Source organism: Cryobacterium lactosi, from assembly GCF_004403945.1.
GTDB classification, from domain to species: domain Bacteria; phylum Actinomycetota; class Actinomycetes; order Actinomycetales; family Microbacteriaceae; genus Cryobacterium; species Cryobacterium lactosi.
The window spans coordinates 166,603-224,273 of the sequence record NZ_SOHM01000002.1 but is presented as its reverse complement, the minus strand read 5'-3'; the positions used below and the strand labels follow the sequence as shown (position 1 = coordinate 224,273).

Annotated in this window: 50 protein-coding genes and 1 tRNA gene (1 of these 51 running past the window's edge); 16 read left to right on the top strand and 35 right to left on the bottom strand. The window is 69.6% G+C overall.

What is annotated here, in order from left to right:
- The first annotated feature begins 4 nt into the window (after positions 1–4).
- Positions 5–4,009: an ATP-dependent RNA helicase HrpA gene (gene hrpA / locus E3T61_RS01185; protein WP_134639086.1), complete on the top strand. Its 4,005-nt coding sequence runs from the start codon at positions 5–7 to the stop codon at positions 4,007–4,009.
- A 45-nt stretch (positions 4,010–4,054) separates the two neighbouring features.
- On the opposite strand, the gene E3T61_RS01180 is transcribed toward hrpA, so the two are convergent.
- Positions 4,055–4,531, bottom strand: a complete 477-nt coding sequence (locus E3T61_RS01180; RefSeq protein WP_134639085.1) for a MarR family winged helix-turn-helix transcriptional regulator — start codon at positions 4,529–4,531, stop codon at positions 4,055–4,057.
- Positions 4,532–4,651: 120 nt separating this feature from the next.
- Between E3T61_RS01180 and E3T61_RS01175 the strand changes: the two genes are divergently transcribed.
- Positions 4,652–5,026, top strand: a complete 375-nt coding sequence (locus E3T61_RS01175; RefSeq protein WP_134639084.1) for a DoxX family protein — start codon at positions 4,652–4,654, stop codon at positions 5,024–5,026.
- A gap of 94 nt (positions 5,027–5,120) precedes the next feature.
- Here E3T61_RS01175 and E3T61_RS01170 read toward each other — a convergent pair whose 3' ends face one another.
- The 8 genes from E3T61_RS01170 to E3T61_RS01135 all read right to left on the bottom strand — a co-directional run bounded on the left by E3T61_RS01170 (position 5,121) and on the right by E3T61_RS01135 (position 13,288).
- Positions 5,121–5,873: an amino acid ABC transporter ATP-binding protein gene (locus E3T61_RS01170; protein WP_134639114.1), complete on the bottom strand. Its 753-nt coding sequence runs from the start codon at positions 5,871–5,873 to the stop codon at positions 5,121–5,123.
- 41 nt (positions 5,874–5,914) lie between these two features.
- Positions 5,915–6,955, bottom strand: coding sequence for an amino acid ABC transporter permease (locus E3T61_RS01165; protein ID WP_134639083.1), 1,041 nt, complete (start codon positions 6,953–6,955; stop codon positions 5,915–5,917).
- Between the two features lie 3 nt (positions 6,956–6,958).
- Positions 6,959–7,855 carry an ABC transporter substrate-binding protein gene (locus E3T61_RS01160; protein WP_134639082.1) on the bottom strand — a complete coding sequence of 299 codons (897 nt, stop codon included), beginning with the start codon at positions 7,853–7,855 and terminating at the stop codon, positions 6,959–6,961.
- Between the two features lie 188 nt (positions 7,856–8,043).
- Positions 8,044–8,940 (bottom strand): ABC transporter substrate-binding protein, encoded by an 897-nt coding sequence (locus E3T61_RS01155; RefSeq protein ID WP_134639081.1) that lies wholly within the window; start codon positions 8,938–8,940, stop codon positions 8,044–8,046.
- A gap of 228 nt (positions 8,941–9,168) precedes the next feature.
- The gene (locus E3T61_RS01150) at positions 9,169–10,194 is read right to left on the bottom strand and encodes an iron-siderophore ABC transporter substrate-binding protein (protein ID WP_134639080.1); all 1,026 of its coding nucleotides are present in this window, start codon (positions 10,192–10,194) and stop codon (positions 9,169–9,171) included.
- Positions 10,195–10,260: 66 nt separating this feature from the next.
- Entirely contained in the window at positions 10,261–11,148 is an 888-nt protein-coding gene (locus E3T61_RS01145; RefSeq protein ID WP_134639079.1) for an ABC transporter ATP-binding protein, read from the bottom strand.
- Positions 11,148–12,215: a FecCD family ABC transporter permease gene (locus tag E3T61_RS01140; protein ID WP_241992321.1), complete on the bottom strand. Its 1,068-nt coding sequence runs from the start codon at positions 12,213–12,215 to the stop codon at positions 11,148–11,150. Before E3T61_RS01140 ends, E3T61_RS01145 begins: the two co-directional genes overlap by 1 nt.
- Positions 12,212–13,288, bottom strand: a complete 1,077-nt coding sequence (locus E3T61_RS01135) for a FecCD family ABC transporter permease (protein WP_134639078.1) — start codon at positions 13,286–13,288, stop codon at positions 12,212–12,214. The genes E3T61_RS01140 and E3T61_RS01135 overlap by 4 nt, the downstream gene beginning before the upstream one ends.
- A 206-nt stretch (positions 13,289–13,494) precedes the next feature.
- Between E3T61_RS01135 and E3T61_RS01130 the strand changes: the two genes are divergently transcribed.
- On the top strand, positions 13,495–14,352 hold the full coding sequence (locus tag E3T61_RS01130; protein WP_134639077.1) for a PhzF family phenazine biosynthesis protein: 858 nt from the start codon (positions 13,495–13,497) through the stop codon (positions 14,350–14,352).
- Positions 14,353–14,384: 32 nt separating this feature from the next.
- Here E3T61_RS01130 and E3T61_RS01125 read toward each other — a convergent pair whose 3' ends face one another.
- Entirely contained in the window at positions 14,385–15,293 is a 909-nt protein-coding gene (locus E3T61_RS01125; protein ID WP_134639076.1) for a sulfurtransferase, read from the bottom strand.
- 73 nt (positions 15,294–15,366) lie between these two features.
- Here E3T61_RS01125 and E3T61_RS01120 point away from each other — a divergent pair, with 73 nt between their 5' ends.
- Entirely contained in the window at positions 15,367–16,575 is a 1,209-nt protein-coding gene (locus E3T61_RS01120; RefSeq protein ID WP_134639075.1) for an MFS transporter, read from the top strand.
- A gap of 59 nt (positions 16,576–16,634) precedes the next feature.
- Here E3T61_RS01120 and E3T61_RS22225 read toward each other — a convergent pair whose 3' ends face one another.
- Positions 16,635–17,654, bottom strand: a complete 1,020-nt coding sequence (locus E3T61_RS22225) for an SDR family oxidoreductase (protein WP_241992320.1) — start codon at positions 17,652–17,654, stop codon at positions 16,635–16,637.
- 181 nt (positions 17,655–17,835) lie between these two features.
- Between E3T61_RS22225 and E3T61_RS01110 the strand changes: the two genes are divergently transcribed.
- Together E3T61_RS01110 and E3T61_RS01105 are read left to right on the top strand one after the other, a co-directional pair.
- The gene (locus E3T61_RS01110) at positions 17,836–18,744 is read left to right on the top strand and encodes a DUF559 domain-containing protein (protein WP_134639074.1); all 909 of its coding nucleotides are present in this window, start codon (positions 17,836–17,838) and stop codon (positions 18,742–18,744) included.
- Positions 18,745–18,835: 91 nt separating this feature from the next.
- Entirely contained in the window at positions 18,836–19,654 is an 819-nt protein-coding gene (locus tag E3T61_RS01105) for an aldo/keto reductase (protein ID WP_134639073.1), read from the top strand.
- A gap of 82 nt (positions 19,655–19,736) precedes the next feature.
- Here E3T61_RS01105 and E3T61_RS01100 read toward each other — a convergent pair whose 3' ends face one another.
- The 4 genes from E3T61_RS01100 to E3T61_RS01085 form a co-directional block, all read right to left on the bottom strand.
- Entirely contained in the window at positions 19,737–20,717 is a 981-nt protein-coding gene (locus E3T61_RS01100) for an aldo/keto reductase (protein ID WP_134639072.1), read from the bottom strand.
- 41 nt (positions 20,718–20,758) lie between these two features.
- Entirely contained in the window at positions 20,759–21,547 is a 789-nt protein-coding gene (locus E3T61_RS01095) for a GNAT family N-acetyltransferase (RefSeq protein WP_134639071.1), read from the bottom strand.
- A 111-nt stretch (positions 21,548–21,658) separates the two neighbouring features.
- Positions 21,659–22,543: an alpha/beta fold hydrolase gene (locus E3T61_RS01090; RefSeq protein WP_198418620.1), complete on the bottom strand. Its 885-nt coding sequence runs from the start codon at positions 22,541–22,543 to the stop codon at positions 21,659–21,661.
- A gap of 23 nt (positions 22,544–22,566) precedes the next feature.
- On the bottom strand, positions 22,567–22,779 hold the full coding sequence (locus E3T61_RS01085) for a hypothetical protein (RefSeq protein ID WP_134639070.1): 213 nt from the start codon (positions 22,777–22,779) through the stop codon (positions 22,567–22,569).
- Positions 22,780–22,942: 163 nt separating this feature from the next.
- Between E3T61_RS01085 and E3T61_RS01080 the strand changes: the two genes are divergently transcribed.
- From E3T61_RS01080 to E3T61_RS01070, 3 genes are all read left to right on the top strand, one after another.
- Positions 22,943–23,863, top strand: coding sequence for a DUF4349 domain-containing protein (locus E3T61_RS01080; protein ID WP_134639069.1), 921 nt, complete (start codon positions 22,943–22,945; stop codon positions 23,861–23,863).
- A 10-nt stretch (positions 23,864–23,873) separates the two neighbouring features.
- Positions 23,874–25,067: an acyl-CoA dehydrogenase family protein gene (locus tag E3T61_RS01075; RefSeq protein ID WP_134639068.1), complete on the top strand. Its 1,194-nt coding sequence runs from the start codon at positions 23,874–23,876 to the stop codon at positions 25,065–25,067.
- A 67-nt stretch (positions 25,068–25,134) separates the two neighbouring features.
- Positions 25,135–26,706, top strand: coding sequence for a threonine/serine exporter family protein (locus E3T61_RS01070; RefSeq protein ID WP_134639067.1), 1,572 nt, complete (start codon positions 25,135–25,137; stop codon positions 26,704–26,706).
- Between the two features lie 66 nt (positions 26,707–26,772).
- On the opposite strand, the gene E3T61_RS01065 is transcribed toward E3T61_RS01070, so the two are convergent.
- From E3T61_RS01065 to galU, 10 genes are all read right to left on the bottom strand, one after another.
- Positions 26,773–27,018 (bottom strand): hypothetical protein, encoded by a 246-nt coding sequence (locus E3T61_RS01065; protein WP_134639066.1) that lies wholly within the window; start codon positions 27,016–27,018, stop codon positions 26,773–26,775.
- A gap of 417 nt (positions 27,019–27,435) precedes the next feature.
- Positions 27,436–28,572 (bottom strand): baeRF11 domain-containing protein, encoded by a 1,137-nt coding sequence (locus tag E3T61_RS01060; protein WP_134639065.1) that lies wholly within the window; start codon positions 28,570–28,572, stop codon positions 27,436–27,438.
- A gap of 79 nt (positions 28,573–28,651) precedes the next feature.
- Positions 28,652–29,485 (bottom strand): zinc-ribbon domain-containing protein, encoded by an 834-nt coding sequence (locus tag E3T61_RS01055; protein WP_206751520.1) that lies wholly within the window; start codon positions 29,483–29,485, stop codon positions 28,652–28,654.
- Between the two features lie 113 nt (positions 29,486–29,598).
- Complete coding sequence (locus E3T61_RS01050; RefSeq protein WP_134639063.1) at positions 29,599–30,012, bottom strand: ankyrin repeat domain-containing protein; 414 nt, start codon at positions 30,010–30,012, stop codon at positions 29,599–29,601.
- A 171-nt stretch (positions 30,013–30,183) separates the two neighbouring features.
- Entirely contained in the window at positions 30,184–31,032 is an 849-nt protein-coding gene (locus tag E3T61_RS01045) for a hypothetical protein (protein WP_134639062.1), read from the bottom strand.
- Positions 31,022–32,089, bottom strand: a complete 1,068-nt coding sequence (locus E3T61_RS01040) for a type IV toxin-antitoxin system AbiEi family antitoxin (RefSeq protein ID WP_134639061.1) — start codon at positions 32,087–32,089, stop codon at positions 31,022–31,024. The genes E3T61_RS01045 and E3T61_RS01040 overlap by 11 nt, the downstream gene beginning before the upstream one ends.
- A 154-nt stretch (positions 32,090–32,243) precedes the next feature.
- A tRNA-Ala gene (locus E3T61_RS01035) sits at positions 32,244–32,319 on the bottom strand.
- Positions 32,320–32,374: 55 nt separating this feature from the next.
- On the bottom strand, positions 32,375–33,001 hold the full coding sequence (locus tag E3T61_RS22220; protein ID WP_241992319.1) for a hypothetical protein: 627 nt from the start codon (positions 32,999–33,001) through the stop codon (positions 32,375–32,377).
- 464 nt (positions 33,002–33,465) lie between these two features.
- On the bottom strand, positions 33,466–34,089 hold the full coding sequence (locus E3T61_RS01025) for a GNAT family N-acetyltransferase (protein WP_420898455.1): 624 nt from the start codon (positions 34,087–34,089) through the stop codon (positions 33,466–33,468).
- A 99-nt stretch (positions 34,090–34,188) separates the two neighbouring features.
- Positions 34,189–35,082 carry a UTP--glucose-1-phosphate uridylyltransferase GalU gene (gene galU / locus E3T61_RS01020; protein WP_134639059.1) on the bottom strand — a complete coding sequence of 298 codons (894 nt, stop codon included), beginning with the start codon at positions 35,080–35,082 and terminating at the stop codon, positions 34,189–34,191.
- A gap of 51 nt (positions 35,083–35,133) precedes the next feature.
- Here galU and E3T61_RS01015 point away from each other — a divergent pair, with 51 nt between their 5' ends.
- From E3T61_RS01015 to mscL, 3 genes are read left to right on the top strand one after another with little or no spacing between them, the layout of a single operon-like run.
- Complete coding sequence (locus E3T61_RS01015) at positions 35,134–35,712, top strand: 5-formyltetrahydrofolate cyclo-ligase (RefSeq protein WP_134639058.1); 579 nt, start codon at positions 35,134–35,136, stop codon at positions 35,710–35,712.
- A 59-nt stretch (positions 35,713–35,771) separates the two neighbouring features.
- The gene (locus E3T61_RS01010) at positions 35,772–36,152 is read left to right on the top strand and encodes an FmdB family zinc ribbon protein (protein WP_134639057.1); all 381 of its coding nucleotides are present in this window, start codon (positions 35,772–35,774) and stop codon (positions 36,150–36,152) included.
- A gap of 46 nt (positions 36,153–36,198) precedes the next feature.
- Positions 36,199–36,684 (top strand): large conductance mechanosensitive channel protein MscL, encoded by a 486-nt coding sequence (gene mscL, locus E3T61_RS01005; protein WP_134639056.1) that lies wholly within the window; start codon positions 36,199–36,201, stop codon positions 36,682–36,684.
- Between the two features lie 473 nt (positions 36,685–37,157).
- On the opposite strand, the gene E3T61_RS01000 is transcribed toward mscL, so the two are convergent.
- From E3T61_RS01000 to E3T61_RS00985, 4 genes are all read right to left on the bottom strand, one after another.
- The gene (locus E3T61_RS01000; RefSeq protein WP_241992318.1) at positions 37,158–37,421 is read right to left on the bottom strand and encodes a hypothetical protein; all 264 of its coding nucleotides are present in this window, start codon (positions 37,419–37,421) and stop codon (positions 37,158–37,160) included.
- Positions 37,414–41,124 (bottom strand): AAA family ATPase, encoded by a 3,711-nt coding sequence (locus E3T61_RS00995; RefSeq protein WP_241992317.1) that lies wholly within the window; start codon positions 41,122–41,124, stop codon positions 37,414–37,416. The genes E3T61_RS01000 and E3T61_RS00995 overlap by 8 nt, the downstream gene beginning before the upstream one ends.
- Before the next feature lie 138 nt (positions 41,125–41,262).
- A complete protein-coding gene (gene corA, locus E3T61_RS00990; protein ID WP_134639054.1) occupies positions 41,263–42,279 on the bottom strand; it encodes a magnesium/cobalt transporter CorA in 1,017 nt (338 codons plus the stop codon).
- Positions 42,280–42,355: 76 nt separating this feature from the next.
- Entirely contained in the window at positions 42,356–42,973 is a 618-nt protein-coding gene (locus tag E3T61_RS00985; RefSeq protein WP_134639053.1) for a hypothetical protein, read from the bottom strand.
- A 169-nt stretch (positions 42,974–43,142) separates the two neighbouring features.
- Between E3T61_RS00985 and E3T61_RS00980 the strand changes: the two genes are divergently transcribed.
- Both E3T61_RS00980 and E3T61_RS00975 read left to right on the top strand, forming a co-directional pair.
- A complete protein-coding gene (locus E3T61_RS00980; protein ID WP_134639052.1) occupies positions 43,143–43,901 on the top strand; it encodes a 4'-phosphopantetheinyl transferase family protein in 759 nt (252 codons plus the stop codon).
- 105 nt (positions 43,902–44,006) lie between these two features.
- Positions 44,007–44,417, top strand: a complete 411-nt coding sequence (locus E3T61_RS00975; RefSeq protein ID WP_241992316.1) for a hypothetical protein — start codon at positions 44,007–44,009, stop codon at positions 44,415–44,417.
- Here E3T61_RS00975 and E3T61_RS00970 read toward each other — a convergent pair.
- On the bottom strand, positions 44,399–46,849 hold the full coding sequence (locus tag E3T61_RS00970; RefSeq protein WP_134639051.1) for an HAD-IC family P-type ATPase: 2,451 nt from the start codon (positions 46,847–46,849) through the stop codon (positions 44,399–44,401). The two genes, E3T61_RS00975 and E3T61_RS00970, sit on opposite strands and share 19 nt — an antisense overlap.
- Positions 46,850–46,952: 103 nt before the next feature.
- On the opposite strand from E3T61_RS00970, the gene E3T61_RS00965 reads away from it, so the two are divergent.
- Positions 46,953–47,345 (top strand): four-helix bundle copper-binding protein, encoded by a 393-nt coding sequence (locus E3T61_RS00965; RefSeq protein ID WP_134639050.1) that lies wholly within the window; start codon positions 46,953–46,955, stop codon positions 47,343–47,345.
- 62 nt (positions 47,346–47,407) lie between these two features.
- On the opposite strand, the gene E3T61_RS00960 is transcribed toward E3T61_RS00965, so the two are convergent.
- The 3 genes from E3T61_RS00960 to E3T61_RS00950 all read right to left on the bottom strand — a co-directional run bounded on the left by E3T61_RS00960 (position 47,408) and on the right by E3T61_RS00950 (position 54,068).
- Positions 47,408–48,745, bottom strand: coding sequence for a M1 family metallopeptidase (locus E3T61_RS00960; protein ID WP_241992314.1), 1,338 nt, complete (start codon positions 48,743–48,745; stop codon positions 47,408–47,410).
- A 5-nt stretch (positions 48,746–48,750) separates the two neighbouring features.
- Positions 48,751–52,728, bottom strand: a complete 3,978-nt coding sequence (locus E3T61_RS00955) for a Pls/PosA family non-ribosomal peptide synthetase (protein WP_420898456.1) — start codon at positions 52,726–52,728, stop codon at positions 48,751–48,753.
- 359 nt (positions 52,729–53,087) lie between these two features.
- On the bottom strand, positions 53,088–54,068 hold the full coding sequence (locus E3T61_RS00950) for a DMT family transporter (protein WP_198418619.1): 981 nt from the start codon (positions 54,066–54,068) through the stop codon (positions 53,088–53,090).
- Here E3T61_RS00950 and E3T61_RS00945 point away from each other — a divergent pair.
- Entirely contained in the window at positions 54,067–55,500 is a 1,434-nt protein-coding gene (locus tag E3T61_RS00945; protein ID WP_198418618.1) for an aminotransferase-like domain-containing protein, read from the top strand. The two genes, E3T61_RS00950 and E3T61_RS00945, sit on opposite strands and share 2 nt — an antisense overlap.
- On the opposite strand, the gene tcuA is transcribed toward E3T61_RS00945, so the two are convergent.
- Together tcuA and E3T61_RS00935 are read right to left on the bottom strand one after the other, a co-directional pair.
- Positions 55,497–56,966: an FAD-dependent tricarballylate dehydrogenase TcuA gene (tcuA, locus tag E3T61_RS00940; RefSeq protein WP_241992313.1), complete on the bottom strand. Its 1,470-nt coding sequence runs from the start codon at positions 56,964–56,966 to the stop codon at positions 55,497–55,499. The two genes, E3T61_RS00945 and tcuA, sit on opposite strands and share 4 nt — an antisense overlap.
- 110 nt (positions 56,967–57,076) lie before the next feature.
- Positions 57,077–57,671 carry the 3' portion of a response regulator gene (locus tag E3T61_RS00935; RefSeq protein ID WP_134639045.1) on the bottom strand. It continues 107 nt past the right edge of the window, so only the last 595 of its 702 coding nucleotides appear in the window; its start codon lies beyond the right edge, outside the window; it ends in the stop codon at positions 57,077–57,079.

The following is a 57,671-nucleotide window of genomic DNA, read 5'->3' as shown; positions in this document are numbered from 1 at the left end:
GCTAATGATTCCCGTCACAATCACCTTCCCGCCCGAGTTGCCGATCAGCCAGCGCCGCGACGACATCGCGCGCGCCATCCGCGACAACCAGGTCGTGATCGTTGCCGGGTCCACCGGGTCGGGCAAGACCACCCAGCTGCCCAAGATCTGCCTGGAGCTGGGGCGCGAGAGTATCGGCCACACGCAGCCGCGCCGGCTCGCCGCGCGCACCATCGCCGAGCGCATCGCCGAGGAACTCGGCCAGGAGGTGGGCGAGCTCGTCGGCTACCAGGTGCGCTTCACTGACCGCGTCGGCGCCGACACCCGCATCAAGCTGATGACCGACGGCATCCTGCTCAACGAGATCCACCGCGACCGGATGCTGCGCAAGTACGACACCATCATCATCGACGAGGCGCACGAACGCAGCCTCAACATCGACTTCCTGCTCGGCTACCTGCAGCAGCTGCTCCCCCAGCGGCCCGACCTCAAGCTCATCATCACCAGCGCCACCATCGACCCGGCAAGCTTCGCCAAGCACTTCGCGGCCGCCGACGGCACCCCGGCGCCCATCATCGAGGTCTCCGGCCGCACCTACCCGGTCGAGATCCGCTACCGCCCGCTCGTGGCCGAGGCACCGATCGACGACGACGACGAGATCACGGATGCCGCGCCCAGCGTGGACCGCGACTACATCGAGGGCATCTCGGCCGCGCTCGACGAGCTCGAGCGGGAGTCCAACGGCGACGTCCTGGTGTTCCTCTCCGGCGAGACCGAGATCCGCGACGCGGCCGACGCCCTGCAGGGCAAATTCGCCGGCGGCGACCGCACCAGCCCCACCGAGGTGCTGCCACTCTACGGCCGGCTCTCTTCCGCCGACCAGCACCGGGTGTTCCAACCCTCCACCGTGGCCGGGGTGCGCCGCCGCATCATCCTCGCCACCAACGTGGCCGAGACCAGCCTCACCGTGCCGGGCATCCGTTACGTCATCGACGCCGGCACCGCCCGCATCAGCCGCTACAGCGTGCGCTCCAAGGTGCAGCGGCTCCCGATCGAGGCCATCGCGCAGGCCTCCGCCAACCAGCGCTCGGGCCGAAGCGGCCGCACCAGCGACGGCATCGCCATCCGCCTGTACAGCGAAGAGGACTTCACCCGCCGGCCCGAGTACACCGAGCCGGAGATCCTGCGCACCAACCTCGCCGCGGTCATTCTGCAGATGATCTCGCTGGGCCTGGGCGACATCGCCCAGTTCCCGTTCCTCACCCCGCCGGACTCCCGCAACATCAAGGACGGCCTCGACCTGCTCACCGAGCTCGGCGCGGTCAAGGCCGTCGTGGCGGCCACCGGTACACCCACGGAAGACCCGAGCCAGGCCGGCCGGTCCGGCCGTGACGGTGGGGGCGGGCGCGGCGGGCGCGACAGTGGCTCACGTGGCGGCGGGCGGATGGCCGTGACGGCCGGCACCCACAGCCTCACCCGGGTGGGCCAACAGCTTGCCCAGCTGCCCATCGACCCCCGGTTCGGCCGCATGGTGATCGAGTCCAAGGTGCAGGGCACCAGCCGTGAGGTGATGGCCATCGTGGCCGGTCTCACCATCCAGGACGTGCGCGAGCGCCCGCTCGAGCGCCGCGGCTCCGCGGACGAGAAGCACGCCCGATTCGCCGACCCCACCAGCGACTTCCTCTCGCTGCTGAACCTCTGGAACTACCTCGAGACGCAGCAGAAGGAGCTCGGCTCCAGCGCGTTCCGACGGCTGTGCAAGAACGAGTACCTCAACTACCTGCGGGTGCGCGAGTGGCAGGACGTCTACAAGCAGCTCCGCCAGCTGGCCAAGCCGCTCGGCCTGCACATCGGCGACCCGGCCGTGAACCCCGACGGCATCCACCGATCGATGCTCTCCGGCCTGCTCTCGCACATCGGTTTGAAGGATGTGGCCAAAAAGGACTACATCGGCGCCCGGCAGCAGCGTTTCGTGCTGTTCCCCGGCTCCGCGCTGGCCAAGAAGCAGCCGAACGCCGTGATGAGCGCCGAACTGGTGGAGACCAGCCGGCTGTTCGCCCGGATGAACGCCGTCGTCGACCCGGCCTGGGCCGAGCAGCTCGCCGGCGACCTCTGCAAGCGCAGCTACTCCGAGCCGCACTGGGAGAAGAAGCAGGGCGCCGTGGTCGCCTACGAGCGGGTCACCCTCTACGGCGTGCCGATCGTGCCGCGCCGCCGGGTGCAGTTCTCCAGGGTCGACCCGGCCTACGCCCGTGAGCTGTTCATCCGGCACGCCCTCGTCGACGGCGAGTGGGACCTCGACAGGGTCGACCAGCGAGTCACCGCGTTCGACCGCGCCAACACGGCGCTCCGCAAGGAGCTGGCCGAGCTGGAGGAACGCACCCGGCGTCGCGACATCCTCTTCGACGACGAGGCCGTGTTCGAGTTCTACCACCGCCGCATCCCGGCCGAGGTGCACAGCACCCGCACCTTCGAAACCTGGTGGCGCGTCGCCCGCGCCGCAACGCCCGACCTGCTCACCATGACCGCCGAGGCGCTCGTGCCCGAGGATGCGCCGGAGATCGATGAGTCCCTGTTCCCGCCGTCCTGGCAGCAGCGCGACCAGCGCTTCGCGCTGAGCTACCGGTTCGAACCGGGTGCGGAAGACGACGGCGTGACCGTGCAGATTCCGCTGGCCCTCCTGGCCCGGGTCTCCCCCACCGGATTCGACTGGCAGGTGCCGGGCCTCCGCGCCGACCTCGTCACGTCGCTGATCAAGTCGCTGCCCAAGGCCATCCGCCGCAACGTCGTGCCCGCCGCCGACTGGGCCGTGCGCCTGCTTGCCGAGCTGCCCCCGGCCCCCGGTGTGGTCCGTTCGTCGGTCGAGCTTGTCGAGACCCCGCAAGGTGCCTCGAATCGAGCCCACTCGCTGGTCGAGCCTGTCGAGACCTCCTTCGCCGAGACCCTCGCTGCGCTCATCCAGCGCCTCACCTACGTGCCCGTCACCGTGCGCGACTTCGACCTCACCCGGGTACCCGCGCACCTCCGCATGACCTTCCGGGTCGTCGACGAGCGCGGCAAGAGCGTCGCCTCCGGCAAGGACCTCACCGAGCTGCAGCGGCGCCTGGGCAACAAGGTGCGCGAGTCCGTCGCCAAGGCCTCCGCCGCCGTGCCCACGAACGCGATCGAGCGCAGCGGCCTCACCACCTGGGACTTCGTCGAGCTGCCCCGCTTCATCGACACCAAGCAGGGTGACAACACCATCCGCGGCTACCCCACCCTGATCGACGACGGCTCGTCGGTGAGCATCCGCATGATGAGCACCGTCGACGAGCAGGCCCGCACGCTGCCCGGCGGCGTGCGCCGGCTGCTGTTGCTGGCCACGGCCTCACCGGTGGCCTATGTGCAGCAGCACCTCAAGGGCGGAGAGAAGCTCTCGCTGGCCACCAGCCCGTACCGCTCCACCCAGGCCCTCTTCGACGACTGCCTCGCGGCAGCCGTCGACGATGTGCTCTACCGGGTGCGACCCGATGGCCAGGTGTTCATGAAGGCCGAGTTCGACAGCATCCGCGACCGGGTCTCCGGCGTGGTGATGGACTCGATGTTCGAGACCGTCGGCCTCGTCGCCCGGGTGCTCACTGCGTCGCGCGCCGCCGACAAGGCGCTCAAGGCCTCAACGAGCATGGCCCTGCTTGCCACTCTCACGGATGCCCGTGAGCAACTGAACGGGCTCGTCTACCCCGGTTTTGTCAGCGCCACGGGTCTCGCCCAGCTGCGGCACCTGCCGCGCTACCTCGGCGGCATCACTGCCCGCATCGACAAGCTCCTCGACAACCCCAACCGCGACAGGGTGTGGATGAACGAGGTGCAGGCGGCCACGGCGCGCTTCACCGACGCGGGCGGACGCATCCCGCTGCCGGAGACCGCGGCGCCCAACCTGGTGCGCGCGCGATGGATGATCGAGGAGCTGCGCATCAGCCTCTTCGCCCAGGAGCTGCGAGCCGCGGAGAGTGTCTCCCTCCAGCGCATCCAAAAGGTCCTCGCCTCCTAGCCATCCCCTCGCGAACTGTGAGTTATGCCCCATAATTTCGCGTTTTTAGGTGCTTAGCTCACAGCTCGCGGAGTCGTCGGGGTGCGCGAGGGCGCGGGCGACCTCGGTGAGGGAGAGCACCTGGGCGGGCGTGAGGCGGTCGAAGACTTGGCGGCGCACCTGGGCGACGTGGCCGGGGGCCGCGGCGACGAGCTTGGCCAGGCCCGAGTCGGTGAGGGTCGCGATCACCGCGCGGCGGTCATCCGGCGCCATCTCGCGGGTCACGTACCCCGCAGCCTCCAGCCGGGCCACGATCCGCGACAGCCTCGACTGCGACGTGCTGGCGGATGTCGCGAGCTCGCTCATCCGCATGCAGTGGTCGTCCCGCTCGGAGAGCATCACCAGCACCATGTAGTCCGCCATGGCGAGGTCCGCGTCGCGCTGCAACTGCGACTCCAGGGCAGCCGGCAGCAGGAAAAGCACTTCGGCCAGCGCCATCCAGGCATCGTGCTCCACGGGGGTCAGCCACTCCGGTTCAGCCATGAGCCCAGCCTACCGAAATTTAGTTGACACAGAAAGTAGTTCGCGCTAACTTATTTGACGCGTCAACTAATTCGGATGCAATCACCTAGGCCCAGAGTGGCCATCACCCCAGGAGTCCCCATGAACATCGCCATCTGGATCATCACCGGCCTGCTCGCCCTCGCCTTCATCGGCGCGGGCCTGATGAAGGTGGCCCAGCCGCGCGCCAAGCTCGCCGCCAGCGGCATGGCCTGGACCAACGACTACTCGGATGCCGGCGTCAAGCTTGTCGGCCTGGCCGAACTCCTCGGCGGCCTGGGCCTGATCCTCCCGGCGGTCACCGGCATCGCGCCGATCCTGGTGCCCATCGCCGCGGCCGCCCTCACCGTGATCATGATCGGCGCCGTTGTGTGGCACGTGCGTGCCAACGACACCAAGGGCGCGCTGCCCAGCCTGATCCTGGGCATCCTCGCCCTCGTCGTGACCCTCACCCGCTTCGGCCCCTGGGCGTTCTAGCCCCCGCGCGCATCCCGCGAGCTGTGAGAAAAGCCCCAGAATCGTCAAGATTCTGGGGCTTTTCTCACAGCTCGCGGAAGGAGAACGCGGGATCTCAGAGCACCTTGGAGAGGAACGCCTGGGTGCGGGCGTGCCTCGGGTTGGCCAGCACCTCCGAGGGGAGGCCGGACTCGACCACGACGCCGGCGTCCATGAAGACCAGGGAGTCGGCGACCTCGCGGGCGAAGCCCATCTCGTGGGTGACCACGATCATGGTCATGCCCTCCTTGGCCAGGCCCTTCATCACGTCGAGCACCTCGCCGACGAGCTCGGGGTCGAGCGCGCTGGTGGGCTCGTCGAAGAGCATCAGCTTGGGCTCCATCGCGAGTGCGCGGGCGATCGCCACCCGCTGCTGCTGCCCACCGGAGAGGTGCGCCGGGTAGTAGTCGGCCCGGTCGGCCAGGCCCACCCGGGCGAGCAGGTCGCGAGCGGTCGACTCGACCTTCGCCTTGGGCAGTCCCTTGACCCGCAGCGGCGCTTCCATCACGTTCTGCAGCGCCGTCATGTGCGGGAACAGGTTGAACCGCTGGAACACCATGCCGATGTCCCGGCGCTGCTTCGCGGCTTCCTTCGGCGCCATCTCGTAGAGCTTGCCGTTGGACTCGCGGTAGCCGATCAGCTCGCCGTCCACACTCAACCGGCCGGCCGAAAGCACCTCGAGGTGGTTGATGCACCGCAGGAAGGTGGACTTGCCCGAGCCCGAGGGCCCGACCAGGCACATCACCTCGCCACGCTTGACCTCCAGCGTGATGCCTTTGAGCACCTCGTGCGAGCCGAAGCTCTTGGTCACCTGTTCGGCGAGAACCATCGGTACGTCCAGGGATGCGACGCCCCCCGCTGTCGTAGCGCTCATCGTGCTCCTCCGTCGCCGGTCGTGTCCGGCGCATCCGTCTTCGGCGGCACGATCACGGTCGCCTGGCCCGCCCCGACTATGGGCACCACACCGGTGATGGCGCCGGTGCTGGGTGTCGGGTCGTCCTTGTCGGTCTGCCGGTCGCCCACGCCGCGGGAGAACCGCTTCTCGAGGAAGTACTGGCCCACCATCAGGATCGAGGTGAAGAACAGGTACCAGATCGACGCCACGATCAGCAGTGGGATCGGGTTGAAGGTCTCCGCCGAGATGTCTCGCGATCTCGTGAACAGCTCCAGGCTGAACGGCACGGCGGTGACCAGGGACGTGGTTTTCAGCATTGAGATCACCTCGTTGCCGGTCGGCGGGATGATCACCCGCATCGACTGCGGCAGGATGACCCGGGTCATCGTCTGCGACCAGCTCATGCCCAGGGCGACCGAGGCCTCTTCCTGGCCCTTGTCGACCGAGAGCAGACCGGCCCGAACGATCTCGGCCATGTACGCGGCCTCGTTCAGTGCCAGGCCGATCACGGCGAGGGTGAAGGTGTTCAGCGCCGCGTTGGTGCTGAACGAGATCCACGGGGTCATGAACGGCAGGCCGATGTCGATGCTCGTGTAGATCAGCGAGATCAGGCCCCAGATGGTCAGCTGCACGTACACCGGGGTGCCGCGGAAGATCCACAGGTAGAACCAGGCCACGCTCTTGACCACCGGGTTCGGCGACAGCCGCATCACGGCCAGGATCACACCGAGGATGATGGCGATCACCATCGAGAACACGGTCAGTTCGATGGTCACCAGGGCGGCCATCGAGATGCGCCGGTCGAAGAGGTACTTGCCCACCGCGGGCCAGTCGTAGGCCGGCCGGAATGCGGCGTCGATGACGAAGAACGCGAAGATCGCCACGAGCAGCACGGCGAAGACCACGCGCCAGGGGTGCCGCAACCGGATGGCCTTGATCGGCTCCGATGTTGATGCGGCCTCGCGCAGCGGCGGGGTTGAACCCGCCGCCGCGCCGTTGACGTTCGTGGTGCTCATGGGTTAACCGTTCGCGCCCGCGTTGATCGTGATCTCGTCGATGCCGCCGTCGGCGACTCCCCACTCGTCGAGGATGGCCTGGTAGCTGCCGTCGTCGACCATGGACTGCAACGCGGCCTGCACGGCCACGGTCAGCTCGGAGCCCTTGGCGACGACCATGCCGTACGGGGCCACGTCGAAGGTCTCACCGGCCAGCTGCAGCTTGTCGCCGGTCTGCTCGATCGCGTAGAGCGTGACCGGGGAGTCGGCGCTGAGCGCGTCGGCCTGGCCCAGCACAACCGCGTTGGTGGCGGCATCCTGGGTGTCGAACTTGAGCTTCTCGATGGCGGGCTTGCCGGCGGCCACGCAGGCGTCGCTCTTGGCGGGAACCTCGTCGGTGTCCTCGAAGGTGGTGGCCTGCACGGCGACCTTCAGACCGCAAGCGTTGTCGGGGTCGACGTCCTTACCGGCCTGCGAGGCCCACTGGATGCCCGCGGTGTAGTAGTTGACGAAGTCGACCTGCTGCTGACGCTCCACGGTGTCGGTGAACGACGACGAGCCGATGTCGGCCTTGCCGCCGGTGACGCTCGGGATGATGTTGTCGAACTTGGCCACCTGGAACTCGGGCTCGAGGCCGAGCTTGGCGGCGATGCCGCTAGCGATCTCGATGCCCCAGCCGATCGGGTCGCCGGCCTCGTTCTTGAACTCGTTGGGCGCGTACGTCGGGTCGGTGCCGATGACGAGCTTGCCGGTGTCGGCGACCGCGGCGGGCACCAGCGCCGCTGCCGCGTCGTCCGTCTCGATGGTGGGGGTGCTGCTGGTGTCGGTGCCGCTGGTCGCGGGTGTCGAGTTGTCGACACAGCCGGTGAGCATCAGCGCGGCGGCGGCAGCGAGGGCGGGGAGTACGTATCTAGCGCGCATGGCACGACCTTCTTCGTAGGGTGTCGAGGTTTCGATTCGACTGAATGGCAGTGAACGGTACGACTGCAGTGAGCCTAATACACCCCTGCGCTGGGGGAACGGCTCGGCGATATCGGTTCGGGAACAGCCCAAACGACGCCCGCCAAGGCTACCGCGTCCCGCGGCGGCGGACTCCGGCGGTCTGAGGGTCAGCCGTTCGCGGCTGCGTTGATCGTGATCTCGTCCACGCCACCGTCCGTGACACCCCAGGCATCAAGAATGGCCGTGTAGCTGCCGTCATCCACCATGGACTGCAGCGCGGCCTGCACGGCGGCGGTGAGTTCGGACCCCCTGGCGACCACCATGCCGTACGGCGCCTCATCGAACGTGTCGCCGGCCGGCTGCAATTTGTCGCCGGTCTGGGCGATCGCGTAGAGCGTGACCGGGGAGTCGGCGCTGAGCGCGTCGGCCTGGCCGAGCACAACCGCGTTGGCCACGTCGGCCTGGGTGTCGAACTTCAGCTTGTCGATCGCCGGCTTGCCGGCGGCGACGCAGGCGTCGCTCTTGGCGGGCACCTCATCGGTGTCCTCATAGGTGGCGGTCTGTACGGCCACCTTCAGACCGCAGGCGTTGTCGGGGTCGACGTCCACGCCCGTGGCCGACGCCCACTGGATGCCGGCGTTGTAGTAGTTGACGAAGTCGACCTGCTGCTCGCGCTCGACGGTGTCGGTGAAGGAGGATGCCCCGATATCGGCCTTGCCGCCGGCCACACTCGGGATGATGTTGTCGAACTTCGCGACCTGGAAGGTCGGCGTCAGGCCGAGCTTCGCGGCGAGGCCGCTGGCGAGCTCGATGTCCCAGCCGATCGGGTCTCCGGCTTCATTCTTGAACTCGTTCGGTGCGTAGGTCGGTTCGGTTCCGATGATCAGGGTGCCACGATCGGCCACCTCGGCCGGGAGCAGTGCCGCTGCCGCGTCGTCCTTCGTGATCACAGCGGCGCTGCTCTCGGGCGAACCCGATGTCGCCGGAGTCGAGTTGTCGACGCATCCGGTGAGCATCAGCGCCGCCACGGCGGCGAGGGAGGGGAGGACGTATTTAGCGCGCATGGCACAACCTTTTGCATGGGACTCGAGGCCTCACGGGATCGAGTCGACTGAGCGGTCCGTGGATGGTACGACTGGAGCGAGCCTGAGGCACCCCTGCGCTGGAGTACGGCTCGTACAGTATCGGCTTCGGGATCAGTCGAATCGGACGCTTCTCAAGGTTATCGTGCTGCAGACAGCGCACAGCGCCCGGCCGGATCCGGCCGGGCGCTGTGCCCGTGAGCGGTGCTGCTACTTCGCGGCGTCGGCCGCCAGCGCCGCGGTGGAGAGCAGGTCGACGTAGTCGTCGATGCCCCAGGTGAGCGAGAGGCCGGTGGGCGGCGAGACCGATGAGACGAAGGCTGCGCCGACCGGGGAGGCCACGGCACCGTTCTGCACCTGCGGCAGCACCTGCGCGTAGCCGGCGTTCAGGAACGTGTCGGATTCCTCCTGGGTGGCACCGAAGTTGACGATCACGTCGCTGGTGAGCTGGTCGAGCTGCTCGTAGCTGAGCGTGTAGTAGAACGACGACTCACCGTTGGCGAGCTCGGCCACGCTCGGGGCGCTCTCGAAGCCGAGCTCGGTGGCGAAGGTCACGCGCGGGTCGGCATCCGTGTAGACGTAGAACACGCCGCCGCTGTCGGAGGTGAGAGCGACGGTCTTGCCGGCGAACTCCGGATGCGCCGCGGCCTTCTCGGCGATCGTGGCGTCGATGTCGGCGAGCAGGGTGGTGGCTTCGTCGGACTTGCCGAGCGCGGTACCGGTGATCTCGACCAATTCGCGCCAGTCGGTGGACCAGGGCTCGTCGGGGTAGGCCACGACCGGGGCGATGTCGCTGAGCAGGTCGTACTGCTCCTCGGTGATGCCGGAGTATGCGGCGAGGATCACGTCGGGCGCGGCGGCCGCGATCTCCTCGTAGGGCGGTTCGGTGGAGTCGGAGAGCACGGTGGGCGTTTCCGCACCCTGTTCCTCGAGGGCCTCGGAGATCCACGGCAGCACACCGTTCTCGTCGCCGCCGTAGGCCTGGAACGGGATGGCGACCGGCACGACGCCGAGGGCGATGGCGTCGTCGGCGCTGCCCCAGCCCCAGGTAACCACGCGGGTGGGTTCGGCGTCGATCGTGGTCTCGCCGAAGGCGTGCTCGATGGTGACGGGGAACGACCCGCCGGCGGCGGCGTCGGAGCCGGAGTCGTCGCTGGAGGAGGCGGAGCATCCGCTGAGCGTGAGGGCGGCGATGGCCGCGGTGGTGGCGAGCACGGTGGTCAAACGTCTGGGCACAGGATACTCCGGTTCTGAAAGGGTACGGCTACTAACAATTAGGATAGCCTCACCTAATATAGCGGGTCAGGCGGTGCCGTGGAAACGGCCGATGGGCACAACCAGCGGAGAACCGCAGACCGGGTCGGGCACGATGCGGGCGGTGAGCCCGAACGCTTCGAGCACCACGGCCTCGGTGAGCACCTCGGCTGGGGCGCCCTCGGCGATGATCTTGCCCTGCCGCATGACGACGAGCCGGTCGGCGTACCGGGCGGCCAGATTGAGGTCGTGCAGCACCATCACCACGGTGGTGCCCTGGTCGTGGTTGAGCTCGTGCAGCAGGTCGAGCACCTCAACCTGGTGGGTGACGTCGAGGAAGGTGGTGGGTTCGTCCAGCAGCAGGATGTCGGGATTCTGCGCCAGCGCCATGGCGATCCAGACCCGCTGGCGCTGCCCGCCGGAGAGCTCCTCCATGCGCCGGGAGGCCAACTCCAGGGTCTGGGTGGCGGCCATGGCCTCGGCCACGATGGCGTCGTCGGTGCTCGACCAGTGCCGGAACCAGCCCTGGTACGGGTAGCGGCCGCGGCCGACGAGGTCGGCCACGCCGATGCCCTCCGGCGCTATGGGCTGCTGCGGCAGCAGGCCCACGATGGTGGCGACCTGCCGGCTGGGCAGGCCGGCGATGTCCCGGCCGTCGAGGGTGACGGTGCCGGCCTGCGGCGGCAGCAGTCGGGCCAGCCCGCGCAGCAGGGTGGACTTGCCGGAGGCGTTCGCGCCCACGATCACGGTGATCGCGCCGGGTTCGATCGCGAGAGTGAGGTCGTCGACGATGCGGGCGCCGTCGTAGCCGAGGCTGAGGCCGGTCGCGGTGAGGGCGTGGCGGGCGGAGGCGGCGGGCGCGGCAGCCTCTGCGGCGGGCGCGGCGGCCGGCCGGCCGGAGGCCTGGCCGGGTGTCTGGTCGGTGGTCTGGGGCATCAGGCTCCCTTTCCGATTCGGTTCTGGGTGGCGAGCAGCCAGAGCAGGTAGGGGGCGCCGATCGCGCCGGTGATGATGCCGGCGGGCAGCTCCAGGGAGCCGGGCAGCAGGTGCTGGGCGGTGAAGTCGGCGACGGTGGTGATCAGCACACCGATCAGGGCGGCCGGCACGAGCGCGAGGCTGCCGGTACCCACCAGGCGCCGGGCGATGGGCGCCGAGACGAACGCGATGAACGCGAGCGGGCCCACGAACGCGGTGGCGAGGGCGGCGAGGGCCACGGCGGCCATGAGCAGCGCCAGCCGGGAGCGTTCGGCGCGCACGCCCAGGCTGCTGGCGGTGTCGTCGCCCAGCTGCAGCATCCGCATCCGCCCGGCGAGCACCGCCACAGCCGGCAGCAGTACCGCCAGGAACCCGGCCAGGACCGCGATCTCCGGCCAGCGGGCGCCGCTGACACTGCCGACCAGCCACGTGAGCGCGTCCTGCGCGTTGCGGAGGTCAGCACGGGAGAGCAGATAGCCGAGCAGGCCCTGCACCATGAACGCGACGCCAACCCCGATGAGCACGAACCTGTAGCCGACCACGCCGCCGTGCCAGGCGAGCAGGTAGATCGCCGCGGCCACCACCATGGCGCCGGCGAAGGCCATGACCGAGGTGGCGACACTGCCCAGGCCCAACACCAGCATGCCGAAGACCGCGGCCGCGCTGGCGCCACCGGTGACGCCGATGATGTCCGGGCTGGCCAGGGGGTTGCGCAGCACGGTCTGGAACAGGGCGCCGGAGACCGCGAACGCGACACCGACGAGGATCGCGAGGGTCAGCCGGGGCAGTCGCAGCTTGAAGACTATGAAGTTCTCGCTGCTCGACCCCTGGCCCACCAGGGTGCGCAGCAGGTCGGGCACACTGAGGTTGTAGGCGCCCACCATCAGGCTCACGGCGGCGACGACCAGCACCAGGGTGGTCAGCACCATCACGATGCGGCGTTCCCGGCGGTGCCGCAGGGTGCGGGCCAGCGCGAGCGGCGCGGCATCCGCGGCCGGCCGGGTGGCGGATGCGACGGCGGCGCTCACAGGCCGGCCAGCTTCACGCGGCGCACCAGCGCAATGAGCATCGGGGCGCCGAGGAACGCGACGACCAGGCCGGCCTCGATCTCGCCGGGCCGGGCGATCACCCGGCCGAGCACGTCGGCGGCCAGCAGCAGCACCGGGCCGAGCACCGCGGAGTAGAGCAGTATCCAGCGGTAGTCCGGGCCGGTGAAACGGCGGGCGATGTGCGGCACGGCCAGGCCCACGAACACGATCGGGCCGGCCATGGCCGTGGCGGAGCCGCAAAGCAGCACGACAGCGACGGCGCAGACGATGCGGGCGGCCACGAGGTTCTGGCCGAGTCCGCGGGCCAGGTCGTCACCCAGGGCGAGGGCGTTGAGCATCCGCCCGGCGACGAGGCACAGCAGCACGCCGACGGCGATGAAGGGGGCCAGCTGCAGGGTGGAGTCGAGGTCGCGGGCCACCAGGGAGCCGGCCGACCAGAACCGGTACTTGTCGAAAGCCTCCTGGTTGCTCAGCAGCACAATGGTGATCAGCGAGGTGAGCGAGGCGGTGAGCGCGGTGCCGGCCAGGGCCAGCTTCACCGGGGTGGCGCCCTCCCGGCCGAGTGAGCCGACGACGTAGACGATCACGGCGGCCACGAACGCGCCGGCGAAGGCGAACCACACGTAGCCGAGCGCCGAGGTGACCCCGAACCAGGCAATGCCGGCGACGACGAAGAGCGAGGCGCCGGCGTTGACGCCGAGCAGGCCGGGGTCGGCGAGCGGGTTGCGGGTGATGCCCTGCATGAGGGCGCCCGCCAGGCCCAGCGCGAGGCCCGCAAGCAGGCCGATGGCGGTGCGGGGGACGCGCAGGTCGAGTACCACGGTGTGGTCGGTGACAGTGAGGTCCGGGTGCAGCAGGGCGTCGAGCACCGTGCCCAGCGGGATGCCGCGGCTGCCCACCACGAGCGAGGCGGCCACGGCGAGCACCAGCAGGATGACGGCGATCAGGAGGCCGGTCAGCTGCCTGCGGCGCGGCACTCTCACGGCGTCGCCGGGCAGGGCCGAGCCGCGAGCGGGCGCGCCCGTCGTCCCCGGATCCACTGAGGTAAGCATTACCTAAGTATGACAGGCGTGGCTGTGGCCACGGCAACCCGGGCGGCCGGTTCGACACTGGCAAACGGCCACGAATCCTCGGGCGCCAGGTTCAGCGTTCGCAGGAGGCTTGCGATCCGGGACCCCGAGTTGGCGGGCGCCGGAGACGTCCACCGCTTGCGGATTGGACCGTCGCCGTCCGGGCTGTGGGCTGGCAGCATTGGGGCATGACCGTGCCCGTGCTGCGTCTTGCCGCCTTCACCGACCCTGACCGCGCCGATGCGTCCGCCGGGGGCAACCCGGCCGGCGTGGTCCTCGACGCGAGCGGACTCGACGACGCCGCGATGCAGGCCATCGCGGCCGAGGTCGGCTACGCCGAGACCGCGTTCGTCACGGAGCCCTCGCTCGGCGGCGACCCGCGGCGCAGCCGGTTGCGGTACTTCTCCCCCGTCGCCGAGGTGCCGTTCTGCGGGCACGCCACCGTCGCCACCGCGGTGGCGCTGGCCCGCCGCGACGGCGTGGGCGCCCTCACCTTCGAGACCAGCGTCGGCCCGATCATCATCCAGACCCGGGCCACGGATGCCGGCCTCACCGCGTCATTCACAAGCGTCGACCCGCAGGTGCGTCCCATCGCACCCGAGGTGCTCGCCCGGGTGCTGGAGTTGCTCGGGGCCACCCCGTCGTCGCTGCATCCCGGGTACCCGCCTCGGCTGTCTTTCGCGGGAAACTGGCATCCGGTGCTGGTCTTCGCCGCCCAAGCCGACTTCGACGCCTTCAGCTTCGACCCCGCGGCCATGCGCGCCCTGATGGACGAGCAGGGCTGGGCCGGCACCGTGACCACCCTGTCGGTGCGCGGAGACGCCGAGTTCGAGGCGCGCAACCTGTTCCCGGTCGGCACCCTCACCGAGGATCCGGCCACCGGATCGGCCGCGGCTTCGGTGGGCGGCTACCTGCGCGAGCTCGGGCTGGTGCGCCCGCCGACCCGGGTGGTCATCCGCCAGGGCCGGCACGTGGGCCGGCCGAGCCTGCTCCTGGTGGACAGCGGCGGCATCGTGGTGAGCGGCGCCGCCGCGGAGATCGCCTGACCACGCGTGCTCGCGCGGTGACGTGCTCCGGACTAGTGCCCGGGGGCGTCCCCGGTCGCAACCGGGCGGTCGAGCAGGTTCGACCACTGCGACCAGGAGCCGGGGTAGAGCGCGGGCGTGAAGCCGGCAAGCGTGAGCGCCACCGCCTCGTGCGCCGCCGTGACGCCGGATCCGCAGTACACGCCCACGTCGAAGCCGGCATCGGGCACCGCGCTGGTGATACCGGATGCGCCCGGCCCAGCGGCCGCATCCGCCGCGCCCCGGCCGCGCACCCCGAGCACCTCGAACCGTGCGCGCAGCTCGGCGGCCGGCAGGAACCGGCCCTCAGCATCCAGGTTGCCCCCGGTCGGCGCGCTCACCGCGCCCGGGATGTGGCCGGCGCGCGGGTCGATCGGTTCGGTGTCGCCCCGGTAGCGTTCGGCGGCGCGGGCGTCCAGCAGCACGCCGTCCCGCGCGAGCGTGGCGGCGGCGGCCGCGTCGAGGGTGGGCAGGGCGCCCGGCGTGAGAGTCACCGACCCGGGCACCACCGGCTCCTCGCCCGCCAGCAGCGGCAGGTCCGCGGCGCGCCAGGCGGCCAGGCCGCCGTCGAGCAGTCGCACGTCGGCCACGCCGGCGTGCCGCAGCAGCCACCAGGCACGGGCGGCAGACATATTGCCCAGGTCGTCGTAGACCACGACGGTGTCGCCGTCGTTCAGGCCCCAACCGCGGGCGGCATCCTGCAGGTCGGTCAGGGCGGGCAACGGATGCCGACCGTCGGTCACCGCGCCGTGCCCGGCCAGCTCGGAGTCCAGGTCCACATACACGGCCCCGGGCAGGTGCCCACGGCGGAACTCGGCGCGGCCGGGAGGGCCGCCGAGCTTCCAACGCACGTCGAGGATGCGCGGGGTGGGGCCGACAACAAGGAGTGCGGCCAGATCGACCGCCGAAATCAGTGTGTGCACCCGTTCACGTTAGCGGGCTGCACGGCCGCCCGGCTGTGCGCTGCGGGTCGCCCCGGCCATAGACTAGACGGTTGTGAGCAGCTACTGGACCCTATTGAAAACTCCGGGCGTTGCCCGACTCATCGGAGCCCAGCTCACCGCTCGATTCCCGTTCGGAATGCTCTCGCTGGCGTTCCTGATCCACATCGAGAAACTCTTCGACTCCTATGCCGCCGCCGGCCTGGTCCTGGCCGCCATGAGCATCGGCCAGGCCATCGCCGGTCCGCTGACATCCCGACTGATGGGCCGGCTCGGCATGCGCCCGGTGCTCATCGTCACCATGATCATCTGCACCACGTCGATCGTGGTGATGGCGCTGGCGCCACTGCCGATCGTGGGCCTGATGATCGTCGGCTTCGTCGCCGGCCTGTCGATGCCGCCCGTCCAGCCGGCCGTGCGCACCATCTACCCCAAGGTCGTCAACTCGCGCCAGCTCACCCCGCTGTTCTCCCTGGATGCCTCGGCTCAGGAGATCATCTGGGTTCTCGGCCCGGTCATCGCCACCTTCGTGGCCATCCAGGTCAGCTCCACCGCGGGCATCCTCCTCGCCGCGTTCTTCCTCGTCGCCGGCGGCATCTGGTTCGTGGCGCTGCCCGAGGTGGGCCGGGTGCGCATCCCCCGCAGCCGCCGGAAGCTCGGCGTGGTGCTCAAGAAGCCCGAGGTGCTGCTGAGCACCGTCGTGGGCTTCATGCTCGTCGCCGCCTGCGCTGCCGTCGAGGCCGGAGTGGTCGCCGTGTTCGGCCACGGCAGCGCCAACGCCGGTTGGGTGCTCGGCATCTTCGCGATCGGCTCGCTCATCGGCGGTCTCGCGCTCGGGCACCTCCCGATCGGCCCGTGGGCGCTGGCCTCACGGATGCTCATCGTCACGATCGGCCTGTCCGTAGCGGGCCTCTTCCTCAACTTCTGGTGGCTCTCCGCCGCGCTGCTGGTCGCCGGCATCGGCATCGCCCCGTCGTTCGCGGTGCTGTTCGGCATCGTCTCGGCGAGCGTCAAGTTCAGTGACACCGCCGAGGCCTACGGCTGGATCGGCACCGGCCAACTCATCGGCGCGGCCCTGGGCTCGGCGCTGGCCGGCTTCGCGATCGACCACTCCGGCGCCGGCGCGGCGATCTACGTCGCGGCCGGGTTCGCCGCTCTCGGCACGATCATCCCCGCGCTCGGCCGCCGGTGGCACCCCGACCTGCGAGGCCGCGACGCCGGTCCGATCCCCGACACCGAGCCCATCAGCATCCAGGTCTCCTAGCCCCCTCCCGCGAACTGTGAGCTAAGCACCCAAAAACTCGAGTTTTCGGGGCTTTTCTCTCAGTTCGCGAGGCTGAAACCGCCGTCGCTCGTGAGTACCTGGCCCACCAGCCACCGGGCCTCCGGGGTGCACAGCCAGCCGATCAGGCGGGCGGGGTCGGTGGGTGCGCCGAACCGGCCGAACGGGATGGTGCGCAGGTACTCGAGCATCCCGTCCAGGGGACGGTCGGTGGTCTCCGGATCGAGGTAGCCGGTGTTCACCGGGCCGGGATTGACGGTGTTCAGGATGATGCCGCGGCCGAGCAGCTCGGCGGCCACGGTGGGGGTGAGCCCGGCCAGCACGGCCTTGCTGGCCGCGTACGCCACTTCCCCGGGCATGGGGCCGTGGATTTGCCCGGAGGTCAGCCAGATCACCCTCCCGGTGGCGAGCTCGTCGATGGCGGCGGTCTGGTCACCGCGCTCACCGGGCCGCCGCGGTGCCGGCTGCGCGGCCGCGGTCGCCGCCCCGTCCGTGGTCGCAGCAGCGAGGTCCTGGCTGGGCACGTGGGCGGGAGCCGCATCCGGGCGCGCAGCATCCGGGCGAGCAGCATCCAGGCGAGCCGCGCCCGGGCGAGCAACATCCGGGCGCGCAGCGTCGCCGAATTGCTCGGCGAAGACCCGGGTGAGCAGCAGAGTCGCGCGGGCGTTGACCTGCCAGTGCCCGTCGAGCATGTCGGCGGTGAGATCGAAAATCGACCCGTCACCGCCGCTGCGGGCGTGGTTGGCAACGAGGATGTCGACCCGTCCGGTAAGCCCGGCGGCCGCGGTCATCACCGCCGCCGCGGCATCCGGCTCGGCCAGGTCGGCGCTCACGTCACCGAAGACGGCGCCCTCGGTCAGCGCCTCGCGGATGCCTGCCCGCACCGCGTCGAGGTCGTCCCCGCCCCACGGCTGCGAGAGGTCGTGCGGGGCGAAGTGCTGGATGAACACGCTGGCGCCCAGCTCGGCCAGGCGCACCGCGACGGCGTAGCCGATGCCCTTGCGCCTGGAGACCCCGGTCACGAGCGCTGTCGAGCCCCGCAGGGCGGGCAGTCCATCCATCGGGGTCCCCCATAACCGTTTCACCGTAAGCTCCCGACACTAGCCCCACCCTCCCCGCGAACTGTGACCTAAGCACCTAAAAACGCGAGATTTAGGGGCTTTTCTCTCAGTTCGCGGGAGGCACGGCGGGCCCTGTGGAGAGATTCTCCGGCGGCGGGCGCACATTTGGCATCCTCTGTGCATGCCACGACGCACAGCCCTTCCCCCGGAGCTCCTGGGCGAGCCCTTCCCGGTCGCCCTGGCCCGAAGCCTCGGCCTCACCCGACGGCGACTCCAGGGATCGGACCTGTGCGCCCCATTCCGAGCCGTGCGCGTCGCCGGGCCGTCCCCGACCAGCGCGCTCGACCTCAGCCGCAGCTATGCCGAGCGGATGCCGCCCACCCATGTGATCAGCCACCACACGGCAGCGCTCCTGCACGGGCTTCCCGTGCCGGGCTGGCTCGAGTCCGACCGGCGCATCCATGTCACCGTGCCGGCCGGCACCCGGCCGCCGCAGATGATCGGGGTGGTCGGTCACGAGCTGCGCACCGAGCTGTTGAACGTCGAATACCTGGGCGGTATCCCGGTCACGTCGCCGCTGCAAACCTGGGCTGACCTCAGCACGGTGCTGCCACGAACCGCGCTCGTCGCCGTCGCCGACGTTCTCCTCGGCGGCGACCACCCCGCGTTCACCCCGGACGACCTACACCGCACCGCCCTCGCCCGCACCGGCCGCCGCGGCGTGAAACGCCTGCGGATGGCCGCAGCCCTGGCGCGCAGCCGGGTCGAGTCGCCCAAGGAGACCGAGACCCGGCTGCTCCTGGTCGATGCCGGGCTGCCGGAACCGTTCACGAACTACGTGATCACCGATGCCGAGGGCAACTTCGTCGCCAGGGTCGACCTGGCCTGGCCGCGGCTGCGCGCCTGCGTCGAGTACGAGGGTGACGGCCACCGCACCGACCGGGACCAGTTCCGGAAGGACATCACCCGGCGGGAGCGGCTCGAGGATCACGGCTGGCGAGTCATCCGGATCACCGACGATGACCTCAAGCACGGGGGCGAAGAGTTCATTCGCCGGGTGCGCAGCGTCCTGCAGGCCCGCGAACTGTGAGCTGAGCACCACAAACTCGAGTTTTTAGGTGCTTAACTCACGGTTCGCGAGAGGGGCCGAGCACCCATGCGCGAGGGGTTTAATGGGAGGCATGAACCATGTGTTGCAGCTCAACGACGGTCACACCATCCCCCAGCTCGGCCTCGGGGTCTACAAGATCCCGGAGGACCTGGCCGCCGGCGCCGTGGAGATCGCGCTGGAAGCCGGCTACCGGCACATCGACACCGCGGCGCTCTACGCCAACGAACGCGGCGTCGGTGAGGGCCTGGCCCGGGTGGCACTCCCCCGGGACGAGGTGTTCGTCACCACCAAGGTCTGGAATGCCGACCACGGCTACGACAACACCCTGCGCGCCTTCGACGAGAGCCTGGCCAAGCTCGGCCTGGACTACGTCGACCTGTACCTGATCCACTGGCCGGCGCCCCGGCAGGACCGCTACATCGACACGTACCGCGCGCTGGAGGCCCTCCGCGCCGACGGCCGGGCCCGGTCGATCGGGGTGTCGAACTTCCACACCCATCACCTGGACCGGTTGCTGGCCGAGACCGACATCGTGCCCGCGGTCAACCAGGTGGAGTTGCACCCGTGGCTGCAGCAGACCGAGGTGCGCGCTTACAACGCGGCCCACGGCATCCTCACCGAGGACTGGTCGCCGCTGGCCCGGGGCCGGGCGGTCGGCAACGCCACCCTCGACGCCATCGGCGCCCGCTACGGCAAGACCGCCGCCCAGGTGGTGTTGCGCTGGCACATCGAGCTCGGCAACGTGGTGATTCCCAAGTCGGTGACGCCGTCGCGCATCCGCGAGAACCTCGACGTTTTCGACTTCACCCTGGATGCCGCCGATCACGCCACCATCACAACCCTCGACGCGGGCGAACGCACCGGCAAAGACCCCGACGACCTCGACTGAAAGCCCCCGCGAACTGAGAGAAAAGCACCTTCCCAGCGCGTGGGAAGGTGCTTAGCTCACAGTTCGCGAAAGGGGGACGGGACTACCAGCGCTCGTGGATGGACTCGCGCAGCAGGCGGTCGTAGATCGACTGCACGCCTTCCATGAACTCGATGGGCAGGGCGGGCACGGCGCCGGCGGATGCGTTGCCCTCGGCCTGCTTCACCGACCGGGCGCCGGGGATCACCGAGGAGACCCCGTCGATCTGCGCCACCCAGGCCAGCGCGGCCTGCGCCGGCGTGAGGCCCTCCGGCACCAGCGCGGCGAACTCGCTCGCCGCGATCAGGCCGGTCTCGTAGTCGACGCCGGAGAACGTCTCGCCCACATCGAAGGCGCTGCCGTCGCGGTTGTAGTTGCGGTGGTCGTTCTCGGCGAACACCGTCTCCCTGGTGTACTTGCCGGTGAGCAGCCCGCTGGCCAGCGGCACCCGGGCGATGATGCCCACACCCGCGGCCCGCGCAGCCGGCACGACCTCGTCGAGCGGCTTGAGCCGGAACGCGTTGAGGATGATCTGCACGGTCGCGATGCCGGGCCGGGCGATGGCCGCCAGCGCCTGGTCGCAGGTCTCCACACTCACGCCGTAGTTGGCGATGACGCCCTCGTCGACGAGGGTGTCCAGGGCGTCGTACACCTCCCCGGACTCGACGACCGCGCTGGGCGGGCAGTGCAACTGCACCAGGTCGAGGGTCTCGGTGCCGAGGTTCCGGCGGGACCGCTCCGTCCAGGCACGGAAGTTCGCCAGCACGTAGTTCTCCGGCAACTGCTCGGCCCTGCGGCCCATCTTGGTGGCCACGGTGATGTCCGCACCACTGTGCTCGAGGAAGTGCCCGATGATCTGCTCACTCCGGCCGTCGCCATAGACGTCCGCGGTGTCGAAGAAGGTGACGCCGGCCTCCACGGAGGCGGCGAGCACGGCGGTGGCGTCGGCTTCGGTGACGTCGCCCCAGTCGGCGCCCAGCTGCCAGGTGCCCAGTCCGATGACGGAGACGGTGCGGCCGGTTCTGCCCAGTGTTCTGTTATCCATGTGTCAAGCCTAACGACGCGGGCTGACAGAACCCGGTCGACCTACCGGGTCCAGTTGTACGGCGTGGTCGTCGACACGCGGATGAGCCCGGATCGCTCCAGGATCGGCCGCGAGTCCTCCGTGGAGTCACTGTGCACGAAGTTCTTGCCCAGCGCGAGGGCGGAGCGTGCACGAGCGGCCGTCAACGCGCGGTAGATGCCGCGCCCGCGGTAGGCCGGGAGGGTGGCGCCGCCCCAGATACCCACGAAATCGGTGCCGGGGACCGGTTCGAGACGACCGCCGCAGACGATCCGGCCGTCGGTCTCCGCCACCCACAGTTCCATTCCGTCGTCACGGGCGAGGCGATCAAGCAGCGCCTGGGCCATCCGGGTGTCGACGGCTTCCCCGAACGCTTCGTCGACCGCTGCGCTCATCGCGCGCACGTCGGCCTCGGCGGTGACCCGCCGCAGGGTCACCCCGGCGGGTGCGGGAGCGTCACGGCAAAGCGCCTCCAGCGGCCCGATCATGATCGACTCCGGTTCGTCGGCGCAGAACCCATTGGCCAGCAACGCCTCGTGCAACCCCGGCGCCCGGTCGTGGCCTCGGGTCTTCCATTCCACCGTCCTGATCTCCGGATCGGCCCGGAAATGATCCAGCGCCCCCGACACCAGCTCCGCGATCGCCGGTTCGTCGGCACCGGCAAGATCTTGGTAGGTGATGAAGCCTCGCCCTCCGGCGAAGGTCACCAGCCGCAACGGGCCCAGCGGGGCGACGTTGAGAGCGCTGGGGGTTTCGGCATCGGTTCGGAGCTGGGCGTCGTAGGCCTGCAGGTAGTCCGTGGCAAGTGTCATCGCGACCATGCTGACAGCACCCCGGTTCCAGGGCAACTCGGCCGAGGCCAGTCGCGCAGCTGGATCTGCTCCTCGCCGCCCCAGACGGGGAACGCAGGCACGAACGACGTCTCAGCCGGCCGCCGGGGCCGGCGTCTGCCCGCCCGATGTCCTGGTCGTCGCGGCGGGGGCACCGTCGATCACCCGCACCAGCACCCGGGCGATGCGGCTGCGTACGATGTGATCGTTGGCCTCCACCCGGTGGGTGTTCACGTGCCGCATCCGCTCCACGACCCGCAGGCTGCCCGGTGCCACGAAGGCGTCGAGGGCCCCGTAGATCAGGTCGACGGGCACGTGCAGACTGGCGATGTCGCTCACCATCGTCTGCGATTCGATGCAGTGCTCGAGCGACTTCACGAACGGGGTCCAGGTGTTTTCGTTCAGCTCCAGGATGCCCTTGGGCAGCAGCCGTCCGAGCACCGCGGCGTTGGCGAGGGTGAAGTCCTTGTTCGACCGCAGGAATTCGTAGGCGCGCAGGTACGCGGTGACCCTGGCGCGCACCCACGGGTCGCCGATGTCGGTGGGCGAGAGGTAGATCGGCGGTCCCACCAGCACCAGGCGGGCGACCCGGAGGCCACGCGGTGTGTACCAGCGGTGTTCGGCGGCGTACCGGGTGGCGATCAGGCTGCCGAGCGAATGCCCGACCAGCACGAACGGCTCGCGCAGGTTCAGCGCCCGGATGGTGGCGGCCAGCGCCGCGACATGGTCGTCGAGTGTGTACTCGCAGTCCGGCGGTGCCGGTGAGGCACCGTGGCCGAGGATGTCGACGGCGATGACCCGGTGCCCGGGGGCCAGCAGCGGCACGACCTTGCGAAAGGTGACCGCGGTGGACGCGATGCCGTGCACCAGGATCACAACCGGGCCGGTGCCGGTGTCGGTCTGGATGAAGAGGTGGGGAGCGCGGCGCCGACGGAGTCGCTCCGTCAGCGCCGCCCAGCGTCGCGATCTGTCGTCCACGGCGCTGCTCCCGGCGGCCGCGGCTAGCGCAGGCCTTCCTTGTAATCGTTCTTGGCCTTGGTGGAGTCGCGCTCGGCTTCGGCCTTCTTGACGTCGGCCTCGGCCTTCTTGACCTCAGCGTCGGCCTTGGCTTCGTCGAGCTTGTCCGAGACGCGTTCCTTGGCGTCTTCGGCCGCGCGGCCGATCTTCTGGCCGGTGGCCGCGATGGCGTCCTTGGCGTCGTCTGCGAATCCCATGGTTCCTCCTCGAGCGAGAACTGAATAGTTGTGCGGGCAAAGGCGCCGTAAAAAACCGGCGCCTCTTCGAGCGTACGACCCGGCCCCTGGCCGAGACTCGATTGTGATCCGACTCCCAGAAACCGTCCAGATTGCGGATGCGGCCCGACCCTACAGTTGGCCCATGAGCTACAGCACGGAGACAGACGGCACTGCGGCGAGAGGCCCGCAACAACGGCAGGGCCGCCTGAGCGGGCGGATCGGTGCCACCGCCGCCCTGGCTCTCGCCGCCCTGCTTCTGGCCGGCTGCACGGCCTCCGGTTCGAACAGCGCCACCGACTCCGGCGTCCGCTCCGAGTCAATGGATGCCGGCAGCGTGCCCGGCGAGATGACCGCCCCCGGCGAGGCCGCCGCCGGGGACGCCGCCATCGCAGATCGCTCCGTGATCACGACAGGTTCCGTGTCGCTGACCGTGGCCGACCCGATCCGGTCGGCCGAGGATGCCGCGACGATCGTCGAGGAGGCCGGCGGCCGGGTCGACAGCCGCACCGAGACCCCCGAGACCGACAACCAGTCCGCGAGCGCGAACCTGTCGCTACGCATCCCGGTCGGGGACCTCGACCGCACCCTCGACGCGCTCCGGGCGCTCGGCACTGTGAACTACGTGTCCCTCAACGCCTCCGACGTCACCCAACAGAGCCAGGATCTCGACGCCAGGATCACGGCCCTCACCACCTCCGTCGACCGGCTGCTGGCCCTGATGGCGCAGGCCACCACCACCACCGACCTGATCGCCATCGAGGGTGAACTCTCGACCCGCCAGGCCGAGCTCGAGGGTCTGAAATCGCAACGCGACTACCTCACCGACCAGGTCGAATACTCCACCATCGCACTGGACCTGTACTCCACCGGCACCGTCGCCCCCGGCGCCCCTGACAACTTCTGGACCGGCATCGTCGCCGGCTGGACCACCCTGGTGACGGCGCTCGGAGCCCTGCTCGTGGGCATCGGTTTCGCCCTGCCGTGGCTGGCCATCGTGGCGGTGGCCGGCGGGATCGTCGTTCTCATCGTGCGCCTGGCCACGCGGAAGGGAAAGGCTACGTAGGCTTGCACGTGTGACCGAGTCTTCCCGCCCCGCAGGGCCCTCCCCCACCGTTCCGACGGTCCTGCTCGACGACGCTCTCCTCGGTCGCATCCGCTCCCGCGCCGCCGCGCACGACGCCGCCAATACCTTCCCGTTCGACGACGTCACCGAGCTGGCCCAGGCCGGCTACCTGCGCGCCCTGGTGCCCACCCGGTTCGGCGGCCTGGGCCTCACCCTGCCGCAGCTGGCAGCCGAGCAGGCCCGGTTGGCCGCGCACGCCCCGGCCACCGCCCTCGCGGTGAACATGCACCTGGTCTGGACCGGCGTCGCCAAGGCCATGCACGACCGCGGGGATACCGCGCTCGAGTTCGTTCTCACCGAGGCCGCGCAGGGCGCGATCTTCGGTTTCGGAGTCAGCGAGCCGGGCAACGACCTGGTGCTGTTCGGCTCGTCGACGGATGCCGTGCCGCAGCCCGGCGGCGGCTACAGGTTCACCGGCACCAAGGTGTTCACCTCACTGTCACCGGTCTGGAGTCAGCTGGGCACCATGGGGCTGGACAGCTCCGACCCGGCCCACCCGCTGATCGTGTGGGCGTTCCTGGACCGCACCGACCCCGGCATCACCCGCAAGGACGACTGGAACACCCTCGGCATGCGCGGCAGCCAGAGCCAGACCACGCTGCTCGACGGTGCGTTCGCGCCCGCGACCCGGGTGGTGCGCACCCTCCCGCCCGGACCGGTGAACGACCCGCTGATCTTCGCCATCTTCGCCACCTTCGAGATCCTGCTCTCCAGCGTGTACACCGGTATCGCCCAGCGGGCCCTGGAGCTCGGTGTCGAGGCCGCGAAACGGCGGCGTTCGGCCAAGAACGACGGCCGTCCGCTCGCCCAGGATCCGGACATCCGCCGTCGCATCGCCGAAGCGGCCCTGCTGCTGGATGCCGTGTACCCCCAGATTCAGACGCTGGCCGTCGACGTGGACGCCCTCGCCGATCACGGCCCGTTCTGGTTCGCCAAACTCGCCGGGCTCAAACATCGCAGCGTGGAGAGCGCCAAGCAGGTCGTCGACCTGATGCTGCGGGTGAACGGCGGGGCCAGTTACTTCGCCGGGGATGAACTCGGCCGGCTCTACCGTGACGTGCTGGCCGGGCTGTTCCACCCGTCCAACGCCGATTCGGCGCACGCGACCGTCGCGACAGCCTGGCTCGGCCCGCTCGATGACTGAGCCCACACGCCCGCTCCCCTCCCGCCTCACCGACCCCCGAAGTGTTGAAGTTGTCCAGTTGACTGCCGTGCCCCAGACCCACCCGTCCACGACCACCCCACCCGTGACCGTGCCGACCGCCACGGCACCGATCAACACCACCCCGGTCAGCGCCGCGACGGCGCCCATCCCCAAGCAGCCGTACCGGGCGCCGCACCCCACCACCCCGCGGCCGGTCACCACGAGCATCCCGATCCTGCGCGCCGACGCCAGCGGGATCGCCGCCGTGCGCGCCTACGAGGATGCGCCGAGCACCTCCACCACCGCCATCCCGGTCATCGACATCGCCGCCTACACCCGGTCGGTGCTCGACCTCACCATGCGCCTGGCCGAAGTGATCTTCTCCTCCGGCGCCGGCGCCGAAGACGCCTCAGCGGCCATGTTGGCCCTCACGCGGGCGTACGGGCTGCGCGGCACCGAGGCGAACATCACCCACACCATCATCACGCTCACGCACGAGGACCAGTCCACCCACGAGTCCATCTCGCGCAGCCGCGACGTCAAGTACCGCACCCTCAACTACGCCAAGCTCACCGCAACGTCCGAGCTGATCGCCGACCTCATCGAAGAGCCCACGGATGTCGCGGAGGCCCGCAAGCGCCTCGCCACCATCGTCTCCTCCAAGCCCCAGGTCACCCTGCTGTACCGGCGGGTCGGCTGGAGCCTCGTCGGCGCCGGCGCCGCGGCGCTCATCGGCGGTGGCCCGATCGTGATCCTCGCCGCGTTCGTCGCCGGGTTCGTGATCGATTTCCTCACCACGGCGCTGGACAGACGACGGGTACCGCTGTTCTACCAGACCGTCGTCGGCGGGGCCATCGGGCCCCTCTTCGCCGCGATCGTTCCCCTGATCGACCCCTCCGCCAGCCCGTCCCTCGTGGTAGTTGCGACAATCATCATGCTCCTGGCCGGGGTGACCACTTTCGGAGCGGTGCACGACACCCTGTCCGGCTTCTATCTCACCGGCACGGCGCGGCTCATCGAAGCGTTGCTGATCACCGGCGGTCTGGTTGCCGGGGTGGCGGGGTCCTCATTGGTGCTGTCCAAGTTCGGTCTCGACCTGCGCATCAACGCCGACGTGACGCCTACCGTGGGCATCGTCGCCATCCAATTGACCGCCGCCGTGGTCATCGTGGTGGGTTTCGGCCTGGCCACGCAGGTGCCCTGGCGGGCGTTCTGGGTGCTCTGCCTGCTCGGCGCGGTGGCCGAGATGATCTACCTCGGCGCCACGAATACCGGCTTCGGCCTGGTCTGGTCGTCCGGCGCCGCCGCGATGGGGGCCGGTCTGCTCGCCGCGGTCGGCGCGCGCATCGTGCGCACCCCACCGCTGGTGCTCATCGTCTGCGCCCTGGTTCCCCTGGTGCCGGGTCTGGCGCTATTCCGCGGGCTGCTGCAGATGTCCGACGGCGACATCAACGGGCTGCTCAACATGCTCACGGCCGGCGCGATCGCCGTGGCCTTGGCGGCCAGCGCCATCCTGGCCCAGCTGATCGTGCAGTACGTCTGGGGCCCGGGCCGTAGCCTGCAGCGCCGCTTCGTCGGCCCGCTGATGGCCCTGCCCGTGCGGCTGAGCCGCAGCACCAAGCCTGGCGCCCGCATTTAGCCGGGCACGCCGAGAACTCCGGCGGCAGCGCATCCCGCGCGACCGTCGGAGCTCCCGGCCGGCCGCCTAGTTGGGAACTTCACCCTCCGCGGTCTCGTCCGAGACGTCCTCGTCAACGAACCGGTACGGGATCGGCTCCTCGGTTTCCCGGCCCTTGCGGTAGGTGCGGGTGATCGTCTGGCCCTCTTCGACGGCCTCGAGCACCACCACGTCCTGGTAGCCGCCGTTGGTGAAGTGCAGTTCGATCTCGGTGCCGGACCCGATTACGTTCGGACCGAATAGCACTGCCTTGTACGTTTCCTGTGCGCTCATGATCTCCCGGCTCTCCGTAGGACGTCCCGTCCCAGTGACGGGGCGCCTCATCGCAGACAGCCTACGTCGACAGCCTCAAAAGGCACAGGGCACGGCACGGCCCCAAATCGGCCGGTCCGCGGCGCGCTCCGGTCTCAAGATGCCCTTTGTGCCGAACCCGCGTAGGGTCAGATCATCCGTGCCGCCCAGGCTCAGGTCGAAGGAGTACACATGGCTGACAAATCACCCAAGAAGGATGCGACCAAGAAGGTCGCCGGCAAGTCACTCAAGGAGAAGCGCGCCGACAAGCAGCTGAAGTCCGCTGAGACCGAGAAGGCCCGCAAGCGCTGACTCGCGTCCTGCCGGGTTTCTGCCCGTCCAGCGCTCGAAACGTACCGGTGTCGCCCGTTCAACGGGCGGCACCGGTTTCTTCGTTTCTCAGACCACGAAACGCACCCCGGCCGCCACCGCGCCGCCGCCGGGCATGTCGTCGGAGCGCACCGCGAAGATCTCCGCCCCCGACAAGAGTGCCCGGCGCAGGATCTCGTCGACGACGCCGTAGCTGACCGCGTCCTCAGTGTCGCTGAGGGTGACCACCCCGGTCTCCTCGTCGACCAGCCCCGGCACGCTCTGGTCGATATCCACGAACAGGGTCTCCACGGCACCGTAGGTGGCGGCGCGCGCCACGTCGCTGAGGTCGGTGACCGCGCGGCCGTGCGCGGCGCGGCTGGCCATCCGGTCCACGAGCTCGTTGAGCTCGGCAGCATAGAGCTCATCCAGAATCCCCCGAGCGGCCCGGCCCAGCTCCTCATCGGGGGTTTCCTCCGGATTGCCGGCGATGATTCCTTCGGTGAGATTGGGGTAGCTGTTCACAGACCGGTAGATGCCGGCGAGCGGCTCGGCCGCGGCGAGGATCAGGGGCAGGTCGAGACCGCTGACCACCGGGCGTAACGCCCGGTCGATCGCTCGGGCGTATTGGCGCATCCGCACCTTCTGGCCTTCGCCGCCCTGGATCCGTCCGCCCATGATGTGGCTGTCCTGGGTGCGGCCGTTGATCGACGGCAGGCCCACGGCGTCGGCGACATCGCTGGGCAGCCCGGGCACCGAGACGGCGTAGACCGGGCTCTCCGCGCTGATCTCCAGCAGTCGCACCGAGTTCTGCGCCAGGGCGAGCACAAATGCGGCCTGCGGGAAGGTGACCGCACGGAGCAACGGCTTGAGGTAGAACCGGTCCGAGACCTCCAGGGCCGTGCTGAGCCGATTGGGCAGCCGAAAGGTACGCACACTCGTGGGAGTGGCGAAGATGGCCAGGCTGTACGACAGCAGCCGCCAGAAGTCGACGTCCTCGATCAGGTCCACCAGGATTTCTTCCTGCTGCTCGATCAGGTGCCTGTCGGTGCCGGCGGCCCGCAACTGCTGCACCGCCTCGGACAGTTGGTTTTTCAGCTCCACCCTGGCCATGTCGGCGTCCTTGGGCAGCGGGGTCGTGCTGAGGTAGATCGACACGCACGGATGCTCGCGAACCGCGGCCAGGGCGTCAACGTCGTCTCGGGTGGGTATGTCGGTGTGAAGCACGACACGGGCTCCTTTGCTTGCGGTTGGCGGCCCACCCGCCGACCCCCAGCTCGACCGTGAGCCTCTTACCCGGCCCACTCTAGCCACTCGGCTCCCTTCCCATAAGGGCGGCCACGGCCTCCTGGCCGCGGATGGCGACGAGCATGGCCAGGACCTCGTCGACGAGGCCGACGCTGACCCCGGAGCAGACGATGCTGTGCGGCCCTAGCGGCTCGAGGCCGTCGGCGCGCACCCGGATCACCGCCCAGCCCACCTCCTCCAGGGCCGCGTCCTTCTCCCGGTCGGAGACCTCCTTGAGGCCGCGGTGCGAGGTCTTCTGCCGCCCGGGCGAGTCGTATTCGATCGCCACCCTGAGGGCGGGGATGATGATGTCCGGCCACACCTCCGGCTTGCCGTAGAAGGTGCGGTTGATGCGAATCGCATTCACCCGGTGCGGCAGCCGGATGCGTTCGCCCAGCAGCATCCGCAGCTTCTGTTCGGCCTGGGACGTTCGTGTCTTCAGCCCGGGCTTCATGAACGGCACGCCGCCCTCTCCGCGGGCCGCGGGCGCCCGGGCGTTCTTCTGGCACTTGGGGCAGCCCGGCCCGGTGAGGGTCTCCCGCACGCTGGCCCGGTACCTGGAGTGCCCGCGGCTGCAGATCCACTCGTACTCGACGCCGATGCGGGTCTCCCGCGCCAGAGCGGCCCGACCGGCCGGCGCCACCCGGCGCATCAGCTGCTCCCGGCTGCGGGCGGTCTCGGCCAGCAGCATGCACAGCGGGCAGTCCCGGCGCAGGGTGACGCGCGCCTCGGCCGCATCCGCGCCGTGCCCGCAGCGGAACCGAACGGCGATGCCCGCCGGGTCCGCTGTTCCTGGCTGGTCCGTTGTGCCCGCCGCGTCGCTGTGTCCCGCCGTGTCCGGGTCCTCGTGCATCCTCATCCGCCCGTCGCCGCCTGTGCCCTCGAAGTACAGGTGCGGCCACGCTAACAACCACCGCCGACATCGGCACCGGCTCGCCCGGCGGATGCGCCGGTCGGTCGCGGCGCTCAGGCGTCGGTGTGCGCCTCGATGACCGCGCGCATCCGCGGCAACCCGAACTGGTCGGCGATCTGGATGCCGGAGTGGCTGCCGAGGTCGGGGTCGGCCCCCGCCGCCAGCAGGTCGAGCAGAATCGGTTCGTTGCCCCGAAAAACCGCGCAGGCCAAGGCGGTCTGGCCCATGGAGTTCACGGTGGCGGTGTCGGCGCCGCGGCGCAGCAGCTCGCGCACGGTCTCGACCTGCTGCCCGTACGCGGCCACGATCAGCAGGCTGTCGCCACGCGCGTTGACCACGTCAACCGGCACCCCGGCGTCGATCATCTCGCCCAGCGGGCCGGTGCGGCCATCGCGAGCCAGCTCGAAGACGCCGTGGACGATGGCATCAGAGGGCACGGCGGCCGTGCGGGTCTCGTGTGCTGACATGTAGTCTCCCTTAGTCTCGACCAACACTAACTATCGTGCAGTCAGTCCCTATCGTTCAGTCAGTCCGGGATTTCTGAATCGGTTCGCTCCGACAGACCCCTTGACGGTGCCCCCGCTGAGCCATCGGACCGCTTCCGACGCGGCCGGTCGAACCGTTTCGGCTCGGGGCCCTCACAGATTCAACAGAGCAAGCACTCTCTGTGCCGCACCGGTCGCGTCTTCGCGCAAGATCTCGAATTCTTCTTCGCTCCCGTTTGCTGTCATCTGCTGCGCGAAAATGGCTGCGCCGGGTCGTTGGCCGTCGATATAGCTCAGGAGCGCCATTCGTAGTGAGGACGAATGCGAGCCGGCGTAACCCGCTTCGAGACTGTCACGCAGCAAACGCGCTGATTCCGCGGAGCCACCGTCGCCGTACAGCAGCACGTACATGAAGTCGTAGTAGTCCTTGGCCGCTTTTCTGTTCACAAGCGCGGCAGCCTTCGCCAGCAAGTACCCGCCGACGCTGGCAAAACGGATCGTCACGTCCAGGGGCGCATCGGGATAGGCGGCTCGGACCGCGTCGGAAACATACAGAAGTCGCTCCACAGGCTCATGAAGGGCCGGGGCCGGGCCATCCAGGTTCATCGCGGCGATTTGCGACGCCCCTGGCAATGCGATTGCCTGCCCGCGGTTGTCGTAGACATCACACAAAAGTTCGATGACCACGATTTCACGACCGGAATCAAGCATCCACCGCCACCCCGCGTTGTCCAGCGAGACTGTCTCCTGGCCGGCGAAGACTCTGTCCAGCCAGCCGAAATCAAGTTCATCCCTGTCGATGATCACGCCAAGCTTGAGGAGCACGTCGACGTCGGTTGTGCCCATGTGCTTCTCCGGCGCGTTCGGCGCGAGGTAGTCGGGATTCAATCCGCCGATCACCACGAAATCTGATGCATGCGGCCCGGATTCGAGAACGAGGCGCACGAGCGCGTCCTCGGCTCTGGCGCGCGAAGCGCGCGTGCGCGGCTGATCAGAAGCCAATTCTGGTCTCCCTCAGATGGTCGGCCGCATCGTCCCCGCGAACACCCAATCGCAAGAGGTCACCATAGAGCCGGATCGGCGAGACGACTTTTCTCCCGTCCACGAGGCTTGAAAGGGTGAGCACCTGCGGTTCGGCGCGCAACAGCGTGAGCCGCCCGCCGCCGTCTACCAACCGAAGCTCGCTGTGCCCCACCAACCGTTCCTCGATCGCATCGAGACTAGTCGCTTCTACGTAGACGGTGGCAGTGGGAATCGTCGTCATGAAGGGAGCCACCTCGTCAAGTCCAAGCCATCCCGATATCGCCACGGATTCGACGCCGAAGATGCTCTCCATCTGGCGAACGTAGTCCTGAGGGTCCCGTGACTCCCCCGACACGACCGCCGCAGAGAGTGGTCTCCTGCGATACCAGCTTGCCCACTCGCTGAGTAACCGCGGCGCATCCGCAATCGTTCGGTGAGACGTTCTCCCACGCTCCGGGCCGACCTTTCTTGTGTAGCCGATGGCGTCGAACTGCTGCAGGATCTTGCCCACCTGGGGGTATGACCAGCCTGTTGTGGCAGCAATCAGTGCCGGACGCGGGGCCTGTCCGGCCTCGCGATTGCCGCCGTTCCGCACCCCCTCCAGCGCTGAGTGAAGCAGCATTTCGGCGACTGCACCCGCGGACTCCGTCCAGAGGAAGGCACGCACTTCCGCAGCCCGCTTGCGTCGGCTTCCGGTCAGCACAAACAATCCATCGCCCGTTTCAATGTGAGCGTTGCCTTCCATATCGGCCCAGCTCACTCCGGCCGACTCGAGGGCTTGCCGCGCACCTGTCGACATTTTGTTCGCAGTCATGACCGCGTTCGTGTGGGCGGCGGAGTCATGGGAGGACTCCCCCATCGCTCGCCGCACATCCTGGGGAAAGCCTTCGCCTATCCACACCGGATGGAGCTGCCAGCGTCCGCTCCGCGACTCCAACGCCACCGAGCCATCGAGGCCTTCCCTCACTGTGACGTGGGGTAGCGCGCCGAATACTCGTGAGATGGCGACGACTGCCGAGTTTTCTACTTCACGCATATTTCTACTATATGTGAGATTAATAGTTATATCGAGATAATATGCATAATCCTGCTCAGGATTTAACTCCAGAGACGAGAGAGAACATTCGGTCCACGTACGGCCAGAAACACAGAAGGACCGCAGCCCGGGGGCCGCGGTCCTTCTGTTTCAGTGGTGGAGCTAAGGAGATTCGAACTCCTGACCTTCTCATTGCGAACGAGACGCGCTACCAACTGCGCCATAGCCCCAGACTGCGTATTTACATTATCACGCGAGCACGAGCGGTTCGAACCGTTGCGACGGTCAGCCGACGGCGCGGCGGCGGCGCAGCACGTCGTCGAGATCGGTCATGCCGGGCTCGGTCTCGCCGATGATGCCCATGTTCGCGAACCGGCTCGGCGCCGCCTGCGGGGCGGCCTTCGCGGCGGTGGCGGCCGAGGCACGGGCGACGACGGGGCGGGTGATCGGGGTGACCTCTGACGGGGCGATGGCCTCGGCCATGGCCAGGGCGCGGCGCTGCAGCTCGGCTTCGGCGGCAGCCTGGCGCAGCTGGGCGGCGGCATCCACCGACGCCATCGCGGCCTGCGCGATCGACCCCGGCGACAGGTGCAGGGGCTTGGGCAGCGGCTGCGGGGTCCACGGGCTGGGCTGGGCGACGGGGGTCTCGTCGACGAAGTGCACGGGTTCGAAGCGCTGGCCGCGGGCACCTGCGGGCGCTCGGCGGGCGGCGGTCGCGGCGGCATCCGTTGCGGCGCGCGGGGCGCGGGCAGATCGGCTCACCGCGGCCAGACGGCCGAGGGTGGCGACGGCGGTCACCGCGGCGACCAGTCCGCCGGCCAGGAGCGTCCACACGCCCGAGGAGAGCATGGTGGCGCCCACGACGGTGAACACCAGGCCGACGAGCAGCAGCAGCGAGGTCAGGGCGCGCATGGTGCGCAGCCGGGTGNCAGCGAGGTCAGGGCGCGCATGGTGCGCAGCCGGGTGGCTTTACCGGCCGGGGTGAGGGCCTTGGGGCGGGCGGCGGCGGCGCGCAGCACCGCGGCGCGGCGGGCGGCGGTGGCCGCGTCGCCGGCGGCCTTCGACGCGATCCGGGCGTCTTCCTCGGCCTGGGCGAGAAGTTTGCGTTGGGCGGACACTCCGCGTGCGTTGGTTTCCACGCGTACCTCCTGGGGGATTTCCGACGTCTCGGCCAGGATGCGCAGGGTCTGCTGCAGGCGCACGGCGTTGCGTTCGGTGGCGAGGTATTGACGTCGTCTCGCCCATGTCGGCATGAGATACGTCACCCAGAGCGCGGCGGCAACGGCCACCATCACTCCCCCACCCAGGACTTCGCTACTCATGCTCCCTAACGTATGAGTTGCGGGACCATCCGTGCCTGATTACCGGGGGGTGTGTCACTTGTCGGCCACCTGCAACGGATGCGCCGATGCGGCCCGGTCGTACTCGTTCACGGTGGCGTTGCCCGGCGGCACCTCGCCGTCCTGCCAGCGGCGCAGAACCCCGCCGCGCACCTCTTCGGCCACCATTCCGAAGGCGAAGTGGTCGCGCCAGGCACCGTTGATGTGGATGAAACGGCGGCGCAGCCCCTCGTACCGGAAGCCGAGCTTCTCGACGACCCGCAGTGACGGTGCGTTCTCCGGCCGGATACAGATCTCCATGCGGTGCAGGCCGAGTTGGGCGAAGCAGTAGTCGGTCGCCAGGGCCACCGCAGTCGGGGTGATCGAGCGGCCGGCGAATTGCTCGCCGACCCAGTAGCCGATGGACGCGCTGGAGAGCGATCCCCAGGTGATCGACGACACGTTCAGCTGGCCGGCCAACTCACCGTTGTACTCCACCAGGAAGGGCAGCCCGCTGCCCGTGCGCGAGTGTGCGAGCAGGCTGCGGATGCTGGCCCGGGTGTCGAACGACATCGGCGCATACGGGCTGGTGGCCTCCCAGGTGCGCAGCCACGACCGGTTGGCCATCAGTTCGCGCTCGAGGGCCCTGGCGTCGCGTAACCGGATCGGGCGCAGCGTCACTGCGCCCTCGCGGAGGGTAGGTATCGCGGTCGGCACGATGAGCCTGTCTACTTGGGGGCCGAAGCCCGATGATGATGCGCAGCTTAGCCCGCGGCTGACCTACTCGAGAGTGGAGGTGAACTCCTTGAGCCAGGGGCGCAGTTCCACACCGAGGTCGTCGCGGTCGACGGCCAGCTGGATGATGGCCTTGATGTAGTCGAGCCGGTCACCGGTGTCATAGCGACGGCCGCGGAAGATGACGCCGTAGACGCCGCCGGTGGTCTCGGGGTTGACGGCCATCTCCTGCAGGGCGTCGGTGAGCTGGATCTCGTTGCCCTTGCCCGGTTTGGTGTGCTCGAGCACGTCGAACACCTCGGGGCGCAGCACATAGCGGCCGATGATGGCCAGGTTCGACGGCGCATCCTCTGCAGCGGGCTTCTCGACCAGGCCGGTGATGCGCACTACATCGGGGTCGTCGGTCTTCTCGATCGCGGCGGCACCGTAGAGGTGGATCTGCGACGGGTCGACCTCGAGCAGCGCGACGACGCTGGTGTTGCGGCTGATCTGTTCGGCGAGCATCTTGTCGAGCAGCGGGTCGCGGGCGTCGATGATGTCGTCACCGAGCAGCACGGCGAACGGCTCGTGGCCCACGTGCATCTTGGCGCGGAGCACCGCGTGGCCCAGGCCCAGCGGGTCGCCCTGACGCACGTAGTGCATGTCGGCGAGGTCGGTGGACTCGTTCACCTTGGCCAGACGGTCGCGGTCACCCTTTTGGATGAGCACCGCCTCGAGCTCGGTGACCCGGTCGAAATGGTTCTCCAGGGCGTTCTTGTTACGGCCCGTGATCATGAGCACATCGGTCAGTCCGGCGGCAACGGCCTCTTCGACGACGTACTGGATGGCGGGCTTGTCTACGACCGGCAGCATTTCTTTGGGCATCGCCTTGGTTGCCGGCAGGAACCGGGTTCCCATACCGGCAGCGGGAATAACGGCCTTTGTGATGTGAGTAACCATGGCCTTAGGTTAGCGGCAACCTGTATTGGTTACGCACCTAGGATGACTTGTATGGATTCTGACATCGAGCACCGCAAGCGGGCGCTCCGCGCAGACCTCCGGGAGCGCCGCCACACCATGACTGCTGCGGAGCGTGAAGCCGCCACCGCGGGGTTCACCGAGAACCTGCAGAGCATCGTCACCGACCTCTCGGCGCGGTCGATCACCTGCTATCTCTCCAGCCCGACCGAGCCGAATACCCGGCCGTTCGTCAACTGGGCCGAGGCCAGGGGCATACGGGTGCTGTTCCCGGTCTCCCGTGACGACGGTCTGCTGGACTGGACCGTCGGCGAGGAGGAGACCGAGGTGCAGGGCTTGTCCGGCGCCCCCGAGCCCCAGGGCGAACTGCTCGGCCCGATCGCGATCAACGACGTGGACCTGATCATCGTGCCCGCCGCCGCGATCGACACGACCGGCCTGCGGATGGGCTGGGGTCGCGGCTACTTCGACAAGACGCTCGGCTCGATGGAGAAGTGCCCGCCGGTGTACGCCGTGGTGTACGACAATGAATACGTCGACGAGGTTCCCCGCGAGGTGCACGATCAGCCGGTGAACGGCCTCGTCACTCCCACTCGCATCGTCGTCTTCTAGACTTTCCCGACCGGCACCTGCCGGTCAGAGCCCCGAACACCACAAACCGAAAAGACGCAGTGCCTACCTATTCCTACCGTTGCACCGAGTGCGACACCGCTTTCGACATCCAGCAGGCGTTCACCGACAACACGCTCACGGAGTGCCCCGCCTGCGGTGGCAAGCTGCGCAAGGTGTACTCATCGATCGGCGTGAGCTTCACCGGCTCAGGCTTCTACCGCAACGACTCGCGTGCGGAATCCAGCGGCAAGTCGTCGCTCTCTGCCGAGAAGGCCGCAAAGAAGGCCGACTCCTCCTCGTCCGAGTCCTCGTCGTCGTCGGCCAAGCCGGCCGAGAAGAGCAGTTCGCCCGCCCCGTCGACCGGGGGCTCGTCCTCGAGCGGCTCCGGCTCGTCGTCCGGTTCCAGCTCGACGCCCACGCCGGCGCCGAAGGCATCCTGACCCGCTCCTCGTCTCGTACCCGCATCGCACCAGAAAGCACATAGCCATGATCAACGGTTTCAAAGAATTCATCATGCGCGGCAACGTCATCGAACTGGCCGTCGCCGTCGTCATCGGTGCCGCGTTCACCGGCCTGGTCAACGCCATCGTCACGGGAATCTTCAATCCCCTGATCGCAGCGATCTTCAACGCCGACAGCCTGGCGAAGTCGATGGTCGTGCCGTTCTTCTCCGGTGAGCTCTCGTTCGGCCTGGTCCTCGCCGCGCTCATCCAGTTCCTCCTGGTCGCCGCCGTGGTGTACTTCGCGTTCGTGATGCCGCTGAACAAGCTCAAGGAGAACCAGGCCCGCCGCCGTCAGGCCGGTGTGCCGCTGGACCCGAAGAAGAACCCGGTCACCGACCTGGACCTCCTCACCGAGATCCGCGACCTGCTCGCCGCGCAGAGCGGCGCCGTCTCCCCCGTTGCCGCGACGGATGCCCCCGCACCGTTTGCTGCGTCGGCCGGCACCGAAAGCCCCAAGCACACCCTGTAGACCCCGCCGCGGGATGCACAACTCCTGCAGATTTCCGGCGCCGAGTTGCACACCCGCGTGATTACGGCATCCGCTGCCCGTCGTGATGGGAATTGCAGGAGTTGTGCAACCGGCCGGCCGGACGCGTTGGCGCGGCGCGGCTCGCGCGTTGGGAAAAACACGCCGAGATGACAGTTGAGGCCACTTGGGCGCTCACACACTGGCCCCAATTGGCTTTTCGCCGTCACGGGCGGGCGGGCGCGGGCGGGCGGGCGCGGGCGGGCATGGGCAGGCGCGAGAGGACAGTTGAGGGCACTGGCGCACTCACACACTGGCCCCAATTAGCTTTTCGCCGTCACGGGAATCGCCGAGATGGCAGTTGAGGCCACTTGGGGGCTCACACACTGGCCTCAACTGGCTTTTCGCGCTCGGGATGCTCGAGGCTGCGCGGCTGCGGGCGGGGATGACGGGAGCTGCTGCGAGTGCAGGATCTGCTACCAGTGCGGGGGTTTGTCCTGGCGCAGGCGGGCGTCGTTCGCGCTCGTGGAGGAGCCGTCACCAGCGGTCTGGCCGCCCTCTTCGCGGGAGGGCGGCTCGGGGCTGGTGTCGGTGTCCGGTGCGGGCGTCAGCCGGGCCCGGCGGGCGCCGGCCGACTTGACCACCGACTGACGCGGCGCCGCGGTGTCAGTGGATGCCGCGGCCACCGCCGTGCCATCGGGCACAGCCGCCGGGCCAGACCCGGCAGCCGGGTCAGGCACGGTGCGCCGGACCGTCCGACCCTTCGGTCTGCGCGACGCCCGCGAGGGCGGCGACGCGGGCGGCGACGGCATCCGGGTTGCTGAACAGTTCGAAGCTGTGCACGCGCAGGTAGTGCCAGCCCAGGCGGCGCAGCACCTCGGGGCGCAGCCGCAGGGACTCGCGCAGGCTCGCCCGGTTGACCACGGCGTCGGTCTCCACGACCACGGCGCGGCCGGCGTGTGAGGCTGCCAGCGCGAGTTTGCCGCGGTGGCCGAGCGAGACGGTGAGGCCCTTCCGTTCCAGGCGGCGGGCCAGGTCGACGAGCATGGCTTCGCGGGCATCCGGCACGGCCACCTCGTTGCGGCGCGCCTCGGTCTCGGTGAGCACCTGCGACAGGGCGAGGATGCCGTGCCGCTGGCGGTCGGCGTCGATGTCGATGGGACGGAAGCAGGAGACGATGTCCATCGCCCGGCGGGCGCGGGTCATGCCGATCGCGAGGAGGCGTTCGCCGCCGGGTTCGCCCAGCGAGCCGAAGTTGCTCAGCAGCCGGCCGTGCGGGGTGCGGCCGTAACCGATCGAGAAGATCACCCGGTCGCGGCTCTGCGCCACGGCCTGCTCGAGGGTGAGCACCGTGAACGGTTCGGCGCGGTCCTTGAGGATGAAGTCGGAGAGGTCGGTGCGCTTGGAGAACGCGGCGAGCACAGCCTGGTGCACCCGCACGGCGTGCCGGGCGCTGGCGGTGATCACCATGAGCGATTCGCGAGGACGCTTGACCGCGTGGTCCATGACCAGGTCCACGACCTTCGCGACCTCGGCGTCGACGCTCTCCACCGCGCCGCTGTCCACGTCGGGCATGCCGTGGCCGCCCTTGACGTAGTTGAGGGTGAGGCTGCCGTGGCCGAGGAAGCTGCCCGCCCAGGGCAGCGAGTCGATCCGGCCGCCGTAGAAGCGGTGGTTCACCAGCTCGGCGAGGTCTTCACCGCCGGCTCGGTAGCTGCGGGTGAGCGTGAGCGTGGGCAGCAGTTCGCCCAGCCGGGCCAGCGCGGAGTCGGCGTGCAGCGCGTCGACGTTGGTTTCCTGTGGGGTGGGCACATCGGAGGGCTCGACGATGCCGGTCTCGAACCCGGACGGCGTCTGGGTGACCGGGTCGCCGAACGCCACGACCTGCTTGGCGCGGCGGATGGCGCCGACGTTCTCGGCGAGGGTGGTCGCGCCGGCGTCGACGAGGAGCACGGCGTCGAAGGTCATCTTGTCGTCGAGTGCGGCGACCTCGTAGGGCGAGGCGAGCCAGACCGGAGCGAGCACGCGGCCCAGGTGCGGGGACACCTCGTTGATCCGGGCGGGGGTGGCCCGGTCGGCACGCAGCAGCCGGCGCAGCTGGTCGGCTTCTTCGGGCCAGTCGACCACGCCGATCTTCCAGGTCTCGGCGAGCAGCCAGGCCAGGATCTGCCCGGTGGTCGACGCGTGCGCCTCGTCGACGAGCTTGAAGTCAGCTTCGAGCCGGTCCAGCACCTGGGTGTTGGCGTTGAGCAGGGCCTTGTCGCCGCTCAGCATCACCTCGAGCACGGACTGCCACCAGGCGAGCTCGAGCTCGGCGGCGACGTCCTTCTCCGACACGTGGCGCTGGGAGAGGTCGGTCATCAGCGGGTCGAGGTTGTGCTCGCGCAGGGTGGCGAGCAGGGCGGTGCGCTCGTGCAGGTTGGCGAGCACCTCACTCTCGGCGGCGAGGCCGGTCATGGTGTGCACGAGTTCGCGGATGGGCCGGGAGACCAGCTGGCGCGGGGTCCCGGCGTTGCCGAGCGGCACGTCGAGCTTGCCGAGGTCCTCGGCCACGCGCTGGAACGCGACGTGCACATCGTTGATACCGACCGGCACCTCGGGGGTGACGCCGGCGGCGGCGTAGCGCTGCCACAGGGTGCGCTGCTGCTGGATGCGCCGCAGGCTCTCGTTCATGTCGCTCACGTGCACGCCGGCACGCAGGTATTCGTCGGCGAGCTTCCGCAGCCGGCGCCGGTTGGCGCTGGTCATCTCGGGCGAGTCGCGACGGGCGGAGGTCGCGGCGATGAGTTCGGTGAGGGACCGGTCGAACACGGCGGGCTGGAACTTGTCCAGCGTTTCGCGGATGTCCAGCAGCAGGCGCAGGTAGATGCCCAGCTCGTGCACGGTCTCGAAGGGGCGCAACCGGGTCTGGCCGACCAGGTGACCGGCGCGCTCCAGCAGCCGGGGCAGGTCGGTTTTGCTCAACCGTTTGGCCAACTCGTGCGACGCGGCGGCATCCGCGGTGGAGGTGAACGCGGCGCCGTACCAGGGCGAGTCGCCCGGGCCGTACCGGAACTGGCCGAGCACGGCGGCCTTGATCAGGATCGCGGCGGCGCTGGCCCGGTCGTGGGCGAGGCGCTCCAGGGCGACCCGGTCGAGCCGGGCCGTTGTCGACGGCGGGGCCGGCAGCTGGGCGAGCCTGGCGAGTTCGCCGAGCGCGTCGAGCACTGACACGCCGAGCGCGCCGTCCTTGCGGGTGAGCGCAGAGCGGTAGTCCAGCAGCACCTTGCGCAGGCGCACGAGGGCGTCGTCGACATCGCCGACGCGCGGCTGGGTGCACTTCTCGTTGCGGGTGATCGACTGGATCAGGTCGCGGCGCAGCGTGCGCGGGGTGACGGCCACGCCGGGCAGGCCCACCTGCACGAGCCGGTGCGCGATGCCGTCCAGGCTGGAGCGGCGGGCGCTGACCACGAGCACCCGCTTGTGCTGGGCGATGAGCGATCCGATGGCGTTGACGATGGTCTGGGTGCCGCCGGTGCCCGGCAGGGTCTTCACGACGAGGGAGTTGCCGGCGCTGATCTGCGCGACGACGTTCTCCTGCTCGGCGTCGGCATCCAGCAGCAGTGTGTCGGTGCCGGGCGGGCGCACGTCCTGCGCGATCGGCAGCACCGGGTTGTAAGCCATCTCGATGGCCCGCTTGGCGGTGGGGTTGCCGGCGACGGCGTCGAGCACCGGATGCGTGAGCTTGTGCGCGTCGGTGGCCATGGCCCGGCCGACGTCGGCGAAGGAGGATGCCACCAGGCGCGGCACCACGTTGAACCAGGGCAGGTGCGAGGTGAGCCCGCGCAGCCGGTCGATCACCGGTTGCGGTTTGAACGCACCGTTGGTCACGGCGAGCGCCACGAATGCGTCGGCGTCGAGGGTGATCTGGAACTGCTCGTGCAGCGCCCGAGCCAGCTCCGGGTTGAGGAACGGCTGGCCCTTGAGCTTGAGTTCGAAGTCGCGACCGTACCGGCGGATGGCCAGGGGGCGTAGCAGCACCGGCGCGGTGAACTCCACGTCGCCGTAGCGCCACTGGGCCAGCCCGATGGCGAGGTGCACCGATTCGATGCCCCGCATCGAGCGCAGTTCGATGCCCTTCTGGGTGATCTCGTTGGCGGCCAGGCGGGCGTTGCGCAGCGCCAGCTCGTCACGGATGAGGTTGGAGAGCAGCGTGGTCTTGCCGGTGATGAACTGCGGCAGGCCACCGGGGTGGGTGGCGGAAAGTTCGATGCGGGAGCGCGGGCTGTCCCCGAAGTGCAGCAACGGCGAGTGGCCGCCGACGGCGCCGAGTTCGTCGCGCCAGCGTTGCCAGGTGGGTTCGGCGATGTTCCCGGCGACCAGCGCCGGGTCCCCCAGGCTCACCGAGTCCGGGGACGTCGCGAGACGCGAGTCGGCAGACGGCGCGTCGGAGTAATCCGACACAAAGTCGTCATCTTCTGGTTTTCTATCGAGGCGCCACACACCCACACCCTATTTCTCTGCCGACCGGTTCTCGGTTAGGCCACCCGGTTTTTTCCCGCATTCGCAGCATTCTCTGCGAATACAGCCGAATTCGGGCCTCTAGAGCCAGTCCTTGCGCTTGAACACGGCGTAGAGCCCGAAACCCATGGCAACCATCAGGGTGATCGCGAAGGGATAACCGAACTGCCATTTTAGCTCAGGCATGTGGGTGAAGTTCATGCCGTAGATGGTGCCGACCAGGGTGGGGGCGAAGAGGATCGCCGCCCAGCTGGAGATCTTCTTGACTTCTTCGCTCTGCGCCAGGCCGGTCTCGCTCAGTCGGCGGGTCTCGTCGTTCTGCCGTTGCGCGACGAGGGTGCTGTGCACCGTCAGGGCGTTCTGCAGCAATTGGCGAAACGCGTCGCCGCGTTCCACGACCCGGATGGTGTGGTCAAGCACATCGCGCAGGTGCCGGTGCAACTCCACATCCACGCCGTGCTTCTCAAAGCCCTCCTGCAGCGACTCGAGCATGCCGATCAGCGGCTGGGTGGCCCGCTGGAATTCGATGACCTCCCGGGACAGGGCATAGATGCGCCTGGACACGGCCTGGTCGCCGTCGAAGAGCTGGTCCTCGATCTCGTCGATGTCGTTCTCCAGCCCGGCGACCACCGGCGCGTATTCGTCGATCACCTGGTCGAGGATCGCGTAGAGCACAGCCTGCGGCCCGAACGCGAGAAGGTCGGGGGTGCTCTCCAGTCGTTGCCGCACCGACGCAAGGTCGGGCGATTCGGCGTGCCGGATGGTCACCACGAAGTCCGGGCCCACGAAGACGTGCAGTTCGCCGAACTCGACCCGTTCCTCCCGGTCGAGGTACCTGGCCGGCCGCAACACCAGAAACAGGGTGTCCGAGTACCGTTCGATCTTGGCGCGCTGGTGACCCTTGAGCGCATCCTCGATCGCGAGGTGGTGCAGGGTGAACTCGTCAGCGACGCTCCTGATCTCGTCATCGGTCGGCCGGTACAGTCCGATCCAGGCGAACCCGGCCTTCTCCTTCAGTACCTCGAAAACGTCCTGCAGGGTCTCCGGGGTCGCTACCCGTCGACCATCCACATAGATCGCGTCATCAATCAGCGCCACTGCCGCTCCTCACTCGCCGTACAAGTGTGGCACCGGCGGGTGTGTGCGGCGCGCACCGGCGTGGCGCACCGGCGTTTCAGTGCAGCTGACTGCCCACGCGCTGCGGACCCTCGTGCTTGCGATAGCTGGGGCTGAAGGAGAGCAGCACCAGGCCTACGCCGAGCACCGCCTGGCCGAGCGCCCAGCCGGGCAGCAGCGAGATGGCGCCGCCGGCGAGGATGAAAACGGCGGGGAGAATCCGGTACACGCGAGCGCGCAGGATGGCGCTGCCCAGCAGCAGCCAGCCGACCCCGAACACCGCGGCGGTCAACAGAAGCCCGAACGCGAAGGAGCCGGGCCGTTCGGAACCGTCGAGGAGGGCGGGTGCGACGCGGCCGAGGGTGGGATAGAGGAACGCCTCCGCCCAGAACTGGCCGCTGAGCAGGATCGTGCCGGTGCCGGCAACTACCGCGGCGGAGAAGCCGAACGGGCCGATCTGCTTGGCATGGCGCTCATAGATCGACACCAGCGAGAGGATCAGCAGCAGCGTTCCGCCGAGCAGGGCCAGCGACCGCACGGCGTACACCGGACTTTGCGCGAGTTCACTGAGCGGGGCACCGGTCAGGCGTAACGCCTGGTCCAGGATGCCGCCGATCAGGAAAACCGACCCGGCGGCGAGAGTGGATGGCTTCGCCAGACCTTCGAACCTCTTCACTGCAACCTCACCCACCGCCTGGAGCCTCGACAGCCCCGCACGCCGGTGTGCATCCAGAAGGGCTGGTCCCGTTGATTCTCGCACCGTCACGGACCCGGAACAAGGTCCCTGCGGGTCGGCCTGTTCGGGCACCGACCGCGACGGATGCCGACGGCGTTAGGGTGAGGGCGTGCCCGATGCTCCTGCCCCCGTCAACGGCCTGCCGGCGACCGGTTTGCCGGGCAGCGCCCGGCCGGGCGGCAGCCCCGGGGCGATCGATCTGTCGCGCACCGTGGCCGTGGCCGTGGGTGAGCGCGCGAACACCAAGGCCGGCGACCATGCGCTACTCGCTGACCTCGTGGCCCGGTTGACCGGCGTGGACGCCGCATCCGTCAGCCTCACCCAACGATGCCCCCGCTGCGGCGCGGGCGAGCACGGCCCGCTGCGGGTGAGAATCGCCGGCTCCACCTCCGGCGTGCCGCGGGTGAGCCTGGCCCGGTCCGGCGACCTGCTCGCCCTCGCGGTCACCGCGGCCGGCCCGGTGGGCATCGACCTCGAGTCGCTCGCCGACCTCGCCCGCGCTCCGCTGGACGACGTGGCGCTCTCCCCCGCCGAAGCCGTGGCCCTCGCCCCGCTGCAGCCGGCCGCCACGGCAGCGGCCCTTGCAACCATCTGGACGACGAAGGAGGCCGTGCTCAAGGCCGCCGAGGTGGGTCTCCGGACCGACCCCCGTGACCTCTCGGTCACCCTCGAGTCGGCTGGCAGGCTCCACGATCGCTCGCCTGGCCCGACCGATCGCCGAACCGTGTCCTGGCCCGAGGCCCCCTTCTCCGTCAACGACGTACAGGTGTGGCCTGTGGCCGCCCCGCCGGGCGCAGCGGCCACCGTCGTCGTAGTCTGCGCCCGGCGCCCCGCCCTGGTCATGGTCACGGCACCTCCGCCGCGGTGATTGCGCAGATGGCCTCGGCGTCGGTATTTTGGGCGCAAGAACGGTTCGGCCTGCCCTGTCGGTTCGGCGGAGCGGAGCCTGGGCCCCGGTGAGGAGGAACCGTCGATGACGGGTCAGGAGCATCCGCGGCGCCCCGGCTGGGTGACCTGGGCCGTGATCGTGATGTACATCGGCGGGATCGCCCAGATCGCGCTCGGGATCGTGACCCTGTTCTTGCGCTACGCCCCCGACGTGGCCGCCGACGGTATCGCGTTCGGGGTCACCCTGGTCGGAGCCGGCATCATCCTGTTCGGCCTGTTCGTGATCGCCCTCGCCTCCGGGGTGGCGCGCGGCAGCCGGGCGTCGCGGCTGAGCGCGACGGTGGTGATCCTGCTGGGATTGGCCCTGGCGATCACCGATCTGGTGGTCGCCGACGACGGGGACTGGTCGGGGGTGACGATCCAACTGGTTCTGGTGGCAGCCGTGCTCCTGCCGCTGTGGGTGGGGCCGGGCCGCCGCTACTTCGCCGTGCGCTGAGACGACGCCCGCTCCGCGTCGCGGCGGGAGACCCGCCGGTGCACGAACCGCACGACCTCGATGAGCGCGATGCACACCAGCGAGGTGCCGAGCGCGAGCGCCGCCGTGGGCAGGGTGAGGTCGACCAGCTGGAGGAAGTCGCGACTGATCGGCAGGCTGTACATCAGGATCAACCCGATCATCATGGCGCCGATGACGACCCCCTTGAAGCGAGTGACGGGACGGGACAGCACCACGAGGATCCACAGGCCGACGATGGTGAGGATGAGAGTGGACCCGCTGCGGATCTCCGGCTCCGGAATCGCCAGGTCCGCCGCGAGCCGGGCATAGACGGCCAGGCCGAGGGTCACGGCGAGGCCGGCCGGCACCGCGAAGGTCAGCGAGCGGCGGAGGAACCCGGGGATGTACCGCTGCGCGTTGGGCAGCAACGCGAGGAAGAACGCCGGGATGCCGATGGTCAGCCCGTCGGTGACCGACAGCTGCCTGGGCAGGAACGGGAATGGCAGCAGCAGGATGCCGAAGGTGATCGCGAGGAACGTCGCGTACGAGGTCTTGGTGAGGAAGAGCATGGAAACACGTTCGATGTTCGCGATCACCTGTCGCCCCTCCGCGACGACACTGGGCAGGTGTGAGAACCGCCCGTCGAGCAGGATCAGCCGGGCAACGGCCTTCGTGGCGGCCGCGCCGGAGTTCATCGCAATGCCGATGTCCGCCTCCTTGATGGCGAGCGCGTCGTTCACCCCGTCGCCGGTCATGGCCACGGTGTGCCCGGCCGATTTGAGCGCCACCACGATGCGGCGCTTCTGGTCGGGTGTGACCCGGCCGAACACCAGGTAGTCGTCGAGCACCGTGAGCAGCCCGGCATCGGTGTCGGGCAGCTCGCGGGCGTCAAAGCCGGACGGCGCATCCAGACCCACCTCGCGGGCGATCGCCGCGACGGTCTGGGGGTTGTCACCCGAGATGATCCGCACGCCCACTCCCTGCGCCGCAAAGAAGGAGAGCGTCTCGGCGGCGTCGGGCCGGATGTTCTCCTTGAAGGTGAGCAGCACGACGGGCACGGCGTCGACGGGCACGGTTTCGTCGTGGGTCGGGCGGCCGTGCGCGAGAACCAGGGTGCGCCGACCGGTCGCGGCGAGCTCGCCGGCCCGGCGGGAGAGTTCCTGAAGCACGGGGTCGCCGGTCGCGGCGGCCGGGAACACCATCTCGGGCCCGCCGAGAACCCACATCTCGTCGCCGAAGACGACGGCGCTCCACTTGCGTGCAGAGGAGAACGGAACCCGGTCCGTTGGTTCCTCCTCGACCGGTTGCTCGAACCGGCCGGCCAGGCTGCGTGCGGTGGCGTTCGCATCGTTCTGCACCCCGTACCAAGCCAACACCCGCTCCCAGCCGGCAACAGCGGTGAGCGGATGCGCCGCGTCGAACACGATGTCACCCTGGGTGAGGGTGCCTGTCTTGTCGAGGCAGATCATGTCCACCCTCGCCAGCCCCTCGACAGCGGCCAGCTCCTGCACGAGCACCTGCTGCCGGGCCAGCTTCACGGCACCCACCGCGAAGGTGATGCTGGTCATGAGCACCAGGCCGAGCGGCACCATCGCCACAACGGCGGCGATGGTGGCGGTGACCGCGTCCCGCCATGCCCCGCCGGCTGTCGCCTCCTCCCAGCCGCCCTGCGCGATCATCTGGGCGTTGAGCACCAGCAGCGCGATCGGACCGATGATCCAGGCCACCCAGGTGAGCACCCGGTTGATCGAGGACCTGAGCTCCGACGCCACCAGGGAAAACTTCTTCGCCTCGGCGGCGAGGGAGTTGGCGAAGGAGTCGGCGCCGACCCTGTCGACGGCACCGGTGCCCTCCCCGGCCACGACGACGGAGCCGGACAGCACCCGGTCACCCGGTGCCTTCTCGACGGCATCCGATTCGCCGGTGAGCATGGATTCGTCGAGTTGTAGGCCGCGGGAGCCGACCACGATCGCATCGGCAGCGACCTGATCACCGGCCCGCAATACGAGGATGTCGTCCAGCACGACCGCCTCGACGTCGATCTCCTCCTCGCCCGTCTCGCGGAGCACGCGGGCGTTCGGGGCGTTGAGGAGCGCCAGCCGGTCCAACGCCAGTTTCGCGCGGTACTCCTGCACCGTGCCGATAACCGCGTTCGCGATGGCGCTGAAGCCGAATAACGCATCCTGCCACCGCCCGATCGCGAGGAGAACGAGGAAGCAGGCCAGAATGATGCCGTTGAACAGAGTGAGCACATTGGCCCGCAGGATGCTCCAGATGCTGCGGCTGGTGTCTTGTACGAAGACGTTGGTGCGGCCGCTGGCCACGCGTTCCTCAACCTCAGCGGCAGTCAACCCGGTCGCAGCAATGGTCACCGTGTGTCCCTTCTCACCCGACCGGCCAAGCCCGGCAGCGGCCACATTACCTCCGGTCATCCCCGTGTGCACCCTCGCTGTCGTGACGTCCACGCGACCGGGGCCGGCAGCCGAATCAGCGTGGGGCTAGCACCCCGTGGGTCTTCGGGATTAGCGTGAAGAGATGGACGACAACCGGTTCGCCGCAGCCCCGCCGGTGGAGGTGCAGGACTGCATCGCCGCCTGCACCGAACTGGAGAGAATCAGCGAGGACTGCGCGGCGGCCTGCCTGCGGCTGGACGGCGACGACGACGTCACGGACTGCTTCCTGGCCGACCTGGACTGTGTGGAGGTCTGCGCGGCCACGAATCGGCTGCTCGGGTGGCGCTCCCGCACCGACGGGCCCACGACTCAGGCCATGCTGCAGGCCTGCCGGGAGGCCGCATCCGTCTCCATCGCGGCCTGTGAACGGATGCTGCGGGACCGGCCGGACTGGCACTCCTGCGTTCCCGCCGCGCACCGCGCCTTCGCGGCCTGTACGGCACTCCTCGCGGCGTACGAGCCCGACGCTGTGTAGCGCGGCAGCGCTCAGGTCAGCGGTAAGCGGTGAACGGGTCCCTCAGGCCCGCCGGAAGGCGTTCATGCGGTACCCACCTGCGGCAGGCTTTTACCAGCCACCCAGCGGGCGATGATCTTTTCGGCCACGCGGGTCCCGGAGGCCACCTCGAAGCAGCCCAGCAGATCGTCAGTGGTGACGCTGCCATGCCGGTGGGTGCGGCTGTACGCGCGCAGCGCGGTGAAGAAGGCCTCGTCGCCGATCGCCTGGCGCACCGCGTGCAGGGCCAGCGCCCCGCGCTTGTAGACCCTGTCGTCGAACATGTCGTGCGGACCGGGGTCGGCCACGACAAGGTTCTTGGGCAGCAGGTCCAGCTCGGCGCGGTGCAGCACGGCGTTCGCGTGGGCGCTCGGCCCGCCGCTGGCCTCGGCCCAGATCCACTCTGCGTAGCAGGCGAAGCCCTCGTGCAGCCAGATGTCGGCCCAACGGGTGAGGGTGAGGCTGTTGCCGAACCACTGGTGCGCCAGCTCGTGCGCGATCAACCGGTCGCTGCCGTGCAGGCCGTCGACGTGATTGCGGCCGAACACGGCCAGGCCGTGCGCCTCGAGCGGGATCTCGAGCTCGTCGGCGGTGACGATCACCGAGAACGCTGGGAAAGGGTACGGGCCGAACGCCTCGCTGAACACCGCGATCATCTCGCCGAGCCTGGCGAAGTCCACCGCCACCGGCCGGGCCAGCGCGGGCGGGTAGAAGAGGCTGTACGCCACCGGGGTGGCGGTCACGTCCTGCCGGCGGTACCGGCCGATCTGCACGCTGGCCAGGTACGCGGCCATGGGCTCGCGCACCTCGAAGGTCCAGGTGGTGCGGCCGGACCTGCTGCTCTTGGCCACCAGCGGCCCGTTGCTCACGACCGTGTACGGGGCCTCACAGCACAGCTGGATGCGGAAGGTGGCCTTGTCGCTGGGGTGGTCGTTGCAGGGGAACCAGGACGGCGCCCCGCTGGGCTGACCGGCGACGAGCACCCCGTCGGTGAGTTCCTCCCAGCCCAGTTCGCCCCAGTGGCTGCGCACCGGATGCGGCGCCCCGCGGTAGCGCACCACCACCTCGAACCTGTCACCGGCGGTCAGCGGCACGGCGGGGGTGAGCACCAGTTTGCGGGCGGCATGCACGGTCTTGACGGGCGCGACGCCGTTGACCGTGACCCTGTCGACGCTCAGGCCGGCCAGGTCCAGGCTGAACCGGCCGAGCCCGGTCAGGGCCCGCGCCGTGATCGTGGCGATCGCGGTCAGCCGGTTCGTGGCGACCCGGTAGTCCAGCTCCAGGTCGTAATGCTCCACCGTGTACCCGCCGTTGCCGCTGGCCGGAAGGTAGGGGTCCCCCGCGGACGCGGACCCCAGAATGGTGGGCGTGGACTGCAACATAAGGATCAAGTCTTCCATGGCGGCCGGTGCCACGGCGCAATCGGGTTGCCGGACCAGAGCGAATCGGTGGGCACCCGCTCGCCGCGCATCACCAGCGACCCCGGTCCGACGGTGGCGTGATCATCGATCCGCGCCGCCGGCAGGATCACGCTGTTGGGGCCCAGGGTGCCTCCGGCACCGATGTGCACGGTGTCCAGTTGCATGATCCGGTCGTGGAACAGGTGGGTCTGCACCACACAGCCCCGGTTGACGCTGCTACCGGCGGCGAGGGTGACCAGGTCGGCCTCCGGCAGCCAGTACGACTCGCACCAGACGCCGCGGCCGACGGTGGCGCCCAGCGACCGCAGCCACAGCGCCAGCCACGGGGTGCCGGCGGCGTTCTGAGCGAACCAGGGCCGCGCCACCATCTCCACGAAGGTGTCCGACACTTCGTTGCGCCAGATGAACGACGACCAGAGCGGATGTTCGGCGGCCCGGATCCGCCCCACCAGCAGCCACTTGGCGGCGGTGGTCAGCGCTGCCGCCGCCGCTCCGGCGGCGATCAGCACAATACCGGAGACGAGCAGGGCCAGGCCGGGGCCGCCGAGCAGCCAGAACACTTCGAGGGTGGCGAGCACACCGAGCGCGATCCATGCCGAGGCGAACACCGGCACCAGCCGGAGCACCTCCCAGAGCGACCGGGCCAGGCGCAGCCGGGCCGGCGGGTGGAAGGTTCGACCCTCGTCCATGTCGGTCACCCGGCGGCGCAGCCGCGCCGGCGGGTTACCGAGCCAGGAGGAGCCACGCTTGGCCTTCTTCGGGGTGGACGACAGCACGGCCACGAGGCCGTCCCGCGGCACGGTGCGGCCGGGCCCGGCGATGCCGCTGTTGCCCAGGAACGCCCGCCGGCCGATCTTGGCCCGGCCGATGCGCATCCAGCCGCCGCCGAGCTCGTAACAGGCGACCATGGTGTCGTCGGCGAGGAATGCGCCGGGGGCGATGGTGGTGAGCGACGGGACGAGCAGCACCGTGGAGGCTTCGACGCCCGGGCCCACCTTGGCGCCGAGCAGCCGCAGCCAGACCGGGGTGAGCAGGCTGGCGTAGAGCGGGAAGAGCAGGGTGCGGGCACCGTCGAGGAGGCGTTCTGTCATCCAGACCTGCCAGCCCACCCGGCTGCGCACCGGGTGGTGACCCTCGGTCAGGCCCAGGCCGAGCAGCCGCACGGCGCCGATCACGGCACCGGCGTAGAGCAGGCCGGCGGCGAGGACGGCCGGCGGCACCGCCAGCGCGGCGCGGCCGGCCGCGGTGCCCAGGCTGGCGGCGTCGCCGATGACCAGACCGATGATGAGCACCCCGAGCAGCACGGCGGCGGTGGGAATGGCGGTGAGGCCCACCGAGCCGGCGCCGTAGGCGAGCAGCCAGCGGCGCGCGTTCGCCGGCCGTTCGGCGGGCCAGGCCCGGCGGGCGGAGCCGACCCGGCTGGCGGGGGAACCGGCCCAGCGTTCGCCGCGCGGCACCCGGCCGGAGACGGCGGAGCCCGGTTCGATCTCGGCGCCCTCGCCGATCTTGGCGCCGCCGAGCAGGGTGCTGCGGGAGCCGATCACGGCCTCGGCGCCGATGCGCACCCGGCCGATGCGCAGGGTGTCGCCGTCGAGCCAGTAACCGGCCAGGTCCACCTCGGGTTCGATGGCGGCGCGTTCGCCGATGCTGAGCAGCCCGGTGACCGGCGGCACCGAGTGCAGGTCGACGCCGGGTTCGATGCGGGCGCCGAGCAGCCGGGCGTAGTAGCTGATCCACGGCGCCCCGGCCAGGCTGGCGGCGTCGACGAAGTGCGCCACCTGCTCGGCGAGCCAGAGCCGAAGGTGAACCGAGCCGCCACGCGGGTAGTTTCCCGGCTTCACTCCCCTGAGCAGCAGCCGGGCGGCCGCGACCGAGATGCCCATCTTGCCCAGCGGGGTGACCAGCAGCACGAACCCGGCCAGGACCGCCCACCACGAAACGGTGGGGGCGAAGGATGCGCCGGCGGCGGCGAGAACGTTGTTGGCCGCTGCCAGGTAGACCAGCCATCTGGCGCCCACGAGCAGGTGCAGCGGCACGCTCAGCAGGCTCTGCAGCAACCCGGTGCGGGCGGGGGTGGGCAGCACCTGCCGGGTGGCCCTGGCTGCCGGTGGGGTGCGGCCGTCGAGTTCGTCGGCGAGGGAGCCGATCCGCGGGTGGTCGTAAATGTCGCTGATCCGGGTGTCCGGGAAGCGTTCCCGGATCGCCGAGACGAATTGGGCGGCCGAGAGGGAGCCGCCGCCGTAGGCGAAGAAGTCGCTGTCGGCGTCGGCGACGGGCAGGCCGAGGATCGCGGCCCAGTGTTCGGCGAGCCAGGCGGCGGTGGCGCTGAGCGCATCCGTGCCGGCCGCGTCGGCACCGGCCAGGCTGGGCAGCGGCCAGGGCAGGGCGGCGCGGTCGACCTTGCCGGAGGTGCGGGTGGGGATGGACTCCACCACGGTGAGCAGCGGCACGAGGGCCGCAGGCAGCGCCACCCGCAGGGCCGCGGTGGCGGCGGGCAGGTCGAAGGCCCCGGGGTTCTCCGGCACCGAATCGACCAGGGAGAGGTAGCCGACCAGCACCTGGTTGCCGGCCGGGGTGGTCTGCACGACCGCGGCGGCACCGGCCACGCCGGGCAGCGCCTGCAGGGCGGCGTCGATCTCGCCGAGTTCGATGCGTCGGCCGCCGAGCTTGATCTGGTCGTCGGCGCGGCCGACGAACACGAGCCCTTCAGGGTCGAAGCGCACCAGGTCGCCGCTGCGGTAGGCGCGCTCCCAGCCGAGTTCGCCGTGCGGGGCGTATTTGAGAGCATCCTGGGCCGTGTCGAGGTACCGGGCCAGGCCCACGCCGCCGATGATCAGTTCCCCGGTCTCGCCGGCGCGCACCCGCTGGCCGGCCGGGTCGACCACGGCCAGGCTCCAGCCGTCCAGCGGCAGGCCGATGCGCACCGGGTCGCTGCCGTCGAGCAGGGCGCCGCAGGCCACGACGGTCGCCTCGGTGGGGCCGTAGGTGTTCCACACCTCCCGGCCGCGTGCGCTGATGCGGGCGGCGAGCTCGGGCGGGCAGGCCTCGCCGCCGAAGATCACCAGGCGCACGTTCTCCAGCGCCTCCTCAGGCCAGAGGGCAGCGAGGGTGGGCACCGTGGAGACCACGGTGATGCCGTGCGCGATCAGCCACGGACCGAGGTCGGCGCCGCTGCGCACCAGCGAACGCGGGGCCGGCACCAGGCAGGCGCCGTTCCGCCAGGCCAACCACATCTCTTCGCAGGAGGCGTCGAACGCGACCGACAGGCCGGCCAGCACCCGGTCACCCGGGCCGATCGGTTCGTTGGCGAGGAACAGGCCCGCCTCGGCGTCGACGAACGCCGCCGCCGAGCGGTGGCTGACGGCAACGCCCTTGGGCACGCCGGTGGAACCTGAGGTGAAGATGATCCAGGCGTCGTCGTCCGGGCCGGGCATCGGTTCGCCCCAGTGCGCCAGCGACGGATCCTCCTCGGCGGCGAGGGGCCGGTCGGTGAGCACCCCGGCGTCCAGGCCGTCGCGCACCGTGAACACCCCGTGGGCGCCGATCACGCCCACCACCCGGGCTTCGCCGAAGACCAGGCGGGCGCGTTCCTCAGGGTCGTCGGCGTCGACGGGCACGTAGGCGGCGCCCACGACGAGGGTGGCCAGAATAGACAAGTAAAGCTCGCGGGTGCCCGACGGGATGCGGATGCCGACCGTGTCTCCGCGGCGCACGCCGGCCTGGCTCAGCCGCACGGCCTGGTCGTTCACCAGGCGCACCAGCCTGCGGTAGCTCAGGGCCCCTGCGGCGTCTTCGAGGGCGAGGGCGGTGGGGTGTTCCTCGGCGGTGGCCAGCAGGATCTCGACCAGGGTGCGCTCGGGGTGAACCAGGTGGCCGGCATCCAGCACGCCCTGCTCGTGTGCGACCTGCTCGTTGTCGGCCTGCTCGTTCTCAGGCGTCGCCACAGTGCCGGTCTCCGTCGCATGGGTACGCGGGGTGTTGGCCGCGGCCGTGCTGGCCGGCGCTGTGACGGTCTGGGCGAGGGAGTCGGCTGAGCGCTTATCGGGCTCTGGATGGTTCGGGGGCACGCACGCTCCTGTCCGGCTTTCGCGACAACCGCGACGCGGCCAGCCTAAGGCGATCAGGTAACCGGCGGGTGAACGCACGTCACACCCGTTCATTCTGCTCCGCAACCCCCGCCGTGTCCCTGTTCCCGCACCTTCCAGGAAGGAAAAAGTGAAACAAAAAGGGCGAGATTGCCAATTCGGTCCCTTTCAGCTCACGTTCTCCTGAGACGCGTTCGTCGCCCCGGCGGGGATGCGGGTCAGCGGATGCGGGCCCGCACGGCCGTAGCCGCGCAGAGGATCACCGCAAGCGCACCGACCAGTACGACAGGATCGAGCCGTTCGCCCAGCAGCAGGGTCGCCCAGACGATGGTGAGCACCGGTTGCACCAACTGGATCTGGCTCACCCGGGCGATCGGGCCGATGGCCAGGCCGCGGTACCAGGCGAAGAAGCCCAGGAACATGCTCACCCCGGCCAGGTAGGCGAAGGCCAGCCAGGCCGGCGCATCCGCCTCGGGCCAGCCGGAACCCAGGCCCGCCAGCATCAGCGGCAGCATCACCGGCAGCGCCACGATCAGCGCCCAGCAGATCGTCTGCCAGGAGCCCAACTCGCGGGAGAGCAGCGCTCCCTCGCCGTAGCCGATGGCCGCGAGCGCCACGGCGCCCACCAGGAGCAGGTCGGCCGGCGCCAGAGTGTGCAGGCCACCGCTGGTGAGGGCCACGAAGCCCGCCACCGCCACCACCCCGAGGCCGCTGGCCAGCCAGAACCGTGCCGACGGCCGCTCCCGCGCCCGCAGCACGGCCACGATGGCCGTGGCCGCGGGCAGTAGCCCGATCACGACCGCTCCGTGCGCGGCCGGCACGGTCTGCAGCGCGTACGAGGTGAGGATCGGGAAGCCGGCGATGACCCCGGTAGCCACAACCGCCAGGCGCACCCACTGCCCACCGCGCGGCAACCGCTGCCGCAGCGCCGCGAGCACGCCGATGGCCAGCAGCCCGGCCAGCACGGCTCGGCCGGCGCCGACGAACAGCGGGTCGAGCTGGTGGACTGCGACCCGGGTGAGCGGCAGCGTGAACGAAAACGCGAGCACACCCAGCAGGCCGAACAGCAGGCCGGCGGTGGACGAGGCGTGCGGTTCGGCCGGATCAGCCGGGGCGGCGACGGGCGTCCCCGCGGGGGTTACGGCCGGCGCGGATAGCAGTGGCGGCGAGGACACGATAGCGCTATTCTCTGGTTTCATGGAAGAGGATAGCACCCGAGTGGCCGGGACCGACGGCGAGTCCGCCCACCTCGCCATCGAGCGCCGGCTCCGCACGTTGACGGCCACCCGACCGGCCGGTGAACGGCTGCCGTCCACCCGCACTCTGGTGCGGGAGCACGCCGCCAGCCCGCTCACCGTGCAGCGGGCGTTGCAGCGCCTGGTGATCGAGGGTCTCGTGGAGACCCGGCCGGGCGCCGGCAGTTTCGTCGCGCGTCGGTCCGGTGTGCACCGGGCCGATTTCGGCTGGCAGACCACGGCGCTGGGCCCGGCGCGCACCGGCGCAGACGCCATCGGTGCGGCCATGGCAAGCGCCGGCCCCGGCGTGATCTCGCTGCACTCCGGCTACCCGGCCGAGGAACTGTTGCCGACCCGGCTGGTGCGTTCCGCCCTGGTGCGAGCGGCCCGCACAAGCACCGCCGTCGAACGGGCCCCGCTGGCCGGGCTGCCCGAGTTGCTCAGCTGGTTCGCGGCGGAGCTGGCGCCCGCCGGGGCATCCGCCGTGGCCCCGCCGTCCGCCGACGACGTGGTGATCACGCCAGGCGGCCAGAGCGCGCTGTCGTCGATCTTCCGTGCCTTGGCCGCCCCTGGCGACGCCATCGTGATGGAATCGCCCACCTATTGGGGCGCGATGGCCGCCGCCCGGCAGGCCGGCCTGCGGGTCGTGCCGATCGGCCGCGGGGCTGCGGCGCCGGATCCCGGCGACCTCGACGATGCCCTCGGCGCCAGCGGTGCGCGCCTCTTCTACGCCCAGCCGCACTTCGCCAATCCCACCGGTGCGTTCTGGACCAGCGACGAGCGCGCCGGGATCCTGGCGGTCATCCGCGCGCGGGGCGTCTACCTCATCGAGGACGACTGGGCCCATGACTTCGGCATCGACACGGATGTGGCGCCGCTGGCGGCCGACGACGCGAACGGCCACGTCGTCTACGTGCGCTCGCTCACCAAGAGCGTCTCCCCCGCCATCCGCGTCGGCGCCGTCGTGGCCCGCGGCCCGGCCCTGGCCCGGATCCAGGCCGACCGCACGGTGGACGACCTCTACGTCAGCGGCATCCTGCAGGCCGCCGCGCTCGACGTGCTCACCGACCCCGGCTGGCGCAGCCACCTCACCCGGTTGCGCGGGTCACTCCGCGCCCGGCGCGACGAGCTGGCCCGGCAGGTGCGCGGCCAATTGGGGGCGGATGCGCTCGAGCTGGTTCCCCGGGGCGGCCTCAACCTCTGGCTGCGCCTGGCGGACGGCGTCGACATGCCCGGCCTGGCCCGACGCAGCCGCACCGAGGGAGTTCTGTTCTCCCCCGGCGACGACTGGTTCCCCGCCGAACCCACCGGCTCGTTCCTCCGGCTGAACTATTCCAGGGCCCGCCCCGAGATCTTCGAAGAGGCCGTGGCCAGAATCGCCCGCCTGCTGCCCTAGGCCAGCTGGCCCGCGCGGCGGCCGAACACCATGCCGGCGGTGAGTCCGGAGCCGCCCGGGTAGTTCTTCGAGAACAGGCCGCCGAGCGCTTCGCCGCAGGCGAAGAGGCCAGGGATCTCTCTGCCGTCCTCACGCAGGACCCTGCCGTGGGTGTCGGTCTTGAGCCCGCCGAAAGTGAAGGTGATTCCGCAGGTCACGCCGTAGGCATAGAACGGGCCCGTCTCCAGCGGCGAGGCCCAGTTGCTCTTCGGCGGCAGCACTGCCGCACGCCGGCCGTCCTTGACCGTGGGGTCGAAGGCCGTGGCGCGATCGATCGAGCCGTTGAACTCCGCCACCGTGCGGGCGAACGCCGCCACGGGGATGCCGATCTTCTCGGCCAGCTCCTCGAGGGTGTCGGCGACCTCGACCGAGATGCCGGGCATGTCGTATTCCTCGGTGCGCAGCATCGGGCGGAGCGTTGCGTCGAAGATCTGCCAGGCAACCGATCCGGGCTGCGCGAGGATCTCGCGGCCGTATTTGGCGTAGGTGTAGTTGCGGAAGTCGGCGCCCTCGTCGAGGAAACGTGCGCCCTCGCGGTTGACCAGGATGCCGAGCGGGTAGGACTGCCGGGTGAGGCGGTTGGTGAGAACCCGGTTGGACTCGTTCTGCGCGGTGAAGGCATCCCACTGCACCGAGTGGCAGGTCGTCCAGTCGCCGCCGCGCGCCGCGCCGTGCCGCAGCCCGGCCTCGAGCAGTTCGCCAGTGTTAAACGGCGTGCCCCGCACCTTGGCGTTCTGCCAGCCGGGGCCCATCTCGGATTCGCGTAGGGTCGGGCTGGCCTCGAAACCACCGGATGCGATGATCACCGATTGCGCGTGGAGCTCGCTTCCGTCGGCGAGACGCACCCCGACGACCCGGCCCGCGTCGGTCAGGACCAGGTCGACGACGTGCTGGCCGTAGCGGATCTCCACGCCCTCCTCGAGGGCGACCCTGGTGTGGTCGGCGATCAGGCCCTCGCCGCCGCCCACGTTGCCGATGTGCAGACCACCCCAGAAGAGGTACGAGCCGTCGGGGCGGTCGTAGGCCTGTCGCTCGTACATGAGCCGGTAGTTCAGCCCAAGACCCGCGAGCCACTCAACGGTCGGGCGGGCCTCGTGCACGAGCACTTCGGTGAGGTCGGGGTCGTTGCCCCCTTCGGTGACCTTGACCAGGTCGGCCCGGAAATCGTCGATCGAATACGGTGGCACGATCGAGCGGTCGTGTCGTTCGTCCGGCTGCACAAGTGGCCGCAGGTCGTCGAGCCCGTCGTGCGGCACCCGGGTCGCGCCCGCGGTGTAGAAGCTGTTGCCCCCGGCCTCGTCCTGCTCACCGCGCTCGAGCAGCAGCACGCGACGGCCGCGCCGCGCCGCGGCATGCACCGCGCTGAATCCGGCGTTTCCGCCGCCCACGACGATCACTTCGACTTCGGTCGCTGCTTTGCCAGTCACTTCATCCTCCTTGACGAATATCTCGACATCGAGATTCTTCATCGATCGTAGGACGCCCGGATTCGCCGACGTGATTTAGGCCATATTGGACGTAGTGGCCGCGGGATTGGTCATAAGCGCTCCAGGCCTTTCCAGCGGTAGAGGTTCTGCGGCCGGCCCACGTCGCCGTACTTCGCGGTCACCTCGACCTCCTCGAGCAGGGCGAAGTGTTCGAGGTATCGTCTGGCGCTGACCCTGGACATACCGAGCACCTCGGCGAGGGCCGCTGCCGTGATCGGCACGCTGTTCGCGCGCAGGGCCTCGATGACGAGCCGGGCCGTGTTCTCGGAGAGCCCTTTCGGTAACGCCGCCCGCGCCCCGGCGACCTTCCGCCCCTGCATCGAGTCGATTTGGGCCTGGGTGAGATCGGTGGCGTCGAACGAGGAGGTGTCCGCTCGGCGCGCGGCGTAGCGGCGCATCCGCGCGGTGAAGTCCTCCGGCCGGAAGGGTTTGAGCAGGTAGTCGACGACCCCCAGCTCCAACGCCTGCCTGACCAGCTCCGGGTCGGGCGCTGCGGTGACCATGATGACGTCCAGCGGCGCAACCGACGCCGAACGCACTGTGCGCAGAAGGTCAAGGCCCGAAGCGTCCGGCAGGAACATGTCCAGCAGCACGAGGTCCACGCCGCCCAGCGCGATCCGCGCTGCGGCAGCGGCGGCCGTCAGT

Bases quoted from the DNA above. Each gene is read 5' to 3' on its own strand.
- E3T61_RS01065 (WP_134639066.1), bottom strand. From the start codon at position 27,018: ATGAGCGCACAGGAAACGTACAAGGCAGTGCTATTCGGTCCGAACGTA.
- E3T61_RS01160 (WP_134639082.1), bottom strand. From the start codon at position 7,855: ATGCGCGCTAGATACGTACTCCCCGCCCTCGCTGCCGCCGCCGCGCTG.
- E3T61_RS00975 (WP_241992316.1), top strand. From the start codon at position 44,007: ATGACGGGTCAGGAGCATCCGCGGCGCCCCGGCTGGGTGACCTGGGCC.
- E3T61_RS00950 (WP_198418619.1), bottom strand. From the start codon at position 54,068: ATGAAACCAGAGAATAGCGCTATCGTGTCCTCGCCGCCACTGCTATCC.
- E3T61_RS01085 (WP_134639070.1), bottom strand. From the start codon at position 22,779: ATGGGATTCGCAGACGACGCCAAGGACGCCATCGCGGCCACCGGCCAG.
- E3T61_RS00965 (WP_134639050.1), top strand. From the start codon at position 46,953: ATGGACGACAACCGGTTCGCCGCAGCCCCGCCGGTGGAGGTGCAGGAC.
- E3T61_RS01105 (WP_134639073.1), top strand. From the start codon at position 18,836: ATGAACCATGTGTTGCAGCTCAACGACGGTCACACCATCCCCCAGCTC.
- E3T61_RS01055 (WP_206751520.1), bottom strand. From the start codon at position 29,485: ATGCACGAGGACCCGGACACGGCGGGACACAGCGACGCGGCGGGCACA.
- E3T61_RS01050 (WP_134639063.1), bottom strand. From the start codon at position 30,012: ATGTCAGCACACGAGACCCGCACGGCCGCCGTGCCCTCTGATGCCATC.
- E3T61_RS01165 (WP_134639083.1), bottom strand. From the start codon at position 6,955: ATGAGCACCACGAACGTCAACGGCGCGGCGGCGGGTTCAACCCCGCCG.
- E3T61_RS01110 (WP_134639074.1), top strand. From the start codon at position 17,836: ATGCCACGACGCACAGCCCTTCCCCCGGAGCTCCTGGGCGAGCCCTTC.
- mscL (WP_134639056.1), top strand. From the start codon at position 36,199: ATGATCAACGGTTTCAAAGAATTCATCATGCGCGGCAACGTCATCGAA.
- E3T61_RS01180 (WP_134639085.1), bottom strand. From the start codon at position 4,531: ATGGCTGAACCGGAGTGGCTGACCCCCGTGGAGCACGATGCCTGGATG.
- E3T61_RS01155 (WP_134639081.1), bottom strand. From the start codon at position 8,940: ATGCGCGCTAAATACGTCCTCCCCTCCCTCGCCGCCGTGGCGGCGCTG.
- E3T61_RS01015 (WP_134639058.1), top strand. From the start codon at position 35,134: ATGGATTCTGACATCGAGCACCGCAAGCGGGCGCTCCGCGCAGACCTC.
- E3T61_RS00970 (WP_134639051.1), bottom strand. From the start codon at position 46,849: ATGACCGGAGGTAATGTGGCCGCTGCCGGGCTTGGCCGGTCGGGTGAG.
- E3T61_RS01080 (WP_134639069.1), top strand. From the start codon at position 22,943: ATGAGCTACAGCACGGAGACAGACGGCACTGCGGCGAGAGGCCCGCAA.
- E3T61_RS22220 (WP_241992319.1), bottom strand. From the start codon at position 33,001: ATGCGCGCCCTGACCTCGCTGCTGCTGCTCGTCGGCCTGGTGTTCACC.
- E3T61_RS01130 (WP_134639077.1), top strand. From the start codon at position 13,495: ATGACCGTGCCCGTGCTGCGTCTTGCCGCCTTCACCGACCCTGACCGC.
- E3T61_RS01175 (WP_134639084.1), top strand. From the start codon at position 4,652: ATGAACATCGCCATCTGGATCATCACCGGCCTGCTCGCCCTCGCCTTC.
- E3T61_RS00945 (WP_198418618.1), top strand. From the start codon at position 54,067: ATGGAAGAGGATAGCACCCGAGTGGCCGGGACCGACGGCGAGTCCGCC.
- E3T61_RS01040 (WP_134639061.1), bottom strand. From the start codon at position 32,089: ATGCGTGAAGTAGAAAACTCGGCAGTCGTCGCCATCTCACGAGTATTC.
- E3T61_RS01135 (WP_134639078.1), bottom strand. From the start codon at position 13,288: ATGCTTACCTCAGTGGATCCGGGGACGACGGGCGCGCCCGCTCGCGGC.
- E3T61_RS00960 (WP_241992314.1), bottom strand. From the start codon at position 48,745: ATGTTGCAGTCCACGCCCACCATTCTGGGGTCCGCGTCCGCGGGGGAC.
- E3T61_RS01095 (WP_134639071.1), bottom strand. From the start codon at position 21,547: ATGACACTTGCCACGGACTACCTGCAGGCCTACGACGCCCAGCTCCGA.
- E3T61_RS01100 (WP_134639072.1), bottom strand. From the start codon at position 20,717: ATGGATAACAGAACACTGGGCAGAACCGGCCGCACCGTCTCCGTCATC.
- E3T61_RS01145 (WP_134639079.1), bottom strand. From the start codon at position 11,148: ATGCCCCAGACCACCGACCAGACACCCGGCCAGGCCTCCGGCCGGCCG.
- galU (WP_134639059.1), bottom strand. From the start codon at position 35,082: ATGGTTACTCACATCACAAAGGCCGTTATTCCCGCTGCCGGTATGGGA.
- E3T61_RS01170 (WP_134639114.1), bottom strand. From the start codon at position 5,873: ATGGTTCTCGCCGAACAGGTGACCAAGAGCTTCGGCTCGCACGAGGTG.
- E3T61_RS22225 (WP_241992320.1), bottom strand. From the start codon at position 17,654: ATGGATGGACTGCCCGCCCTGCGGGGCTCGACAGCGCTCGTGACCGGG.
- hrpA (WP_134639086.1), top strand. From the start codon at position 5: ATGATTCCCGTCACAATCACCTTCCCGCCCGAGTTGCCGATCAGCCAG.